Source organism: Pseudomonas sp. TE3644, assembly GCF_056278815.1.
Genome location: NZ_JBWBQF010000001.1, coordinates 5,512,398 through 5,570,068, shown reverse-complemented (window position 1 = coordinate 5,570,068; position 57,671 = coordinate 5,512,398). Strand labels below are relative to the sequence as shown.

At 61.8% G+C, this 57,671-nt stretch carries 47 protein-coding genes, 2 tRNA genes, 1 other RNA gene and 1 pseudogene; 29 read left to right on the top strand and 22 right to left on the bottom strand.

The window, feature by feature from the left end; genetic code table 11:
• Positions 1 to 72 precede the first annotated feature (72 nt).
• Positions 73 to 177, top strand: a pseudogene (locus ACZ9GA_RS24635) (DUF7079 family protein); the annotation flags it as partial.
• Positions 178 to 274: 97 nt separating this feature from the next.
• Here ACZ9GA_RS24635 and ACZ9GA_RS24630 read toward each other — a convergent pair.
• The 9 genes from ACZ9GA_RS24630 to ACZ9GA_RS24590 form a co-directional block, all read right to left on the bottom strand.
• The gene (locus ACZ9GA_RS24630; protein WP_457360159.1) at positions 275 to 1,786 is read right to left on the bottom strand and encodes an RNA-binding domain-containing protein; all 1,512 of its coding nucleotides are present in this window, start codon (positions 1,784 to 1,786) and stop codon (positions 275 to 277) included.
• A gap of 395 nt (positions 1,787 to 2,181) precedes the next feature.
• A complete protein-coding gene (locus ACZ9GA_RS24625; RefSeq protein WP_457360161.1) occupies positions 2,182 to 2,424 on the bottom strand; it encodes a hypothetical protein in 243 nt (80 codons plus the stop codon).
• 94 nt (positions 2,425 to 2,518) lie between these two features.
• Positions 2,519 to 2,910: a transfer-messenger RNA gene (ssrA, locus tag ACZ9GA_RS24620) on the bottom strand.
• 93 nt (positions 2,911 to 3,003) lie between these two features.
• Entirely contained in the window at positions 3,004 to 3,285 is a 282-nt protein-coding gene (locus ACZ9GA_RS24615; RefSeq protein WP_457360162.1) for a hypothetical protein, read from the bottom strand.
• Positions 3,286 to 3,656: 371 nt separating this feature from the next.
• On the bottom strand, positions 3,657 to 6,461 hold the full coding sequence (locus ACZ9GA_RS24610) for an FAD-binding and (Fe-S)-binding domain-containing protein (RefSeq protein ID WP_457360164.1): 2,805 nt from the start codon (positions 6,459 to 6,461) through the stop codon (positions 3,657 to 3,659).
• On the bottom strand, positions 6,458 to 7,129 hold the full coding sequence (locus ACZ9GA_RS24605) for a LutC/YkgG family protein (protein ID WP_457360166.1): 672 nt from the start codon (positions 7,127 to 7,129) through the stop codon (positions 6,458 to 6,460). Before ACZ9GA_RS24605 ends, ACZ9GA_RS24610 begins: the two co-directional genes overlap by 4 nt.
• Positions 7,126 to 8,583 carry a LutB/LldF family L-lactate oxidation iron-sulfur protein gene (locus ACZ9GA_RS24600; protein WP_457360168.1) on the bottom strand — a complete coding sequence of 486 codons (1,458 nt, stop codon included), beginning with the start codon at positions 8,581 to 8,583 and terminating at the stop codon, positions 7,126 to 7,128. Before ACZ9GA_RS24600 ends, ACZ9GA_RS24605 begins: the two co-directional genes overlap by 4 nt.
• Complete coding sequence (locus tag ACZ9GA_RS24595; protein ID WP_457360170.1) at positions 8,580 to 9,404, bottom strand: (Fe-S)-binding protein; 825 nt, start codon at positions 9,402 to 9,404, stop codon at positions 8,580 to 8,582. The genes ACZ9GA_RS24600 and ACZ9GA_RS24595 overlap by 4 nt, the downstream gene beginning before the upstream one ends.
• Before the next feature lie 28 nt (positions 9,405 to 9,432).
• Positions 9,433 to 11,127 carry a lactate permease LctP family transporter gene (locus ACZ9GA_RS24590; RefSeq protein WP_457360172.1) on the bottom strand — a complete coding sequence of 565 codons (1,695 nt, stop codon included), beginning with the start codon at positions 11,125 to 11,127 and terminating at the stop codon, positions 9,433 to 9,435.
• Positions 11,128 to 11,290: 163 nt separating this feature from the next.
• Between ACZ9GA_RS24590 and ACZ9GA_RS24585 the strand changes: the two genes are divergently transcribed.
• The gene (locus ACZ9GA_RS24585; RefSeq protein ID WP_027981858.1) at positions 11,291 to 12,058 is read left to right on the top strand and encodes a GntR family transcriptional regulator; all 768 of its coding nucleotides are present in this window, start codon (positions 11,291 to 11,293) and stop codon (positions 12,056 to 12,058) included.
• 132 nt (positions 12,059 to 12,190) lie between these two features.
• Here ACZ9GA_RS24585 and smpB read toward each other — a convergent pair whose 3' ends face one another.
• On the bottom strand, positions 12,191 to 12,673 hold the full coding sequence (smpB, locus tag ACZ9GA_RS24580; RefSeq protein ID WP_027981859.1) for an SsrA-binding protein SmpB: 483 nt from the start codon (positions 12,671 to 12,673) through the stop codon (positions 12,191 to 12,193).
• Between the two features lie 153 nt (positions 12,674 to 12,826).
• Here smpB and ACZ9GA_RS24575 point away from each other — a divergent pair, with 153 nt between their 5' ends.
• Together ACZ9GA_RS24575 and ACZ9GA_RS24570 are read left to right on the top strand one after the other, a co-directional pair.
• Positions 12,827 to 13,261, top strand: a complete 435-nt coding sequence (locus ACZ9GA_RS24575) for a type II toxin-antitoxin system RatA family toxin (protein ID WP_027981860.1) — start codon at positions 12,827 to 12,829, stop codon at positions 13,259 to 13,261.
• On the top strand, positions 13,254 to 13,568 hold the full coding sequence (locus ACZ9GA_RS24570) for an RnfH family protein (protein WP_457360174.1): 315 nt from the start codon (positions 13,254 to 13,256) through the stop codon (positions 13,566 to 13,568). The genes ACZ9GA_RS24575 and ACZ9GA_RS24570 overlap by 8 nt, the downstream gene beginning before the upstream one ends.
• Before the next feature lie 54 nt (positions 13,569 to 13,622).
• Here ACZ9GA_RS24570 and ACZ9GA_RS24565 read toward each other — a convergent pair whose 3' ends face one another.
• The gene (locus tag ACZ9GA_RS24565; protein WP_457360175.1) at positions 13,623 to 14,150 is read right to left on the bottom strand and encodes an outer membrane protein assembly factor BamE; all 528 of its coding nucleotides are present in this window, start codon (positions 14,148 to 14,150) and stop codon (positions 13,623 to 13,625) included.
• A gap of 98 nt (positions 14,151 to 14,248) precedes the next feature.
• Between ACZ9GA_RS24565 and fur the strand changes: the two genes are divergently transcribed.
• Positions 14,249 to 14,653, top strand: coding sequence for a ferric iron uptake transcriptional regulator (gene fur / locus ACZ9GA_RS24560; protein ID WP_455922539.1), 405 nt, complete (start codon positions 14,249 to 14,251; stop codon positions 14,651 to 14,653).
• A gap of 146 nt (positions 14,654 to 14,799) precedes the next feature.
• On the opposite strand, the gene recN is transcribed toward fur, so the two are convergent.
• Positions 14,800 to 16,476, bottom strand: coding sequence for a DNA repair protein RecN (gene recN / locus ACZ9GA_RS24555; protein WP_457360176.1), 1,677 nt, complete (start codon positions 16,474 to 16,476; stop codon positions 14,800 to 14,802).
• A 229-nt stretch (positions 16,477 to 16,705) separates the two neighbouring features.
• On the opposite strand from recN, the gene grpE reads away from it, so the two are divergent.
• The 8 genes from grpE to ACZ9GA_RS24515 all read left to right on the top strand — a co-directional run bounded on the left by grpE (position 16,706) and on the right by ACZ9GA_RS24515 (position 27,262).
• Entirely contained in the window at positions 16,706 to 17,269 is a 564-nt protein-coding gene (gene grpE / locus ACZ9GA_RS24550) for a nucleotide exchange factor GrpE (protein WP_457360177.1), read from the top strand.
• A 127-nt stretch (positions 17,270 to 17,396) separates the two neighbouring features.
• Entirely contained in the window at positions 17,397 to 19,316 is a 1,920-nt protein-coding gene (gene dnaK, locus ACZ9GA_RS24545; RefSeq protein ID WP_457360179.1) for a molecular chaperone DnaK, read from the top strand.
• 191 nt (positions 19,317 to 19,507) lie between these two features.
• Positions 19,508 to 20,641, top strand: coding sequence for a molecular chaperone DnaJ (gene dnaJ, locus ACZ9GA_RS24540; RefSeq protein WP_455922494.1), 1,134 nt, complete (start codon positions 19,508 to 19,510; stop codon positions 20,639 to 20,641).
• Positions 20,642 to 20,651: 10 nt separating this feature from the next.
• On the top strand, positions 20,652 to 21,458 hold the full coding sequence (dapB, locus tag ACZ9GA_RS24535) for a 4-hydroxy-tetrahydrodipicolinate reductase (protein WP_457360181.1): 807 nt from the start codon (positions 20,652 to 20,654) through the stop codon (positions 21,456 to 21,458).
• A gap of 411 nt (positions 21,459 to 21,869) precedes the next feature.
• A complete protein-coding gene (carA, locus tag ACZ9GA_RS24530; protein WP_027981869.1) occupies positions 21,870 to 23,006 on the top strand; it encodes a glutamine-hydrolyzing carbamoyl-phosphate synthase small subunit in 1,137 nt (378 codons plus the stop codon).
• Positions 23,007 to 23,143: 137 nt separating this feature from the next.
• A complete protein-coding gene (carB, locus tag ACZ9GA_RS24525; protein WP_457360183.1) occupies positions 23,144 to 26,365 on the top strand; it encodes a carbamoyl-phosphate synthase large subunit in 3,222 nt (1,073 codons plus the stop codon).
• On the top strand, positions 26,362 to 26,838 hold the full coding sequence (gene greA, locus ACZ9GA_RS24520; RefSeq protein ID WP_027981871.1) for a transcription elongation factor GreA: 477 nt from the start codon (positions 26,362 to 26,364) through the stop codon (positions 26,836 to 26,838). Before carB ends, greA begins: the two co-directional genes overlap by 4 nt.
• Before the next feature lie 28 nt (positions 26,839 to 26,866).
• Positions 26,867 to 27,262 carry an MFS transporter gene (locus tag ACZ9GA_RS24515; protein WP_457363654.1) on the top strand — a complete coding sequence of 132 codons (396 nt, stop codon included), beginning with the start codon at positions 26,867 to 26,869 and terminating at the stop codon, positions 27,260 to 27,262.
• A gap of 12 nt (positions 27,263 to 27,274) precedes the next feature.
• On the opposite strand, the gene ACZ9GA_RS24510 is transcribed toward ACZ9GA_RS24515, so the two are convergent.
• The gene (locus ACZ9GA_RS24510) at positions 27,275 to 27,583 is read right to left on the bottom strand and encodes a YhbY family RNA-binding protein (protein WP_457360185.1); all 309 of its coding nucleotides are present in this window, start codon (positions 27,581 to 27,583) and stop codon (positions 27,275 to 27,277) included.
• A gap of 101 nt (positions 27,584 to 27,684) precedes the next feature.
• Between ACZ9GA_RS24510 and rlmE the strand changes: the two genes are divergently transcribed.
• The 16 genes from rlmE to ACZ9GA_RS24430 all read left to right on the top strand — a co-directional run bounded on the left by rlmE (position 27,685) and on the right by ACZ9GA_RS24430 (position 43,688).
• The gene (gene rlmE, locus ACZ9GA_RS24505) at positions 27,685 to 28,308 is read left to right on the top strand and encodes a 23S rRNA (uridine(2552)-2'-O)-methyltransferase RlmE (RefSeq protein WP_027981874.1); all 624 of its coding nucleotides are present in this window, start codon (positions 27,685 to 27,687) and stop codon (positions 28,306 to 28,308) included.
• Positions 28,309 to 28,526: 218 nt separating this feature from the next.
• Positions 28,527 to 30,434, top strand: coding sequence for an ATP-dependent zinc metalloprotease FtsH (ftsH, locus tag ACZ9GA_RS24500; RefSeq protein ID WP_457360187.1), 1,908 nt, complete (start codon positions 28,527 to 28,529; stop codon positions 30,432 to 30,434).
• An 8-nt stretch (positions 30,435 to 30,442) separates the two neighbouring features.
• Complete coding sequence (gene folP, locus ACZ9GA_RS24495) at positions 30,443 to 31,294, top strand: dihydropteroate synthase (RefSeq protein ID WP_457360189.1); 852 nt, start codon at positions 30,443 to 30,445, stop codon at positions 31,292 to 31,294.
• A gap of 16 nt (positions 31,295 to 31,310) precedes the next feature.
• Positions 31,311 to 32,651: a phosphoglucosamine mutase gene (glmM, locus tag ACZ9GA_RS24490; protein ID WP_027981877.1), complete on the top strand. Its 1,341-nt coding sequence runs from the start codon at positions 31,311 to 31,313 to the stop codon at positions 32,649 to 32,651.
• Between the two features lie 65 nt (positions 32,652 to 32,716).
• The gene (tpiA, locus tag ACZ9GA_RS24485) at positions 32,717 to 33,472 is read left to right on the top strand and encodes a triose-phosphate isomerase (protein ID WP_457360191.1); all 756 of its coding nucleotides are present in this window, start codon (positions 32,717 to 32,719) and stop codon (positions 33,470 to 33,472) included.
• Between the two features lie 4 nt (positions 33,473 to 33,476).
• On the top strand, positions 33,477 to 33,860 hold the full coding sequence (gene secG / locus ACZ9GA_RS24480) for a preprotein translocase subunit SecG (protein WP_008373835.1): 384 nt from the start codon (positions 33,477 to 33,479) through the stop codon (positions 33,858 to 33,860).
• 22 nt (positions 33,861 to 33,882) lie between these two features.
• Positions 33,883 to 33,968, top strand: a tRNA-Leu gene (locus ACZ9GA_RS24475).
• A 98-nt stretch (positions 33,969 to 34,066) separates the two neighbouring features.
• Positions 34,067 to 34,143 (top strand) — tRNA-Met (locus ACZ9GA_RS24470).
• A gap of 131 nt (positions 34,144 to 34,274) precedes the next feature.
• The gene (gene rimP, locus ACZ9GA_RS24465; RefSeq protein ID WP_027981879.1) at positions 34,275 to 34,733 is read left to right on the top strand and encodes a ribosome maturation factor RimP; all 459 of its coding nucleotides are present in this window, start codon (positions 34,275 to 34,277) and stop codon (positions 34,731 to 34,733) included.
• Positions 34,734 to 34,792: 59 nt separating this feature from the next.
• Entirely contained in the window at positions 34,793 to 36,274 is a 1,482-nt protein-coding gene (nusA, locus tag ACZ9GA_RS24460) for a transcription termination factor NusA (RefSeq protein WP_027981880.1), read from the top strand.
• 27 nt (positions 36,275 to 36,301) lie between these two features.
• On the top strand, positions 36,302 to 38,800 hold the full coding sequence (gene infB, locus ACZ9GA_RS24455) for a translation initiation factor IF-2 (RefSeq protein ID WP_457360193.1): 2,499 nt from the start codon (positions 36,302 to 36,304) through the stop codon (positions 38,798 to 38,800).
• A 109-nt stretch (positions 38,801 to 38,909) separates the two neighbouring features.
• Positions 38,910 to 39,311: a 30S ribosome-binding factor RbfA gene (gene rbfA / locus ACZ9GA_RS24450; RefSeq protein ID WP_457360195.1), complete on the top strand. Its 402-nt coding sequence runs from the start codon at positions 38,910 to 38,912 to the stop codon at positions 39,309 to 39,311.
• A 3-nt stretch (positions 39,312 to 39,314) separates the two neighbouring features.
• On the top strand, positions 39,315 to 40,232 hold the full coding sequence (gene truB / locus ACZ9GA_RS24445; RefSeq protein WP_457360196.1) for a tRNA pseudouridine(55) synthase TruB: 918 nt from the start codon (positions 39,315 to 39,317) through the stop codon (positions 40,230 to 40,232).
• Positions 40,233 to 40,347: 115 nt separating this feature from the next.
• Positions 40,348 to 40,617, top strand: a complete 270-nt coding sequence (gene rpsO, locus ACZ9GA_RS24440; RefSeq protein WP_008373827.1) for a 30S ribosomal protein S15 — start codon at positions 40,348 to 40,350, stop codon at positions 40,615 to 40,617.
• Between the two features lie 252 nt (positions 40,618 to 40,869).
• Positions 40,870 to 42,975, top strand: coding sequence for a polyribonucleotide nucleotidyltransferase (pnp, locus tag ACZ9GA_RS24435; protein ID WP_457360198.1), 2,106 nt, complete (start codon positions 40,870 to 40,872; stop codon positions 42,973 to 42,975).
• A 374-nt stretch (positions 42,976 to 43,349) separates the two neighbouring features.
• Positions 43,350 to 43,688, top strand: coding sequence for a BON domain-containing protein (locus tag ACZ9GA_RS24430; RefSeq protein WP_457360200.1), 339 nt, complete (start codon positions 43,350 to 43,352; stop codon positions 43,686 to 43,688).
• Positions 43,689 to 43,851: 163 nt separating this feature from the next.
• Here the strand turns inward: ACZ9GA_RS24430 and ACZ9GA_RS24425 are convergent, their stop codons facing one another.
• The 9 genes from ACZ9GA_RS24425 to ACZ9GA_RS24385 form a co-directional block, all read right to left on the bottom strand.
• Complete coding sequence (locus tag ACZ9GA_RS24425) at positions 43,852 to 46,788, bottom strand: DUF748 domain-containing protein (RefSeq protein ID WP_457360201.1); 2,937 nt, start codon at positions 46,786 to 46,788, stop codon at positions 43,852 to 43,854.
• Positions 46,789 to 46,889: 101 nt separating this feature from the next.
• Positions 46,890 to 47,906: a class I SAM-dependent rRNA methyltransferase gene (locus ACZ9GA_RS24420; protein ID WP_457360203.1), complete on the bottom strand. Its 1,017-nt coding sequence runs from the start codon at positions 47,904 to 47,906 to the stop codon at positions 46,890 to 46,892.
• A 146-nt stretch (positions 47,907 to 48,052) separates the two neighbouring features.
• Positions 48,053 to 48,925 (bottom strand): oxygenase MpaB family protein, encoded by an 873-nt coding sequence (locus ACZ9GA_RS24415; RefSeq protein WP_457360205.1) that lies wholly within the window; start codon positions 48,923 to 48,925, stop codon positions 48,053 to 48,055.
• Between the two features lie 48 nt (positions 48,926 to 48,973).
• Entirely contained in the window at positions 48,974 to 50,911 is a 1,938-nt protein-coding gene (gene acs / locus ACZ9GA_RS24410; protein ID WP_457360206.1) for an acetate--CoA ligase, read from the bottom strand.
• 210 nt (positions 50,912 to 51,121) lie between these two features.
• Entirely contained in the window at positions 51,122 to 52,786 is a 1,665-nt protein-coding gene (gene pgi / locus ACZ9GA_RS24405; RefSeq protein WP_457360208.1) for a glucose-6-phosphate isomerase, read from the bottom strand.
• 240 nt (positions 52,787 to 53,026) lie between these two features.
• Entirely contained in the window at positions 53,027 to 53,881 is an 855-nt protein-coding gene (panC, locus tag ACZ9GA_RS24400) for a pantoate--beta-alanine ligase (protein ID WP_457360210.1), read from the bottom strand.
• Positions 53,878 to 54,678, bottom strand: coding sequence for a 3-methyl-2-oxobutanoate hydroxymethyltransferase (panB, locus tag ACZ9GA_RS24395; protein WP_457360212.1), 801 nt, complete (start codon positions 54,676 to 54,678; stop codon positions 53,878 to 53,880). Before panB ends, panC begins: the two co-directional genes overlap by 4 nt.
• A 562-nt stretch (positions 54,679 to 55,240) precedes the next feature.
• Positions 55,241 to 55,720: a 2-amino-4-hydroxy-6-hydroxymethyldihydropteridine diphosphokinase gene (folK, locus tag ACZ9GA_RS24390; protein ID WP_457360214.1), complete on the bottom strand. Its 480-nt coding sequence runs from the start codon at positions 55,718 to 55,720 to the stop codon at positions 55,241 to 55,243.
• Positions 55,721 to 55,724: 4 nt separating this feature from the next.
• A complete protein-coding gene (locus tag ACZ9GA_RS24385; RefSeq protein WP_457360216.1) occupies positions 55,725 to 57,116 on the bottom strand; it encodes a polynucleotide adenylyltransferase PcnB in 1,392 nt (463 codons plus the stop codon).
• Between the last annotated feature and the right edge of the window lie 555 nt (positions 57,117 to 57,671).

Here is a 57,671-nt window from a genome sequence, read left to right as displayed (position 1 = left end):
CAGGTGTCCACGTTTTATGGAATGTGGACACCTGGAGATCTGGCATTCAGGGGTTTTTAGGAGGCCCCCCAGTTGATCGATCAGCAACCCACAAAGCTGTGGTGGATCCTCTCAGACGCTTTCGTCGACAACGAGGTCGACTACCCCGCAATTGCCCGGCAGCTCCAAGGATTCGATCCTCCCTATTGAACGAGCCCCATGAAAGACGGGTGGACCTGTGGCGAAGTGTGTAAAGCGCCAGATTGCGCTCGCGCAAGGAAGTGGTTGTCTGGGCTCAGTCGTTTGAGGAGCGTTGTTCGGCCTTTAGCACTCGGCCGGCCGCAGTCAGGCGATAGCGTTGCTTGCTGCTGTTGGGCTTGCTTGGAATGGTCATCTCGACCACGCCAAGCGCCAGTAGTGGGGCCAAAACCTGCTCGCGGAACTTGCTGCGGTTGCTGCGCCCGACGAAGGTCATTAGCTCTGGCGCAGAATGATCGCCTGTCATCTTGTACAGCAGCGTTACCTGCTCTTGCTGCAAGGGCAGGCGAGGGTCGGATTGCTCCCCTTCGGCAGCGGACTCAGTCCCTACTTGGTCCCTACTTGGTCCCGACTTAGTCCCTACTTGGTCCCCACTTGGGCCCGAAAGAGGCCCTTTTTCAACGGCGCGCTGAATCACCACCTTGAACTGATTACTCTGCCGGTCGTCCTCCAGCTGGATCATTGGCCAAGCATCGATAGCGCGCGGGATGCCGGTGCCCAAACCGCGGTAGGGGAGAATGTGCACTGCATGCGAAGTGAGCGTCGGGTTACGACGGTTGGACAGGCCGAATCGAATTTTATCGGTATCGAGCACATCAGGCAGATGCCCGGGGCTGATCAGTTCGATGCGGTCGGCGAAGATCATGATCCGGATGGAGGCGCTGACAAAGTAGTCGCGGTGGATCAGGGCATTGACCAGCAGTTCTTCAAATACCTCCTCCGGCACTTCCAGCTGGCCGAGGGAGTTGAAGCCCTGCTGGCGCTGCACGTGGCGTAGGTTGCGCTTTATGAAAGAAAGGCTGCGTCGGTACTGCTCCTGCAGGTTACCGTCGATATCTTCACTGTCTAGATAGTGTCGGTCATGCAGAACTGTGCCCGGAAACGCCACGGCCTTGATATCGAACGCCGGGCACAGACGTTGTGGCGCCTGGCCGAAGAGCAGCAAGCCGGCCAAATTGGGTGTGCCGTCGCTGGCGAGGCCGAGATTTTCCAGGATACGGATGGTTTCTAAACCAGTCTGCTCAGGGCTTTGCCGAAAGCGATGTTGGAAGTACTCGCCAAGCGCCTTCGCGTCGATGTCCGCTACGCTGCTGCCCCTCACTGGTACCGCATCGGCACACACTAGCCCGGCCTGCTGGAACAAACGTTGCAGTTCTTCACGGGCTGTGACCCGACGCTTGTCGGAGCCGTTTTTTACCCAGATGCGACCCTGGCTATCGACAAAGGGTTTGTTAAGCCCTTGTTCTACTGTCACCACCATGACCAGTCCGTGCTCGGTCTGAATGTTGCAGGACAATGGATTGATCGCCGGGCGGACGTTCTGGGAGGCCGCATTGGAGAGCAGTTGATTGAGTCGCCCAATGTCGGTACTACTCAGCCCGCTAAACTCCCCTGAGTCCTCTACGCCGATTATCAGATAGCCACCGGACGTATTGGCGAACGCCACCAACTCGGCTGTCAAGGCATCAATATTGTTGAAATCGCGCTTGAACTGATGGCGACTGTCCTCACCACGGGCAAGGATCTGATGAAGCTCGGCAAGGGTCATTAAGCGTCTCTAGGTGTCGCGGTCGATAAGTCGTGTAGTAGGGGGCATTATCCCTCATGAACGAGTACGGTGGCCAACCCAGCAATCAGAATCGGCGTCATCCTGTTTGTGCCCACAAGTTTTCATTCAAGGCCTCCAGCACCACGGCCAGGTTCCCGCCGAGCACTTTGTCCAGCCGCTGGCTTCGGTATCGCTATGTATTTGGGGGGAAATTGCCAGGGCTTTTCCGTCTGGCGGGGGGGGTGAGCTGGGGCGGGCGTTTTCGCAGGCTTTGGGGGGGGGTTAGTGGTTTTGAGGGCCAGCGCAGCCTGCGGCAGCGGCTACGGGGCGCTTGGCTGGGGGAGTGGGGTGGCTTTTTCCCGAGCTTCGCCCGGTCCCACAGGGGGGGAGGGGGCTTAGGCTTGGAGGGCCTGGAGTCGTTCTTGCACTGCATCATCGAAGATGATGTACAGCGTTTCGACATCCGCAGGCTTGACCTTGCGCCCACTTTCCAACTCGCCGATCAGGGCGATCTGCATTTCCGCTTCGCGCTCCAGGTCCGCCCGTGTGCTCGCCGCATTCAACGCGCGCACCAGGTCATCGATCTGGTTGCGTACAGGCTTGGCAAGCTTCAACAGGTCCAGGCGTTCTTGGAGCATGGGGGCGATCTCTGGCGGGAAATGGAGGGGTAGTGAAGACCCTGGAAACAAAAAAAGGCACCCGCTAGAGGTGCCTTTTTCGTGACGCTTTGTTTGGTGGAGCCGGGGGGATTTGAACCCCCGTCCGCCAGTACTCCGCTGTCGGTTCTACATGCTTAGCCGTGTCTACTAAGTTAACCCTCGGCCGCCCGACGGGCAGGGTGCTTCAGGCGAGTTGTGTAAGTTTTAGGCGCTTCGTCCACAACGTACTAGGCGACGATTCTGTTCTATATGACAATCGCTTCGAGTTTACAGACATCCTCTAACGATTGCTGGAGCCGAAGCTACCAGAAGGGAAAGCTAACACCGCTTACGCGGCGAGAGCGAATTCCCCGTAATTGTCATCATTGGCAATTATAAAGTTTGCAACAGTGGATTTACGAGTTCTGTTACCCACTCGGCATGCACCTAGAGTTTCGTTACCGGCGTCGAATCCTAATCGGCCCCGCTTTCTGCTCTTGCCTGCCCGCGTTAGCGAGCAAGACGGTCAGTGTACGGCAAAACGCGCCGTGAGTCGACCGTCTGTCATCCTTGAAGCTGTTACTGGCCTTTGCCGTCGCTGTTGTTGGCCTTTTCGTACTCTTGCAGCACGCGGGTGGACAGGGCGATGCACTTGTCTTTGTCGCCGCTGCTCTGGGCTGCCTGGGCTTTCTGGATGTCTTCCTTGTTGGCTTCCATGATCTGCGCGGAGGCGCTGCCGGCGGTTTTGTCCTGGTCGTCGATTTTCTGCAGGTTGGCGGCGCACAGGTCGTCGGCGGCGAAGGCGTGGGAGGTCATCAGGGCGGCGGCCATGCACAGGCCAGTCAGGGTGATGCGTTTCATGGTAAGTCTCCTCGACGTGGAAGACTCGGCAGCGCCGACCGTGAATGGCTCAGGCACCGAGCGGTTGGGCCTTTTTAGCAGGCCTTGATAGATGGACTTTGGGGGATGTGAGGGGTTCGAAATATTTGCGCGGGGATAGTGGGAAAAAGCCATTTCAATTGCAACTGAATACTTCGGCGGTGAATGGTTCCCGGGCAGAGCCCGGTCCTACACCGGTCGCGGCAGTGGTGTCAGTTAGGCAAAGCAATCCGCCTTTGGTATTTCATCGGTAGACCTGCGTTGCTACCAAAAGCGGATAGCTTTGCGTCCCTGACACCACTGCCGCGATCGGTGTAGGACCGGGCTCTGCCCGGGAACCAGCCACCACCGATCTAAACCGCCCGCGTCACACGGTCCACCAGATAAACCAGGCTGTGGTAGTCGATGCCGCTGTGGCTGCTCAGCCCGATTTCACAGGTGCGGCTGGTGGAGATGCCTTCTTCGCAGTACTGCACGGCATCCTTCAACGTGCGCAGGGCATGGTCGTTGAGCTCCGGGGTGGTGAAGCCTTTGTCCCCCGCGAATCCGCAGCAGTGGATGCCTTCGGGTATCACCACCTGGGTGCTGCAGCGCCGCGCCAGGTCGATCAGTGCCTGGCTTTCGCCCAGATGCTGGGTGCTGCAGGTGACGTGCACGGCGATGGGGGTGTCTTGCGGGGTGAAGATCAGTTTGTCCAGCAGGTGGGTGCGGATAAAACGTACCGGGTCGTAAAGGTCGAGGCGTGTTTCGGCCAGGTCTTGCACCAGGCGCAGGGTGCAGGGGCTGGTGTCGCAGTAGATGGGGTCCAGGCCGCCGCGGCTGGCGGTGAGCAGGGCGGCGATGAGTTGCTGGCGTTTGTGTTCGGCTTGCTCGGCGTAGCCTTTGGAGGCGAAGGGTTGGCCGCAGCAGAGGCTGTCCTGGTCGGCGGGGAAGATGACCTGGTACCCGGCTTTTTCCAGCAGGGCGCGGGTTTTGTCGAGCAGGGAGGTTTGTTCGCGGTCGCTGGCGGCGGGGCCCATGACGCGCGATACGCAGGCGGCCAGGTAGACCACGCGCGGGCGGGCGTCGGTGACCTGTGGGGGGATGCGGATGGCGTTTTCCGGCTGGGGCATGGCCGGGGTCCATTGTGGCACGCGGCCTTGGCTGGCGCGGGTGAGGCGCGCGGACAGGCTGGCCAGGCGTGGGGCGCCGAGTAGCATGCGGGCGCCGTTGGCGACGTGCAGGGTGAAGCGGGCGCCTTGCAGGGCGGTGGCGAAGTGGTTGCCTAGCCAGGTGGCGGCCTTGAGGTTGGTGGCGGTGCGGGCGCGCAGTTTTTTTACCAGTTCGCCGGTGTTGATGCCCACGGGGCAGCGTTGGGCGCACAGGCCGGTGGCGGCGCAGGTGTCGATGCCCTGGTATTGGTAGTCGCGCTCGAGGGCGGTGGTGTCGAGGCCTGCGCGTTTTTTTGCCTGGATGTCGCGCCACATCACGATGCGTTGGCGCGGGCTGAGGGTGAGGCCTTTGGACGGGCATACCGGTTCGCAGAAGCCGCATTCGATGCATTTGTCGACGATGGCGTCGGCGGCGGGCAGAGGCTTGAGATTTTTCAGGTGGATCTGTGGGTCTGTGCTCAGTACTACGTCAGGGTTGAGGATGCCGGTGGGGTCGAGCAGGCGTTTGAGTTGCCACATCAACTGGTAGGCGTCGTGGCCCCATTCCAGTTCGACGAAGGGCGCCATGTTGCGGCCGGTGCCGTGTTCGGCTTTCAGCGAGCCGCCGAATTCCACGGCCACCAGGTGCGCTACGTCGTCCATGAAGGCCTGGTAGCGCGCCACTTCTTCGGGGTTGTTGAAGCCCTGGGTGAAGACGAAGTGCAGGTTGCCCTCCAGGGCGTGGCCGAACAGGATGGCTTCGTCGTAGTGGTGTTTGTCGAACAGCGCGATGAGGCGGTTGACGCCGATGGCCAGTTGTTCGACGGGGAAGGTCACGTCTTCGATGATGACGGTGGTGCCGGTCTGGCGCACGGCGCCGACGGCGGGGAAGGTGTCTTTGCGGATGGCCCACAGGCGGGCGTTTTCCACAGGGTCTTCGCTGAAGTCGACCTGGCGCTCCACGGGGAAGGTCGCCAGCGCGGTCATGATTTGCGCGAGTTGTTCGTGCAGCAGGGCCTGGCTGGCGGCGCGGCTTTCGATCAGCAGGGCGCAGGCGCCGTCGGACAGTTCGCGGACGAAGGCGGGCATGCCTTTCATGTCCTGCACCGAGCGCATGCTGCGGCGGTCCAGCAGTTCCACGGCGGCTACGGGCTGGGTTTTGAGCACGGTGACGGCGGTGCAGCAGGTTTCCACGTTGGGGAACACGATCAGCGCCGAGGCCTTGAAAGGGTGATCGATGACGGTGTCGTAGGTGACGGCACTGATAAAGCCCAGGGTGCCTTCGGAGCCGACCAATAGGTGGCTGAGGATGTCCAGCGGTTCGTCATAGTCGACCAGGGCGTTGAGTGACAGGCCGGTGGTGTTTTTCAGACGGTATTTGTGGCGGATTCGCGCGGCCAGTTCGGCGTTGGCGCGGGTCTCGCGGCCCAGTTCGGCCAGGCGGTCGAGCAGGGCTGAGTGGCTGTGGCGGAAGGCGGCGACGCTGGCCGGGTCTTCGCTGTCCAGGCGGGTGCCGTCGGCCAGTACCAGGCGCATGCCGGCCAGGGTGTGGTAGGTGTTCTGTGCGGTGCCGCAGCACATGCCGCTGGCGTTGTTGGCGACGATGCCGCCGATTTTGCAGGCGTTGATCGAGGCCGGGTCGGGGCCGATCTTGCGCCCGAACGGCGCCAGCCAGGCGTTGGCCTGGGCGCCGATGACGCCTGGTTGCAGGCGGATCTGCGTGCCCTGGCCGCGGATTTCGCGGCCGTTCCAGTTGTCGCCCAGCACGATCAATACCGAGTCGCTGATGGCCTGGCCGGACAGGCTGGTGCCGGCGGCGCGGAAGGTAACCGGCACGTGTTCGCGGTGGGCGAGTTTGAGCAGAGCCACCACTTCGTCCTCGGATTCCACGCGGATCACGAGCTTGGGGATCAGCCGGTAGAAGCTGGCGTCGGTACCGAAGGCCAGGGTGGAGGTGGGGTCGTCGAAGCGCCGTGCAGCCGGGATCAGTTGGCAGGCTTCACGCACAAAGGCAGCGGGCAGGCTCATTGGTCCTCCAGGATCAGCACCACCAGGTCTTTGGGGCCGTGGGCGCCGTAGGCCAGCACTTGTTCGATGTCGGCGGTTTTCGACGGGCCGGAGATCAGCAGGGCGTTGGTGGGCATGCCGCCGGCCCAGTTGAACTGGCGTTGTACCTGGTAGAAGTTATCGTGGATTTCGCTGGCTTTCAGCAGGGCGAAATGCACGGGCGGCACCAGGCTCATCAAGCGCGGTTCTTCACGGGTTGGCCATACGATCAGGCTGCCGGTGGCGGCGATGGCGCCCAGGGTACTGGTCAGGCTGGCGCTGGTGTCGTTGAACAGTTCGGCTTTCCATTCTTCCACGGGGCGGTCGTAGGCCTTGAGCGTGGGCAGGTCTTGTTGGCCTTGCCATTGGGCGGTCACGCGCTGGCCGTGGGCGGTGCCGGGGGCGATCAGCAGGTCGGGCGTTTGCCGGTCGCGCAGCAGTTGCGCCAGCAGCGCGGGCCAGGCGGCGTCAGTGGTGAGGTGGATCTCGGTGTGCACCGCTTCCATCAGTTTGCGCAGTTGGGCCACGCGTTCGCCCTGTGCATAAGTCCACGGCCGGGTGACCAGGCCTTCGTCGAAGTTATCCACAATCGGCGTGGTGCCTTCCAGGCTTTTGCGCAGTTTGGCGAGGATGTTGTGCTTGGCGTTCATCGGCGGTCTCCCTGCTGGGCCAGGTGTTCGCGGGCCATGTCGTGCAGCGACCGGGCGGCGGGTTTCGGTGCGCTGTGGTTTTGTGTCCAGGGGCCGACGTTGCCGGGCACAAGGTTGCGCAGGCGCGTGGCAAAGAAGCTGAACAGCCGGTATAGCACGGGCGAGCGGTTGAGGGCGGCCCAGGCGTTCCAGATCAGGCGTTCCTTGCGCGAGTATTTGCTGCCTTGGCCGCGCATCACTGGATGGGGGCTGTCGGGGGCTTTGACGTTTTCTTCGCGCAGGCGGCGCAGGATGGCCGGGATGGGGATTTTCACCGGGCACACTTCACCGCACGCGCCGCACAGCGACGAGGCGCTGGGGTGGTCGGGCACCTTGGCCAGGCCGACCATGTGCGGGGTAATGATTTTGCCGATGGGGCCGGGGTAGACCTCGCCGTAGGTGTGGCCGCCGACGCGGGTGTACACCGGGCAGTGGTTCATGCAGGCGCCGCAGCGGATGCAGTTGAGGCTTTGGCGCAGTTCGCTGTCGGCGAAGGCCTGGCTGCGGCCGTTGTCCAGCAGCACCAGGTGCACTTCCCGGGGGCCGTCGCGCTCGTCGGCCTTGCGTGGGCCGCTGATCATGTTGACGTAGGTGGTGATCGGGATGCCCAGCGCCGAGCGGGTCAGCAGTGATAGCAGGGGCACGGTGTCGCGCAGGTTTTCCACGACTTTTTCGATGCCGGTGACGGCGATGTGCACTGGCGGCACGGTGGTGGACATGCGGCCGTTGCCTTCGTTTTCCACCAGCAGCAGGGTGCCGGTTTCGGCCACGGCGAAGTTGACGCCGGACACGCCGATGTCGGCTTCCAAGAACTTCTGCCGCAGCACGCTACGGCCGATCTGGATCAGTTGGTCGACGTCCTGGGTGTACTCCACGCCGAGTTTGTCGTGGAACAGCGAGGCGACCTGGCCAGCGTTTTTGTGGATGGCCGGCATGATGATGTGCGAGGGTTTTTCGTGGTCGAGCTGGACGATGTACTCGCCCATGTCGGACTCCAGGCACTCGATGCCCTGGGCCTCCAGCGCGTGGTTCATCTCCATTTCTTCGCTGACCATGGACTTGCCTTTCACCACCTGGCGGGCGCCGTGGGCATCGATGATCGACTGGACGATGGCGTTGGCCTCGCCCGTGGTCTCGGCCCAGTGCACGGTGACGCCGTTGCGGGTGAGGTTGCGCTCCAGGGTTTCCAGCAGTTCGGGCAGCTTGGACAGGGCGCGGGCGCGCACGGCGTTACCGAGGGCGCGCAGTTGCTCGCGCTCGTCGGGGTCGGCGAAGGCCACGGCGCGCTTGGTCATCAGCGAATCCATGGCTTTGCGGAAGTTGTTGCGCAGTTGCTGGTCGCCCAGGGCGGTGTGGGCGCGGGCGCGGAAGTCTTCTTCGATTTCGACGGTAGGAATGCGGGCTTGGGAGTTCATCGGCTACCTCCGCTACGTTGCCACAGGAAGCTGGCCAGGTGTTGGCCGCGCAGGGCTTCGCGCTGTTTTTCCAGGGCGCCGTTGATGTTCATCAGGCAGCCGCAGTCGGCGCTGAGCACCTGGTGCGCGCCGGAGTCCTTCAGGTTGCGGGTTTTGTCGGCCACCATGGCGCCGGAAATATCCGGCATGCGCACGCTGAAGGTGCCGCCGAAGCCGCAGCATTCGCTTTCGTGGCTGTGCTCCACACGCTCGACGTTGGCCAATTGCGCCAGCAGGGCACGGCCGTGCAGGTGGGTGTTCATTTCCCGGCGGGCCGAGCAGGACGTGTGCAGCGCTACCTTCACGGGTTGGCCGCTGTCCTTGAGTTGCACTTTGCACACGTGCAGCAGGAATTCGGCCAGCTCATAGGTGCGTTCGGCCAGGGACTGCACCTGTTTGAGCATGTCGGGTTCGCCCTTGAATAGGTCGGCGTAGTGCTGGCGCAGCATGCCGGCGCAGGAGCCGGACGGCACCACCACGGGCTGGTCGCCGGCGAACAGTTTCAGCTGCGCGCGTGCCACTTCCCGCGCCTGATCGGTATAGCCGCTGGTGTAGGCCGGTTGGCCGCAGCAGGTCTGGCCTGGGGGAAAGTCGACGCGAATGCCTTCGCGTTCCAGCAGGCGGATCGCGTCCATGCCGGCTTCGGGGTAGAACAGGTCGACCACGCAGGTGCCGAACAGGTGCACCCGCGCGGGTTTGCTGGCCGGGTAGCTACGTGGCGCCGGGATAGGCGGGGCCACGCGGGTGGCGTTGGGCACGGCGTTGTAGAAAAGCTCGCTCATCAGGCGTCGTCTCCGGGTGTGTGCCGCATCAATGCACCAGCATGCCGGTGAACCAGTACGCCTGGGCCAGGGTGATCAGGCCGACGATGGTGGCGAAGAACAGGCTGTGCTTGAGAGTGAACCGGAACAGGTCCGACTCTTTACCCACCAGGCCGGTGGCGGCGCAGGCCACGGCGATGGATTGCGGCGAGATCATTTTGCCGGTCACGCCGCCGCTGGTATTGGCCGCCACCAGCAGGGTGTCGCTGACGTTGATCTGGTGCGCGGTGGTGGCCTGCAGCGAGCTGAACAGGGCGTTGGACGAGGTGTCGGACCCGGTCAGGAACACGCCCAGCCAGCCCAAAAACGGCGAGAAGAACGGAAACGCCGCGCCCGTGCCCGCCAGTACCAGGGCCATGGTCGACGACATGCCCGAGTAGTTGGTGACGAAGGCGAAGGCCAGCACCATGCCGATGGACAGGATGGGCAAACGCAGTTCGTACAGCGTTTCAAAGAAAGTGGTCATACCAATTCTGGATTTGATCTTCAGTACCGCCATAGACACCAGGGCGGCGAGGAAGATGGCAGTACCGGTGGCCGAGATCGGGTCCAGCTTGAGCACGGCGGCAATCGGGGTAGGCGCGGCAGCGATCGGCGCCACCTTGATCACCAGTTGGTCCAGGTGCGGGACGGCGAAGCTGAACACGGTCGAGTACATCGCCCCACCGGCGGCGAACAGTGCCTTGAAGGGTTTCAGTGTCCAAATGGTCACCAGCACGGTGAGAATCAGGAACGGCGACCAGGCCTTGAGAATGTCGCCAAAGCTGTAGGGCGATACCGCTTGGCTGCGCGGCTTGCCGAAGCCGCCGACGCTGGCCACGGCGGCCGCGCCGTCGGCGGTGCCGGCAATGTGGTCGCCGGCGCTGCGGTGCGGTTGCCACACTTTCAAAAACAGGGTCAGCGCGATCAGGCTGACCAGCGCCGAGGTGATGTCGGGCAGCTCCGGGCCAATGAAGTTGGAGGTGAAGTACTGGGTGATGGCGAAGCTGGCGCCGGCCACCAGGGCGGCGGGCCAGGTTTCGCGCACGCCGCGCATGCCGTCCATCATGAACACCAGCCAGAATGGCACGAACACCGACAGCAACGGCAGTTGGCGGCCAGCCATGGCGCCGATCTTGAAGGCGTCGATGCCGGTGACCTGGCCGGCGACGATGATCGGGATGCCCAGGGCGCCGAAGGCGACCGGCGCGGTGTTGGCGATCAGGCACAGGCCGGCCGCGTACAGCGGGTTGAAGCCCAGGCCTACCAGCAGGGCAGCGGTGATGGCCACCGGTGCGCCGAAACCGGCCGCGCCTTCCAGGAAGGCGCCGAAGCAGAAACCGATCAGCAGCACCTGCAGGCGCTGGTCGTCGGTGATCGACAGTACCGAGCTGCGGATGATTTCGAACTGACCGCTTTTCACCGTCAGTTTGTACAGGAACACCGCTGCCACGATGATCCAGGCAATGGGCCACAAGCCATACAGGAAGCCATAGCCGGCCGCGGCCAGGGCCATGTCGGTGGGCATGCCGAAGGCGAAGATCGCCACCAGCACCGCCAATACCAGGGTGATGCTGCCCGCCACGTGGCCTTTGAGGCGAAACACGGCCAGGGCGAGGAAGAAGAATACGATCGGGATGACAGCGGCGAGCGCCGACAGGCCAAGGCTGCCGAGCGGGCTGTAGAGTTGTTGCCAGGTTTGCATGTGGGGTGGCCCCTAATTGTTGTTGGTCAGGCACTTCGCGGCTATTGGCAAATTGGTAATACCAATTTACAATGCAGCGTTGCTAGGTTAAAACCCCTGTTGGCGGTGTGTCAATTTGTCACCGTGCAACTTTGGTCGCAGTTCGATGGGTGGAGAGGTGGTGATGGCGTTTGATCAGGTGCGGCAGCGTCGTCTGTCCGACGATATTGTCGAGCGGCTGGAAGGCATGATTCTGGAAGGCACCCTGCGTGCCGGCGAGCGGTTGCCGGCAGAGCGGGCGTTGGCCGAGCAGTTCGGCGTGTCGCGGCCGTCGCTGCGCGAGGCCATCCAGAAGCTGGTGGCCAAGGGCATGCTGATGAGCCGGCAGGGTGGTGGTAACTATGTAGTGGAATCGCTGGGGTCGACCTTCAGTGACCCGCTGATGCAGTTGCTGGAGAGCAACCCCGAGTCGCAGCGCGATCTGCTGGAGTTTCGCCACACGCTGGAGGCGTCATGCGCGTTCTATGCGGCCAAGCGTGCCACCGAGCTGGATCGCGAGCGATTGAAGGTGGCGTTCGACGCGTTGCTCGACTGCTACGCGCGGGAAGACAAGGTGACCCGTGCGGAGGAGGGGGCGGCGGATGCCAACTTCCACCTGGCGATTGCCGAGGCCAGCCATAACGCGGTGCTGCTGCACACCATTCGCGGGCTGTTCGACCTGCTCAAGCGCAACGTGGTAATCAACATTGGTGGGATGTACGAGCAGCGCAGCGAAACCCGCGACATGCTGATCAGCCAGCATCGCGAGTTGTACCAGGCCATTATCGAGGGGCGTGCCGAAGACGCCCGAGAGATCTCCAGCCGGCACATCCTGTATGTGCAGGAAGTGCTGGATGAAGTCAGGCAGCAGGTGCAGCGCGTGGCGCGGGCAGAGCGGCGCAAGGGGCTTTGATCGCGGTTGGGGTTGAGGGCCTCATCGCGAGCAAGCTTTGCTCCCACAGCGCTAACCACACCTGAGGTGTACGCCTGTGGGAGCAAAGCTTGCTCGCGATGAGGCCGGCAGCCTCACCACAACCCCGCAACCTTAGTCGTCCTTGCCCTTGGTGCGCACGGCGCGGTGCAATTCGCGGTCCGAATCACGCTCGCGCTCGGTATGGCGCTTGTCGTATTCCTTCTTGCCCTTGCCCAGCGCGATTTCGCACTTGATCAGGTGCTGCTTCCAGTACATGGACAGCGCCACGCACGCATAGCCTTTCTGTTGCACCAGGGTGAACAGTTTTTCCAGCTCGCGCTTGTTCAGCAGCAGTTTACGGGTACGAACCGGGTCAGCGATGACGTGTGTGCTAGCCGCGGTCAAGGGCGTGATATGGCTGCCCAGCAGCCAGGCTTCGCCATCCTTGAGCAGGACGTAACTGTCGATCAACTGCGCCTTGCCGGCACGCAGACTTTTTACTTCCCAACCGGACAGGACCAGACCGGCCTCGAACTTGTGCTCGATGAAGTAATCGTGTCGCGCCTTCTTGTTCTGCGCGATAGTCCCTTCGGGGTGTTTCTTTTGTTTGGCCATAGGGGGCGCATTATAGGCAGTCGCGACGTTGTCGGCTACGGTGTAGCTACGTGCTTGAGCCTGTGCGGTGAATCCCGGACAATGCGCGATCTTTTTTGATCACCTGGGCCTTGTAGCTGTCGACTGATAGGCACCGGAGGAAATGACGCACTCATGACTACGCATATCCAACGTTCGGCCCTGTTGCCTTACCCCGCGCAGGCCTTGTATGACTTGGTCAACGATGTGGCGCACTACCCGGACTTCCTGCCGTGGTGTTCGTCGAGCACCGTGATCGAAGCCACCGATACCTCCATGCGCGCCAGCCTGGAAGTGGCCAAGGGTGGGCTGTCTCAGAAATTTGTCACACGAAATGTATTGGTGCCGGGCAAGACCATCGAAATGAACCTCGAGGAAGGCCCGTTCACCCAGTTGCATGGTTTGTGGGTGTTCAAGCCGCTGGGTGACAAGGCCTGCAAGATCAGCCTGGACATGTCCTTCGACTATGCGGGCGCCCTGGTACGTGCCACCTTGGGCCCGCTGTTCAATCAGGCGGCCAATACCCTGGTGGATGCGTTCTGCCAGCGTGCCAAGCAGCTGTATGGCTGAGCCAGCCATCAACGTCGAGGTGGTCTTTGCTGCCGTCGATCGTCAGGTGCTGCTGAGCGTGCAGGTGCCAGTCGGTTGTTCGGTGCGCGAGGCGGTGGAGCGATCGGGGATTGCCGGGCAATTCCCCGAGTTTGATCTGCAGGCCTGCCCGGTGGGCATTTTCGGGAAGGTAGTCGCTGATTTGGGGCGCCCGGTAGAGGAGGGTGACCGCATCGAGATCTACCGCCCGTTGATCGCTGACCCAAAAGAGGTGCGACGATTGCGCGCAGCCAAGGCCGCAGAAGCCGCCCGATTACGCAACGCCTGAATGAAAAAAAGCCCCGGGCTCCTGAAGAGGCCGGGGCTTTTTTGTACCAATCGATTACTGCGGGTTGGCTTCAATCGGGGCAGGCGTTGGCACCGGCACCACTTTCACGTCGTCGACGCTGCGCTGGATCTGGTCCAGGGTAGAGCCCGGCTTGACCGGTGCTTCCTTGGCCGGCTGCGCAGCGTTGTCCACTGGGGCTGCGGCCGGTGCGGCGCTTGGCGCGCCGAGGATGGATTGGTCCTTGCTCACGCCCGGCATGAAGTCGCCGGACAGGCTGGCCAACTGGTCGTTGTCATTGAAGAAAACGCTCATCCGTTCCTGCTGGCGTTCGCCGCCACCTGGTTGGATACTGTAGAGGTAATCCCAACGATTGGCATGAAACGTATCGACCAGCAGAGGGTTGCCCATGATAAACCGTACTTGTCGGCGGGTCATTCCCGGCTTCAACTGGTCTATCATGTCCTGCGTGACGACATTGCCCTGCTGGATGTCGATTTTGTAAACCCCGGGGAATGAACAACCGGCGAGTGCGAGCAGTCCCACGAAGGTGAGGCTGAAAAGCAAGTGCTTGGTGTTTTGCATCGGTGGGCGACTTCCACTATCTTGGCTGGGACAACGTAAACCCCGATCATACCCGCATTAAGAGAAGCTGCGAAGCAGCATCGGCGAGAAAGCTGACCATGGTTGAAAATAGCGAGTTACGAAAAGCCGGCCTCAAGGTGACCCTGCCTCGAGTCAAGATCCTGCAAATGCTTGACGCTGCAGAGCAACGCCACATGAGCGCCGAGGATGTCTACAAGGCGCTGATGGAAGCAGGCGAAGATGTGGGCCTGGCCACGGTTTACCGTGTACTGACCCAGTTCGAAGCTGCTTCCCTGGTGGTGCGCCATAATTTCGATGGCGGCCATGCCGTGTTCGAGCTGGCAGACAACGGCCACCACGACCATATGGTCGATGTGGACACCAGCGAAGTGATCGAGTTTGTCGACGAGGAAATCGAGAAACTGCAGCACGCTATTGCTGAGCGTCATGGTTATGAGTTGGTTGACCATAACCTGGTACTGCACGTTCGCAAGAAGAAGTAATCGACTGGCGTGACGAACGAAGGCGACCCTAGGGTCGCCTTTGTGCTTTTTGTAGCCGCTGCCGCCAGGCTGCGCTGGCCCATGTGGGCACTGGAGATCTTCAGTGGGTATAGGACCAGCGCAGCCTGGCGGCAGCGGCTACGGGGTTAGCCGCAGCGGGCGGTGACCACCATCTTTTTGGCGTGGGCCAGCGATTCCTTGGTCAGGTCGATGCCGCCCAGCATCCGCGCCACCTCTTCCACGCGCTCACCTTTATTAAGGTTGGCCACGGCCGTGCGCGTTTCGTCACTGCCGCGCTGCTTGTGCACAAACAGGTGGTGATGGCCTTGCGCCGCAACTTGCGGCAGGTGGGTTACCGTCAGGACCTGGCCGCGCTCGCCCAGGCGGCGCAGCAGTTGCCCGACAATCTCCGCGGTCGGCCCGCCAATGCCCACGTCCACTTCGTCGAATACCAGCGTGGGTACCCGCGACGTCTGCGCAGTGATGACCTGAATCGCCAGGCTGATACGCGACAGCTCGCCGCCCGAAGCCACCTTGGCCAGGGATTTCAGCGGTTGACCCGGGTTGGCGCTGACCAGCAGTTCCACCTGTTCCAGTCCATGTGGCGCCAGGTCATCGCCGCCAAGGGCGCGCAGCTCGATGGTAAAGCGACCGCCGGGCATGCCCAGGCGCTGGATTTCCACTTCCACGGCCGCAGCAAGGCTGGTGGCCGCCTGTTGGCGCAGGCCACTGAGTTCGCGGGCGTGCTCCTGGTAATGACGGGCATAGGCCGCCACTTCGTCGGCCAGGCGCTCGATGGATTCGTCGTTGGCGTTGAGTGTTTCGATCTCGTCCAGCAGCTTCTGTTGCAGGGCGGCCACTTCGGTGGGGTGGATGCGATGCTTGCGCGCCAGGGTGTAGATGGTGTCCAAGCGCTCTTCAAGCTGCTGCAGGCGCGCGGGGTCGGCGTCGAAGTGATCGAGGAAGCGGTTTAGCTCGCCTACTGCTTCTTCTACCTGGATCTGCGCGCTGGACAGCATGCCTGCCGCTTCGGCCAGGGCGCGCGGGGCGTTGTGCACGGCGGTCAGGCGGTTGAGGCTGACGGTGAGGGCGCTGAGCACGTTGCCCGAGTCGTTCTCGCTGCAGTGGTCGATCACTTGGCGGCAGATGCCGAACAGCGCCTCGGCGTTGGTCAGGTTCTTGTGTTCCTGTTCCAGCAGTTCCAGCTCGTTCTCGCCCAGGTTGAGGTTTTCCAATTCCTCCAGCTGATAGCTGAGCAATTGGTGGCGGGCGCGCTGCTCGTCGCCGGAATTCGACAGGCGGTCGAGCTCCTGGCGGGTTTGACGCCACTTCTGCGCAGCCAACTGCACCTGGCGGGCCAGGTCGGTGGCGCCGGCGTATTCGTCCAGCAGGCGGCGGTGGGTGTCGGTCTTGAGCAGGGACTGGTGTTCGTGCTGGCTGTGGATGTCGATCAGCAGCTCGCCCAACGCCTTCAGGTCGCCCAGCGGGCAGGGCGTGCCGTTGATATAGCCGCGCGAACGGCCTTCGGCGGTGATGACGCGGCGCAGGATGCACGGGCTGGTGCCGTCCAGGTCGCGCTCGTCCAGCCAGGTGCGGGCCTCGGGGATGTCGCCCAGGTCGAAGGTGGCCAGGATGTCGGCCTTGTCGGCGCCCGGTCGAACTACGCCACTGTCGGCGCGGTCACCTAGGGTGAGCCCCAGGGCGTCGAGCATGATCGACTTGCCCGCGCCGGTCTCGCCGGTGATCACGCTCATGCCGCGCGCAAGCTCAAGGTCCAGGTGTTCGACGATGGCGTAGTTGTGTACGGATAGGTGCACCAGCATGGGCGGCTCCCGGGCTAAAAGGTCTGGTTATTTATACAGTGTTTTCGATTGCCCTGACAATGCCTTCGCTTAGCACCATTGGCTTGCACCCACTGCTTTTTTATTGCGCGCCGGCATTTGCCAATCTTCACGGGCTGCAACAAAGCCCCTTGAAGCTGAGAATTGCGACCCCATATAGCGGGCAGAAGCGCGAGTCGAGCTCGCAGACGAAATTGAAAGGAGAACCCCCATGGCTGACGAACAGACTCTGGACGAACAGAATCTCGATGCAAACCAGGCTGCCGCTGGCGCCGATGATCTCGCTGCACGGGTGAAAACCCTGGAAGAGCAACTGGCCGCCGCGCAGGACCAGTCCCTGCGCGTTGCCGCCGACCTGCAGAACGTGCGCCGCCGCGCCGATCAGGACGTCGAGAAGGCGCACAAGTTTGCCCTGGAGAAGTTCGCCGGCGACCTGCTGCCGATCCTCGACAGCCTGGAGCGTGGCGTGGAACTGTCCAGCGCCGACGACGAAGCCGTTCGCCCGATGCGCGAAGGCATGCAGCTGACGCTGAAAATGTTTGAAGACACCCTCAAGCGCTACAACCTGGAAGCCATCGACCCCCATGGCCAGCCATTCAACGCCGAGCATCACCAGGCGATGGCCATGCAGGAAAGCGCCGATGTCGAGCCCAACAGCGTGCTGAAAGTGTTCCAGAAGGGCTACCAGCTCAACGGTCGCCTGTTGCGCCCGGCCATGGTCGTGGTCAGCAAGGCCCCGGCACCGGCTTCGCCGTCGATCAACGAGCAGGCGTGAAACTTCTGTTAATGGGTGGCCTTGAAATTCCTTCCAGGGCCCCCATTTTGATGTCAAGCGTTTAAGTGCTACCGCAGACAGCCACTACTGCTGCGGCATCCAAATCCAAAGTTTCGGGAGAGTTAACATGGGCAAGATTATCGGTATCGACCTGGGGACCACCAACTCCTGCGTCTCCATTCTGGAAAACGGCAAGGCCAAGGTTATCGAGAACGCCGAAGGCGCTCGTACCACCCCGTCGATCATCGCTTACGCCAACGACGGTGAAATCCTGGTTGGCCAGTCGGCCAAGCGTCAGGCGGTCACCAACCCGCACAACACCCTGTACGCGGTAAAGCGTCTGATCGGCCGTCGTTTCGCCGAAGATGTCGTGCAGAAAGACATCCAGATGGTCCCTTACAAGATCGTCAAGGCTGACAACAACGACGCCTGGGTGGAAGTGAACGGCCAGAAAATGGCACCGCCACAGATTTCCGCCGAAATCCTGAAAAAAATGAAGAAAACCGCTGAAGACTACCTGGGCGAGGCGGTGACCGAAGCGGTCATCACCGTGCCTGCGTACTTCAACGACAGCCAGCGTCAAGCCACCAAGGATGCCGGTCGCATCGCTGGCCTGGACGTCAAGCGCATCATCAACGAACCCACCGCAGCCGCTCTGGCCTACGGCATGGACAAGGCCAAGGGCGACCACACCGTGATCGTCTACGACCTGGGTGGCGGTACCTTCGACGTGTCGGTGATCGAGATCGCTGAAGTCGACGGCGAGCACCAGTTCGAAGTACTGGCCACCAACGGCGACACTTTCCTGGGTGGTGAAGACTTCGACATCCGCCTGATCGACTACCTCGTCGACGAGTTCAAGAAAGAAAGCGGCATGAACCTCAAGGGTGACCCGCTGGCCATGCAGCGCCTGAAAGAAGCCGCTGAGAAAGCCAAGATCGAGCTGTCGTCCAGCCAGTCGACCGACGTCAACCTGCCGTACATCACTGCAGACGCCACCGGTCCTAAGCACCTGAACGTGAAAATCTCGCGTGCCAAGCTGGAATCGCTGGTTGAAGACCTGATTCAGCGCACCATCGAGCCTTGCCGCATTGCCCTGAAAGACGCCGGTATCGACGTAGGTTCGATCAACGACGTGATCCTGGTGGGCGGTCAGACCCGTATGCCACTGGTTCAGAAAACCGTTACTGATTTCTTCGGCAAAGAAGCCCGTAAAGACGTCAACCCAGACGAAGCCGTTGCCATGGGTGCTGCCATCCAGGGCGCCGTTCTGGCCGGTGACGTGAAAGACGTTCTGCTGCTGGACGTCAGCCCGCTGACCCTGGGTATCGAAACCATGGGTGGCGTGATGACCGCGCTGATCGAGAAAAACACCACGATTCCTACCAAGAAATCGCAAGTGTTCTCGACTGCCGACGACAACCAGAGCGCCGTGACCATCCACGTGCTGCAAGGTGAGCGCAAGCAGGCTGGCCAGAACAAGTCCCTGGGCAAGTTCGACCTGGCCGAGATCCCGCCAGCTCCACGTGGCGTGCCACAGATCGAAGTGACCTTCGACATCGACGCCAACGGCATCCTGCACGTAGGCGCCAAAGACAAGGCTACCGGCAAGACTCAGTCGATCGTGATCAAGGCCAACTCCGGTCTGTCTGACGAAGAAATTCAACAGATGATCCGCGACGCCGAAGCCAACTCGGAAGAAGATCGCAAGTTCGAAGAGCTGGCCACTGCCCGTAACCAGGGTGATGCGCTGGTGCACTCGACTCGCAAAATGGTCGTGGATGCCGGTGACAAGGTGTCGGCTGAAGAGAAAACCGCTATCGAAGCGGCCGTTGTTGCCCTGGAAGCCGCTGTCAAAGGCGACGACAAGGCTGCCATCGACGCCAAGGTAGAAGAGCTGTCGAAAGTCAGCGCTCCGGTTGCCCAGAAGATGTACGCCGAACAGGCCGAGCAGCCTGCCGGTGCAGCGGCTCAGCCGGCTGAAGAAGCTGGCAAGCACGATGACGTCGTCGACGCCGAGTTCGAAGAAGTCAAAGACAACAAGTAAGCATTGCTTGTTGGTCGGCCAGTTGACTGCGCTTTGGCAGTCACTGGTAGGATGTCGCCGCGCGGGGGCTTGCCCCCGCGTTGGCGTGTCTGGAATAGACGAATTTTTACAGCATGCGACTGACTCGGATGCTGTCGGCACGGTCGGAGGCCCCCCTTGGTGCCCCGGCGTCCTGAAGAGTAAATAGAACTATGTCAAAGCGTGACTATTACGAGGTTCTGGGGGTCGAGCGCGGCTCCAGCGAAGCCGATCTGAAAAAGGCCTATCGCCGCCTGGCGATGAAGCATCACCCGGACCGCAACCCGGGCGACAAGGCATCGGAAGACATGTTCAAGGAGGCCAACGAGGCCTACGAAGTGCTGTCCGATTCCAGCAAACGCGCAGCCTATGACCAGTACGGTCATGCCGGCGTCGACCCAAGCATGGGTGGCGGTGGCGGCTTTGGCGGCGGCGGTGCGAACTTCTCCGACATCTTCGGTGACGTGTTCAGCGATTTCTTCGGTGGCGGTGGCGGCCGTGGCGGTTCCCGCGGTGGCGCCCAGCGTGGCAGCGACCTGCGCTACACCCTGGAGCTGAACCTGGAAGAGGCCGTTCGCGGCACTACCGTCAATATTCGCGTACCCACGCTGGTCAACTGCAAGCCATGTGACGGTTCGGGTGCCAAGAAAGGCTCGGCGCCGGTTACCTGCCCAACCTGTGGCGGTATCGGCCAGGTGCGCATGCAGCAGGGCTTCTTCTCGGTGCAGCAAACCTGCCCGCGTTGCCATGGCCAAGGCAAGATTATCTCCGATCCGTGCGATTCCTGCCGTGGCGAAGGCCGCGTGGAAGAGTACAAGACCCTGTCGGTGAAAGTGCCGGCTGGCGTCGACACCGGTGACCGCATCCGTCTGTCGGGTGAAGGTGAAGCCGGTACCCAGGGCGGCCCGACCGGCGACCTGTATGTGGTGATCAACGTGCGCGAGCACGACATCTTCCAGCGCGACGGCAAGCACCTGTACTGCGAAGTACCGATCAGCTTCACCGAAGCGGCGCTGGGTGGCGAGCTGGAAGTGCCAACCCTGGATGGTCGCGTCAAGCTGAAGATCCCGGAAGGTACCCAGACCGGCAAGCAGTTCCGTCTGCGCGGCAAGGGCGTTGCCCCGGTGCGTGGCGGTGGTGCGGGCGACCTGATGTGCCGCGTGGCGGTGGAAACCCCGGTCAACCTCAGCCGTCGTCAGCGTGAACTGCTGGAAGAGTTCCGCGGCACCCTGGAGGGTGACAGCTCGCATTCGCCCAAGGCCAGTGGCTGGTTCGAAGGCATGAAGCGATTCTTCGGCGACTTGTAAGGGGCCAGGCATGAGACGTATTGCGGTGATGGGCGCTGCCGGGCGCATGGGCAAGAACCTGGTCGAGGCCGTGCAACAGCGCGCGCCGCTGACCGGGCTGACCGCGGCGATCGTTCGCCCGGGCAGCACGATGATCGGCGCGGACGCCGGCGAGCTGGCGTCCCTGGGGCGTATCGGCGTGCAGCTGACGGGCAACCTGGAGCAGGTGGCCGACGAGTTCGACGTGCTGATCGATTTCACCCTGCCGGACGTGATGCTGAAAAACCTGGCCTTCTGCCGCGCGGCAGGCAAGGCGATGGTCATCGGCACCACCGGTTTGAATGCCGAGCAGAAGCACGTGCTGGACGAGGCGGGCAAGGACATTCCGATCGTCTTCGCTTCCAACTTCAGCGTTGGCGTGAACCTGTCGTTCAAGCTGCTGGACCTGGCGGCGCGGGTGATGGGTGAAGAGGCGGACATCGAGATCATCGAAGCCCACCACCGCAACAAGGTCGACGCGCCTTCGGGCACGGCGGTCAGCATGGGTGAAGTGGTTGCCAATGCGTTGGGTCGTGACCTGAGCAAGGTGGCGGTGTATGGCCGTGAGGGCCACACCGGCGTGCGTGAGCGCGACACCATCGGCTTTGCCACCGTGCGCGGCGGCGATGTGGTCGGCGACCACACCGTGCTGTTCGCCGCCGAAGGCGAGCGCCTGGAGATTACCCACAAGGCCTCCAGCCGCATGACCTTCGCCAAGGGCGCCGTCCGCGCGGCCCTGTGGCTGGATGGCAAGGCTGCCGGGCTGTATGACATGCAGGATGTGCTGGATCTGCATTGATCTGTCCGCGTCATCGCCGCACGCGCGATGACGTGACCCTGCGCAATTTTCCGTAGCAGCTGCCGAAGGCTGCGTCCCGTCGCCGCACCGTGTTGTGGCCGGACGCCGCCTTCGGCAGCTGCTACGGGATTGTGGAGGGCGAAAAAGCTCGCTGGCGAGCCAGCTCCCACGTACAATTGCGGCTTGTAACCCCCGTTTTACCCCGCCACGCGATTCCTTGTCGCATTCCTCTGCCTTTCAGGCTCAATGGCGGTAGATAAAAAAATCATTTTTCTGTAAGCTACAGCTTTAGTGTGTCCACTAAAAGCGCGCAGATAATTCGATGAAGAAGCGGGGTGACGTGTCTATACGTCATTCCGCTTTTTTACAACCTGCGATCGCCCTTTCAGGTTTTATTTACGGGAGGTCTTCTTGACTAAGCCAGCCATACTTGCCCTTGCTGATGGCAGCATTTTTCGCGGTGAAGCCATTGGCGCCGACGGCCAGACTGTCGGTGAGGTGGTGTTCAACACCGCAATGACCGGCTATCAGGAAATTCTCACCGATCCTTCCTATGCCCAGCAAATCGTTACCCTGACTTACCCGCACATCGGCAACACCGGCACTACCGCCGAAGACGCCGAGTCGAACCGCGTGTGGTCCGCCGGCCTGGTCATCCGTGACCTGCCGCTGGTTGCCAGCAACTGGCGCAACACCCAGCCGCTGGACGAGTACCTGAAGGCCAACAACGTTGTCGCCATCGCCGGTATCGACACCCGTCGCCTGACCCGCATCCTGCGTGAGAAAGGTGCTCAGAACGGCTGCATCATGGCCGGTGACAACATTTCCGAAGAAGCGGCCATCGCCGCTGCTCGCGCTTTCCCAGGCCTGAAAGGCATGGACCTGGCCAAGGAAGTCAGCACCAAGGAGGCCTACCAGTGGCGCTCCAGCGTGTGGAACCTGGCCACCGACAGCCACCCGGAAATCGCTGACAGCGAACTGCCGTACCACGTGGTTGCCTTCGACTACGGCGTCAAGCTGAACATCCTGCGCATGCTGGTTGAGCGCGGCTGCCGCCTGACCGTGGTACCGGCCCAGACCCCTGCCGCCGACGTGCTGGCCTTGAATCCCGACGGCGTGTTCCTGTCCAACGGCCCGGGCGACCCCGCGCCATGCGACTACGCTATCCAGGCCATCAAGGAAGTGCTGGAAACCGAGATTCCGGTATTCGGCATCTGCCTGGGTCACCAGCTGCTGGCCCTGGCCTCCGGCGCCCAGACCGTGAAAATGGGCCACGGCCACCACGGTGCCAACCACCCGGTCCAGGACCTGGACACCGGCGTTGTGATGATCACCAGCCAGAACCACGGTTTTGCCGTTGACGAGGCGACCCTGCCAAGCAACGTGCGGGCGATCCACAAGTCGCTGTTCGACGGTACCCTGCAGGGCATCGAGCGCACCGACAAGAGCGCGTTCAGCTTCCAGGGCCACCCTGAAGCCAGCCCAGGCCCGAACGACGTGGCCCCGCTGTTCGACCGCTTCATCGACGCCATGGCCAAGCGCCGCTGAGTGAAGTTGTTGGAAGCGTAATGCGCGCCTGGCAGGCCCCGCTTAATGCGGATGTTGCCTGCCCGGCGCCGCCAAAGAATGTTCAAGGCGGCTCGCCCAAGGGCCTGCCGACTGACCTGCGGATTTGAGTGACAACCATGCCAAAACGTACAGACTTAAAAAGCATCCTGATTCTTGGCGCCGGCCCGATCGTGATCGGCCAGGCCTGTGAATTCGACTACTCCGGCGCCCAGGCCTGCAAAGCCCTGCGCGAAGAGGGTTACCGCGTCATCCTGGTGAACTCCAACCCGGCCACCATCATGACCGACCCGGACATGGCCGACGCCACCTACATCGAGCCGATCAAGTGGCAGACCGTTGCCAAGATCATCGAGAAAGAGCGTCCGGACGCCGTGCTGCCAACCATGGGTGGCCAGACCGCTCTGAACTGCGCCCTGGACCTGGAGCGCGAAGGCGTTCTGGAGAAGTTCGGCGTGGAAATGATCGGCGCCAACGCCGACACCATCGATAAGGCTGAAGACCGTTCGCGTTTCGACAAGGCGATGAAATCCATCGGCCTGGCGTGCCCGCGTTCCGGTATCGCCCACAGCATGGAAGAAGCCAACGCGGTCCTCGAGACCCTGGGCTTCCCGTGCATCATCCGTCCCTCGTTCACCATGGGCGGCACCGGTGGCGGTATCGCTTACAACCGTGAAGAGTTCGAAGAAATCTGCGCCCGTGGTCTGGACCTGTCGCCAACCAAAGAGCTGCTGATCGACGAATCGCTGATCGGTTGGAAAGAGTATGAGATGGAAGTGGTCCGCGACAAAAAGGACAACTGCATCATCGTCTGCTCCATCGAGAACTTCGACCCGATGGGCGTGCACACCGGTGACTCCATCACCGTGGCACCGGCACAGACCCTGACCGACAAGGAATACCAGATCCTGCGTAACGCCTCCCTGGCGGTACTGCGCGAGATCGGCGTGGAAACCGGCGGTTCGAACGTGCAGTTCGGTATCTGCCCGAACACTGGCCGCATGGTCGTGATCGAGATGAACCCGCGCGTATCGCGTTCCTCGGCCCTGGCTTCGAAAGCAACCGGCTTCCCGATCGCCAAGGTCGCGGCCAAGCTGGCCGTGGGTTACACCCTGGACGAACTGCAGAACGACATCACCGGCGGCAAGACTCCGGCGTCCTTCGAGCCGTCCATCGACTACGTCGTCACCAAGCTGCCACGCTTCGCCTTCGAGAAATTCCCGAAAGCCGACGCCCGCCTGACCACCCAGATGAAATCCGTGGGTGAAGTCATGGCCATCGGCCGTACCTTCCAGGAATCCCTGCAGAAAGCCCTGCGCGGTCTGGAAGTGGGCGTTTGCGGTCTGGACCCTAAAGTCGAGCCAAGCAACCCAGAGTTCCACAGCATTCTGAAGCGCGAGCTGACCGTGCCGGGCGCCGAGCGTATCTGGTACGTGGCTGATGCTTTCCGCGCTGGCATGACCTGCGACGAAATCTTCGCCCTGACCATGATCGACCACTGGTTCCTGGTGCAGATCGAAGACCTGATCAAGGACGAAGAGCGCGTCAAGACCCTGGGCCTGGCCGACATCGACAAGGCCTTGATGCTGAAACTCAAGCGCAAGGGCTTCTCGGACCAGCGTCTGGCCAAGCTGCTGGGCGTGACCGACAAGAACCTGCGTCGTCACCGTCACAAGCTGGAGATCTTCCCGGTCTACAAGCGCGTTGACACCTGCGCCGCCGAGTTCGCCACCGACACTGCCTACCTGTACTCCACGTACGAGGAAGAGTGCGAAGCCAACCCGTCGACCCGCGACAAGATCATGATCCTGGGCGGTGGCCCGAACCGTATCGGCCAAGGCATCGAGTTCGACTACTGCTGCGTACACGCCGCCCTGGCGCTGCGTGAAGATGGTTACGAAACCATCATGGTCAACTGCAACCCGGAAACCGTGTCCACCGACTACGACACCTCCGACCGTCTGTACTTCGAGCCGCTGACCCTGGAAGACGTGCTGGAAGTGGTTCGCGTCGAGAAGCCAAAAGGCGTGATCGTCCAGTACGGCGGCCAGACCCCGCTGAAACTGGCCCGTGCCCTGGAAGAAGCCGGCGTGCCGATCATCGGTACCAGCCCTGACGCCATCGACCGCGCCGAAGACCGTGAGCGCTTCCAGCAGATGGTTCAGCGCCTGAACCTGCTGCAGCCGCCAAACGCTACCGTGCGCAGCGAAGAAGAAGCCATCCGCGCCGCCGGCGTGATCGGCTACCCGCTGGTGGTTCGCCCGTCCTACGTACTGGGCGGCCGCGCGATGGAAATCGTTTACGAGCTTGAAGAGCTCAAGCGCTACCTGCGTGAAGCGGTGCAAGTGTCCAACGACAGCCCGGTGCTGCTGGACCACTTCCTCAACTGCGCCATCGAAATGGACGTGGACGCGGTCTGCGACGGCACCGACGTGGTGATCGGCGCAATCATGCAGCACATCGAACAGGCTGGCGTTCACTCCGGTGACTCCGCGTGCTCGCTGCCACCGTACTCGCTGCCTGCCCACGTGCAGGACGAAGTGCGCGAGCAGGTCAAGAAAATGGCCCTGGAACTGGGCGTTGTCGGCCTGATGAACGTGCAGCTGGCCCTGCAGGGCGACAAGATCTACGTGATCGAAGTCAACCCGCGCGCCTCGCGTACCGTACCGTTCGTGTCCAAGTGCATCGGCACTTCCCTGGCCATGATCGCTGCCCGCGTAATGGCTGGCAAAACCCTCAAAGAGCTGGGCTTCACCAAGGAAATCATTCCTAACTTCTACAGCGTGAAAGAGGCGGTGTTCCCGTTCGCCAAATTCCCTGGCGTGGACCCGATCCTGGGCCCAGAGATGAAGTCCACCGGTGAAGTCATGGGTGTCGGCGACACCTTCGGCGAAGCGTTCGCCAAGGCCCAGATGGGCGCCAGCGAAGTGCTGCCTACCGGCGGTACTGCGTTCATCAGCGTGCGTGACGACGACAAGCCACTGGTGGCTGGCGTTGCCCGCGACCTGATCGCCCTGGGCTTCGAAGTGGTGGCCACTGCCGGTACCGCGCGCGTCATCGAAGAAGCCGGCCTGAAAGTACGCCGTGTGAACAAAGTGACCGAAGGTCGCCCGCACGTGGTCGACATGATCAAGAACGACGAAGTCACCTTGATCATCAACACCACCGAAGGCCGTCAGTCGATCGCTGACTCCTACTCCATCCGTCGCAACGCGCTGCAGCACAAGATCTACTGCACCACCACCATTGCTGCTGGCGAAGCGATCTGCGAAGCGTTGAAGTTCGGTCCGGAAAAGACCGTGCGTCGCTTGCAGGACCTTCACGCAGGATTGAATGCATGAATAAATACCCCATGACCGTCCAGGGCGCTCGCGCCCTGGAAGAGGAGCATCTGCACCTGACCAAGGTGGTTCGCCCCAAGCTCAGCCAGGACATCGGCACTGCCCGTGAACTGGGTGACCTGAAGGAGAACGCCGAGTACCACGCTGCTCGCGAGCAGCAGGGTATGGTCGAAGCGCGCATCCGTGACATCGAAGGCCGTCTGCAGAATGCCGTGGTGATTGACGTCACCACCATTGAGCCAACTGGCAAGGTGATCTTCGGTACCACCGTGGAAATCGCCAACGTCGAGACCGACGAGCGGGTCAAGTACCAGATCGTTGGCGAAGACGAAGCCGACATCAAGCTGGGCAAGATCTCGGTCGGCTCGCCGATCGCCCGTGCCCTGATTGCCAAGGAAGAAGGCGACGTGGTCGCGGTCAAGACCCCTAGCGGTGTCATCGAGTACGAGATTGTCGAAGTCAGCCACATTTGATAAGCGCCGCCCGTTTACCGCGGGCGCGATCATCTGGCAGCTTGCCCAGGTATTCTGGGTAGGCGGCTTGTGGGTCCTGCACCTGGGTGTGCTGCCTGCGCTGGGCCATTTCGGCCTGGCGCCGGTGCTGATCGAGGATGTGGGTGCGCAGATCGCCACGCTGCTGGTCGGTTTCTGTGCCTTCTGTGTTGTAATGCAGGGGTTGGTGCTGATCAGGGCCGAGGGCTTCGCTGCCTTGTGGCGCGATATGCGTGGACAGTTGCTGTCCGTGGCCGTGCTGGATGCTGCGCTGTATGGCGCAGTGACGAGCTGGGCCATGGACCCGCTGCGTTGGCAGTTGTTTTGTTACCTGGCGCTGGCCCTGGTGGGCCTGGCGCTGGTAGTGCAACCGGTACCGGGCAGGGCGCGCAAGGCGCGCCTCTGAACGGTGCGAACATCACTTGTTGCGTTGGATGTTCGACAGTTGCTTGTTTGGCTGCGGGTTGCGGCGATAGATCAGCGCTTTCTTGCCAATGGTCTGAACCAGTTCGGCACGGCCGACCTTGCACAGTTCGGCAATAGTGGCTTTACGCGCTTCGCCGTCGTCCGAGCGAATCTCGATCTTGATCAATTCGTGATCGGCCAATGCGCGTTCCAGTTCGCCCAGCACCCCTTCAGTCAATCCATTACCTGCCACAATCAGAACTGGTTTCAGATCGTGGCCAATGGATTTGTACTGTTTCTTCTGCTCGTTAGTGAGCGGCATAATCTGACCCTTTGTTTGGATTTTGCAAAAATGGCGGCCATTTTACCCGAGGGCCCGTGGATCCGCCCAATTAATCACGACCCTTATCATCGAGGTGCCCAATGGCGCGTTCCAAGACAAGCCTTGGTTGGCTAAAAGAACATTTCAACGATCCGTACGTCAAAAAGGCGCAAAAAGACGGATATCGCTCGCGCGCGAGCTACAAATTGCTTGAAATTCAGGAAAAGTACCGCTTGATCCGCCCTGGCATGAGCGTGATCGACCTGGGCGCGGCCCCGGGTGGCTGGTCGCAGGTGACCAGCCGTCTGATCGGCGGTCAAGGCCGCCTGATTGCTTCCGACATCCTGGAAATGGACAGCATCCCTGACGTGACTTTCATTCAGGGCGATTTCACCGAGGAATCGGTGTTGGCGCAAATCCTGGAAGCGGTCGGTAATTCGCACGTGGACCTTGTGATTTCCGATATGGCCCCCAATATGAGTGGTACGCCTGAAGTGGACATGCCCAAGGCGATGTTCCTGTGCGAACTGGCACTTGATCTGGCCGAGCGTGTACTCAAGCCGGGTGGCGACTTTGTGATCAAGATTTTCCAGGGCGAAGGCTTCGACCAGTACCTGAAAGACACCCGCAAGAAGTTCGACAAGGTGATCATGCTCAAGCCGGACTCTTCGCGCGATCGTTCCCGCGAGCAGTACATGCTGGGCCGTGGTTACAAGGGTGAGTAAAGGTTGGTAGAAAAACGGCAGGGCACCCGATAGTTTTTTCCAATCGGCGCGCCCTGCCTGCCCTGGATGAACATCGTGTAGTCTAGTTTTCACAAAGGGTTACAGACGGCACCTGCAGACAAGCAGGTTATGTAGTAAGTTAAGCCGGTGATTATCATGCGAAGCATGCCTGCGCGGGTTGCGGGTAGCAGGCTTCAGAGGGTAGCGAATTGAACGATATGGCAAAGAATCTGATCCTGTGGTTGATCATCGCGGCTGTCCTGGTGACAGTGATGAACAACTTCTCCAGCCCCAATGAGCCTCAGACCCTCAACTATTCCGACTTCATCCAGCAGGTCAAGGATGGCAAGGTCGAGAAAATCACGGTTGATGGCGCGGTCATCACCGGCAAGCGCAACGACGGCGACAGCTTCAAGACCGTGCGCCCGAACATTGCCGACAACGGCCTGATCGGCGACCTGGTCGACAATCACGTGGCCATCGAAGGCAAGCAGCCTGAGCAGCAGAGCATCTGGACCCAGTTGCTGGTTGCCAGCTTCCCGATCCTGGTGATCATCGCCGTGTTCATGTTCTTTATGCGCCAGATGCAGGGCGGTGCGGGCGGCAAGGGCGGCCCCATGAGCTTCGGCAAGAGCAAGGCACGCCTGCTGTCCGAAGACCAGGTGAAAACCACCCTGGCTGACGTCGCCGGTTGCGACGAGGCCAAGGAAGAAGTGGGCGAGCTGGTCGAGTTCCTGCGTGACCCGGGCAAATTCCAGCGTCTGGGCGGCCGCATTCCGCGCGGCGTGTTGATGGTCGGCCCGCCGGGTACCGGTAAAACCCTGCTGGCCAAGGCCATCGCGGGCGAAGCCAAGGTGCCTTTCTTCACCATTTCCGGTTCGGACTTCGTGGAAATGTTCGTCGGTGTCGGCGCCAGTCGTGTGCGTGACATGTTCGAACAGGCCAAGAAGCACGCGCCTTGCATCATCTTCATCGACGAAATCGACGCCGTCGGCCGCCATCGTGGCGCCGGCATGGGTGGCGGTCACGACGAACGCGAGCAGACCCTCAACCAGTTGCTGGTAGAGATGGACGGCTTCGAAATGAACGACGGCATCATCGTCATCGCCGCGACCAACCGCCCAGACGTGCTCGACCCTGCGCTGCTGCGTCCGGGCCGTTTCGACCGTCAGGTGGTGGTCGGCCTGCCGGACATCCGCGGTCGCGAACAGATCCTCAAGGTTCACATGCGCAAGGCGCCACTGGGTGACGACGTCAACCCGGCCGTCATCGCACGCGGTACCCCTGGCTTCTCCGGTGCCGACCTGGCCAACCTGGTCAACGAAGCTGCGCTGTTCGCTGCCCGCAACGGCAAGCGCATCGTCGAGATGAAGGAATTCGAGCTGGCCAAAGACAAGATCATGATGGGCGCCGAGCGCAAGACCATGGTCATGTCCGAGAAAGAGAAGCAGAACACCGCTTATCACGAAGCCGGTCACGCCATTGTCGGTCGCGTTGTGCCTGAGCATGATCCGGTCTACAAGGTGTCGATCATCCCCCGTGGCCGTGCCCTGGGCGTGACCATGTTCCTGCCTGAGGAAGACCGCTACAGCCTGTCCAAGCGTGCGCTGATCAGCCAGATCTGCTCGTTGTACGGTGGCCGTATCGCCGAGGAAATGACCCTGGGCTTCGACGGTGTCACCACCGGCGCGTCCAATGACATCATGCGTGCCAGCCAGATCGCGCGGAACATGGTCACCAAGTGGGGCCTGTCCGAGAAGCTGGGCCCGCTGCTGTACGCCGAAGACGAAGATCAGGGTTACCTGGGGCGCGGCGGCGGTGGTTCGGCTTCGGCCATGTCGGCTGAAACCGCGCAGTCCATCGACCTGGAAGTGCGCAGCATCATCGACCAGTGCTACGGCACAGCACGCCAGATCCTCACCGATAACCGCGACAAGCTGGACGCCATGGCGGACGCCTTGATGAAGTACGAGACCATCGATGCCGATCAGATCGACGACATCATGGCCGGTCGCACGCCGCGCGAGCCGCGTGACTGGTCGGGCGGTTCGGGTTCGGCAGGCACTCCGGTGCCACGGGACGATCGTCCCGAGAGCCCTATCGGCGGTCCGGCAGCTCAACACTAAGGTCTGACATGACTTCAAAGCAGTACCCAACCCGGTTGCCTTGCGGCAACCGGGTTCTTGATTTAAGCCGTACCCATGTCATGGGTATCCTCAATGTCACCCCCGATTCCTTCTCTGACGGTGGCCGTTTCAGCCAGCGCGACGTGGCCCTGCGCCACGCGCAGGAGATGGTGGATGCCGGCGCGACGCTGATCGACGTGGGCGGTGAGTCCACCCGCCCTGGTGCGCGCGTGGTGTCGCCCCTCGAAGAGCTGGAGCGCGTGGCCCCGGTAGTCGAGGCCATCGCCCGGGAAATCGACGTGATCATCTCGGTAGATACCTCCACGCCGGCCGTCATGCGCGAAACCGCGCGGTTGGGCGCTGGGTTGATCAACGACGTGCGCTCGCTGCAACGCGACGGTGCCCTGGATGCAGCGGCGGCCACTGGTCTGCCGGTGTGCCTGATGCACATGCTGGGCGAGCCGGGCGACATGCAGGACGACCCGCGCTACGACGACCTGGTCGGCGAAGTGACGCAGTTTCTCGATGAGCGCATGCAGGCCTGTGCCGCAGCAGGCATTCCTGCCGAGCGCATCATCCTCGATCCGGGTTTCGGCTTTGCCAAGACCCATCAGCACAACCTCAGCCTGTTCAAGCACATGCAGGCCCTTGATGCCCTTGGGCGCCCGCTGCTGGTCGGCGTGTCGCGCAAGAGCATCGTCGGCCTGGCCTTGGGGCGCCCGGTCTCCGAGCGCCTCTACGGCAGCCTGGCGCTGGCTGCCCTGGCCATGTTCAAGGGCGCAAAGATCCTCCGGGTTCACGATGTGGCGCAAACCGCCGATGTCGTACGGATGATCACAGCGGTAGAAACCGCTGAATAAGAATGACGGAGCACACATGAGCAGAAAATATTTTGGCACCGACGGTATTCGCGGTCGTGTCGGGGAGTACCCCATTACGCCTGACTTCATGCTCAAGCTGGGCTGGGCGGCAGGCATGGCGTTCCGCAAGATGGGCGCCTGCCGCGTCCTGGTAGGCAAGGACACGCGCATCTCGGGCTACATGTTCGAATCGGCCCTGGAAGCCGGCCTGTCGGCCGCCGGCGCCGACGTGATGCTGCTGGGCCCGATGCCTACCCCGGCCATCGCCTACCTGACCCGTACCTTCCATGCCGAAGCCGGTATCGTCATCAGTGCCTCGCACAACCCCCATGACGACAACGGCATCAAGTTCTTCTCGGGCCAGGGCACCAAGCTGCCTGACGAGATCGAGCTGATGATTGAAGAGCTGCTGGACACGCCGATGACCGTCGCCGAGTCGAGCAAGCTGGGCAAGGTGTCGCGCATCAACGACGCGGCCGGCCGCTACATCGAGTTCTGCAAGAGCAGCGTGCCCACCAGCACCGACTTTGCCGGCCTCAAGCTGGTGATCGACTGCGCCCACGGTGCCACCTACAAGGTCGCGCCCAACGTGTTCCGCGAGCTGGGTGCTCAGGTCACGGTGCTGTCGGCAGCGCCCGATGGCCTGAACATCAACGACAATTGCGGCTCCACCCACATGGAGGCCTTGCAGGCTGCCGTATTGGTGGGCCACGCCGACCTGGGCATTGCCTTCGACGGCGACGGCGACCGCGTGCTGATGGTCGACCACACCGGTGCCATCGTCGACGGTGACGAGTTGCTGTTCATCATCGCCCGTGACCTGCACGAGCGCGGCAAGCTGCACGGTGGTGTCGTGGGTACCCTGATGAGCAACCTGGGCCTGGAACTGGCCCTGGAAGAGCTGTCGATCCCCTTCACCCGCGCCAACGTCGGCGACCGCTACGTGATGGCCGAGCTCAAGGAGCGTGACTGGCAGTTGGGTGGCGAAAACTCCGGGCACATCGTGTGCTGCCAGCACACCACCACGGGCGATGCGATCATCGCCGCGCTGCAGGTGCTGCTGTCGCTCAAGCGTCGCGATGAAACCCTGGCCCATGCCCGTCACGGGCTGCGCAAGTGCCCGCAGGTGCTGGTCAACGTGCGTTTCGCCGGTGGCGATGTCGACCCCATCGAGCACCCGTCGGTGAAGCAGGCGTGCGAGCGCGTGACTCAGGCCATGGCCGGTCGCGGGCGCGTGCTGCTGCGCAAATCCGGCACCGAGCCGCTGGTGCGCGTGATGGTCGAAGGTGACGATGAAAAGACCGTGCACGGCTATGCCGACGAGCTCGCAAAAGTTGTTAGTGAAGTTTGCGCTTGATACGGCTTGCCAGTAGTCGCTTCGTTGGGTAACATCTGCGCCCACTTTGACCGACGAGGTACAGCATGCGTCGCCCTATGGTAGCTGGTAACTGGAAAATGCACGGTACCCGCGCCAGCGTCGCTGAGCTGCTCAAGGGTCTCGTCAATGAGGCCCTGCCAAGCGGTGTCGATGTGGCGGTATTTCCGCCCAGCCTGCATGTCGAGCGCGTTATCGACGGCCTGCAAGCGGTATCGATCGAAGTAGGTGCGCAGAACTGCGCAACGCAACAAGGGCAGGGCGCCCTGACCGGCGAGGTTTCGTCGGCTCAGTTGGCCGATGCCGGTTGCAAGCTTGTGTTGATCGGTCACTCCGAGCGCCGCCAGATCATCGGTGAGCAGGAAGACGTGCTGGTTCGCAAGTTCGAGGCGGCTCAGGCCGGTGGTCTGGTTCCGGTGCTGTGCATCGGCGAGACACTGGCAGAGCGCGAAGCCGGCAAGACCCTGGAAGTGGTAGGGCGCCAGCTGAGCAGTGTGATCGATGCCCTGGGCATCGGCGCCTTCGCCAATGCGGTGATTGCTTATGAGCCTGTATGGGCCATCGGCACTGGTCTGACGGCAACGCCAGAGCAGGCGCAAGATGTGCACGCAGCCATTCGCGCACAGCTTGCGGTAGAGAATTCTGAAGTCGCACAAGGTGTGCGGCTTCTATACGGCGGCAGCGTCAAGGCGGCCAATGCGGCTGAACTGTTCGGCATGCCGGATATCGATGGGGGGCTCATTGGTGGAGCCTCCTTGAATGCAGATGAGTTCGGTGCGATCTGTCGCGCCGCGGGAAACTGAGAAGATGCTGGAAACAGTCGTAGTCGTGTTTCATCTGCTGGCTGCCCTGGGTGTAGTTGCCCTGGTTTTGCTGCAGCAGGGTAAAGGTGCGGACGCTGGCGCGTCTTTCGGAGCAGGTGCATCAAATACTGTGTTCGGAAGCCAAGGTTCCTCTACCTTTCTTAGTAAGTTTACTGCTATACTTGCCGCAGGTTTCTTCATAACCAGCTTGGGGTTAGGATACTTTGCTAAAGAGAAAGCTCACCAGCTGACTCAAGTAGGGTTACCCGCTCCGGCCGCCGTTGAAGCGCCAAAGCAAAAGCCGGCAACAGATGATGTTCCGGTGCTTCAAGAGCAAAAGACTGACGTGAATGCCACTGACGTACCTCCAGCTCAAGAGCAAAAGTAACACGGGTTTCAAATGTAGTATTGCCGAGGTGGTGGAATTGGTAGACACGCAACCTTGAGGTGGTTGTGCCCATAGGGTGTAGGGGTTCGAGTCCCCTTCTCGGTACCAATTATTCAGGAGAGCCCGCAACAGCGGGCTTTCTTGTCGGTGGAAGTGTGCGATTGACCCAGCAGGGTATCAGCCGTATACTTTTGCCCCAGCTTTGTCGCGGGATGGAGCAGTCTGGTAGCTCGTCGGGCTCATAACCCGAAGGTCGTTGGTTCAAATCCAGCTCCCGCAACCAGTTTTACTGGAGCCCCTTTTACAGGGGCTTTTTGTTAGCTGAAAAGATCATAGCGCCGGTATTCAACGGCGTTTCAGGGATGGGCGCTTCGCCCATTTTTTATTTGCATAAGCATGCACGAGGGGGTTCAGGTGTCGAGCAAGCTAGAACAGTTGCAGGCCTTGCTGGCCCCGGTGGTCGTGGCCCTAGGCTATGAATGCTGGGGTATCGAGTTTTCGGCTCAGGGCCGTCACTCAATGTTGCGCATTTATATCGACAAAGAAGGCGGTGTGCTGGTAGATGACTGCGCCATTGTCAGTCGTCAGGTCAGCGGGGTCCTCGATGTGGAAGATCCTATCGCTGTCGAATACACCCTTGAAGTTTCCTCTCCTGGCATGGAACGCCCACTGTTCACCCTTGAACAGTTCGCCAAGTATGCCGGGGATCAAGTGAAGATAAAGCTGCGTTCTCCCTTCGAAGGGCGTCGTAACTTTCAGGGCCTTCTGCGCGGAGTAGAGGAGCAGGACGTCGTGGTGCAGGTAGACGACCATGAGTTTTTGCTGCCGATCGATATGATCGACAAGGCCAACATTATTCCCAGTTTTGACTGAGACGTGCCAGATACTGCGGATCCCGCGGATCCAATGGCTTGCGAAAGGCGAGGCGTACGATGAGCAAAGAAGTACTGCTGGTTGTTGAGTCGGTATCCAACGAAAAGGGTGTACCGGCCGGCGTAATATTCGAAGCGCTGGAGATTGCTCTGGCAACCGCTACCAAAAAGCGCTTCGAGGACGAAGTGGACCTGCGTGTGGAAATCAACCGCCACACCGGTGCCTATGAAACTTTCCGTCGCTGGGCAGTGGTCGAGGATGAAGACCTGGACGACCCGGCGATCGAACTGGCCGTCGACCAGGCCCAGGCCAAGAAGCCGGGCGCCGTTGCCGGTGACGTGATCGAAGAGAAGATCGAATCGATCGAATTCGGTCGCATCGCAGCACAAACTGCCAAGCAGGTGATCGTCCAGAAAGTTCGTGAAGCAGAGCGCGCCCAAGTGGTTGACGCTTACCGCGAGCGCCTGGGCGAGATCATCTCCGGTACCGTTAAAAAGGTTACCCGTGACAACGTCATCGTGGACCTTGGCAACAACGCCGAAGCCCTGCTGGCCCGCGAGGACATCATTTCTCGCGAAACTTTCCGAGTCGGTGTGCGCCTGCGCGCCCTGCTCAAGGAAATCCGCACCGAGAACCGCGGTCCGCAGCTGATTCTGTCGCGTACAGCGCCAGAAATGCTGATCGAACTGTTCCGCATCGAAGTGCCGGAAATTGCCGAAGGCCTGATCGAAGTGATGGCTGCGTCCCGTGACCCGGGTTCGCGTGCCAAGATTGCGGTCCGCTCCAAGGACAAACGCATCGACCCACAAGGTGCCTGCATTGGTATGCGCGGTTCGCGCGTCCAGGCGGTATCGGGTGAATTGGGCGGTGAGCGTGTGGATATCGTCCTGTGGGATGACAACCCCGCGCAGTTCGTGATCAACGCGATGTCCCCAGCTGAAGTGGCGGCGATCATTGTCGACGAAGATGCCCATGCAATGGACATCGCCGTTGGCGCTGACAATCTGGCTCAGGCCATTGGTCGTGGTGGTCAGAACGTCCGCCTGGCCAGCCAGTTGACTGGCTGGACCCTGAACGTGATGACCGAATCGGACATCCAGGCCAAGCAACAAGCTGAGACCGGCGACATCCTGCGCAACTTCATCGACGAGCTGGAAGTCGACGAAGAACTGGCACAGGTGCTGGTTGATGAAGGTTTCACCAGCCTGGAAGAGATTGCCTACGTACCGTTGGAAGAAATGCTCAACATCGACGGCTTTGACGAAGACATCGTCAACGAGCTTCGCGCTCGGGCCAAGGATCGACTGTTGACCAAAGCCATCGCTACAGAGGAAAAGCTGGCAGACGCCCATCCGGCCGAAGACCTGCTCTCGCTTGAGGGTATGGACAAGGATTTGGCGATGGAACTGGCGGTGCGCGGCGTGATTACCCGCGAAGACCTGGCCGAGCAGTCTATTGATGATCTGCTCGACATCGACGGCATTGACGATGATCGTGCCGGCAAGTTGATCATGGCCGCCCGAGCCCACTGGTTCGAGTAAGTAGGCGCGGCCTGAGGAGAGAAGTGCATGACGCAAGTCACGGTGAAAGAACTGGCCACAGAGGTCGCCGCACCGGTAGAGCGCCTGTTACAGCAGATGCGTGAGGCAGGTCTGCCGCACACCGACGCCGGACAAGTTGTGACCGATAATGAGAAGCAGGCTCTGCTGGCTCATTTGAAAAGCAGCCACAAGGCTAAAGCGGAAGAACCGCGCAAGATTACCTTGCAGCGCAAGACCACCAGCACCCTGCGTGTGGCTGGCAGCAAGAGCATCAGCGTAGAAGTACGCAAGAAGAAAGTATTCGTGCAGCGCAGCCCTGAAGAGATCCAGGCTGAGCAGAAGCGCGAGCTGGAAGAGCGCCGTGCGGCTGAAAACGCCGCGCGTCAGAAAGCCGACCAGGAAGCTGCCCGTCAGCGTGCTGAAGAAGAAGCACGCCGCCCGGCCGCGCCTGCTGCCCCGGCTGCTGCCGTGGAAGCACCGGCTGCCGCACCTGCCAACGTTGACCTGGGCGCTGTTGCACCTGCCCCGGTTGCCGACCGCAAGAAAGACGAGCCGCGTCGCCCGGACAAGCCGCGCAACGACGACAGCCGTCGCAACGATGGCGAGCGCAAGAACGCGCCGCACCGTGCTTCGGTCAAGGAAAAGGCGCCGACCCCACGTGCCGCTCCACGCACCACCGACGAGGAAAGCGATGGCTTCCGTCGTGGCGGTCGTGGCAAGGGCAAGCTGAAGAAGCGCAACGCCCACGGCTTCCAGAACCCTACCGGTCCTGTGATTCGTGACGTGCAGATCGGCGAGACCATCACCGTTGGTGATCTGGCCGCGCAGATGTCGGTCAAGGCTGCCGAAGTCATCAAGTTTATGTTCAAGCTGGGTACCCCGGCCACCATCAACCAGGTACTGGACCAGGAAACTGCCCAGCTGGTTGCTGAAGAACTGGGCCACAAGGTGACCCTGGTCAGCGACACCGCCCTGGAAGATTCCCTGGCCGAGTCGCTGAAGTTCGAAGGCGAAGAGTTCTCCCGTGCACCGGTTGTGACCGTAATGGGCCACGTTGACCACGGTAAGACCTCGCTGCTGGACTACATCCGTCGTGCCAAGGTAGCTGCTGGCGAAGCCGGTGGTATCACCCAGCACATCGGTGCTTACCACGTTGAAACCGACCGTGGCATGGTGACGTTCCTCGACACCCCTGGTCACGCCGCGTTTACCGCCATGCGTGCCCGTGGTGCCAAGGCTACCGACATCGTGATCCTGGTGGTTGCTGCCGACGACGGCGTGATGCCTCAGACCATCGAAGCCGTACAGCACGCTGTTGCTGCTGGCGTGCCTCTGGTTGTCGCGGTCAACAAGATCGACAAGCCGGGTGCAGACCTGGACCGTATCCGCAGCGAGCTGTCGGTACACGGCGTGACCTCCGAAGAGTGGGGTGGTGACACTCCGTTCGTTCCTGTCTCGGCCAAGATGGGTACTGGCGTCGACGAGCTGCTGGAAGCTGTCCTGCTGCAAGCCGAAGTGCTGGAACTCAAGGCAACCCCATCGGCCCCGGGCCGTGGTGTTGTGGTTGAATCGCGTCTGGACAAGGGCCGTGGCCCTGTTGCCACAGTACTGGTTCAAGACGGTACCCTGCGCCAAGGCGACATGGTACTGGTCGGCTCCAACTACGGCCGCGTGCGTGCCATGCTCGACGAGAACGGCAAGCCGATCAAGGAAGCAGGTCCGGCCATTCCGGTCGAGATCCTGGGCCTGGACGGTACCCCGGACGCTGGCGACGAGATGAGCGTGGTTGCCGACGAGAAGAAAGCCCGTGAAGTGGCTCTGTTCCGTCAAGGCAAGTTCCGCGAAGTCAAGCTGGCCCGCGCTCACGCCGGCAAGCTGGAAAACATCTTCGAAAGCATGGGCCAGGAAGAGAAGAAGACGCTCAACATCGTCCTCAAATCCGACGTTCGTGGTTCGCTGGAAGCTCTGCAAGGCGCTCTGAACGGCCTGGGCAACGACGAAGTGCAAGTGCGCGTGGTCGGTGGCGGTGTCGGTGGTATCACCGAATCCGACGCCAACCTGGCACTGGCCTCCAATGCAGTACTGTTCGGCTTCAACGTGCGTGCCGATGCCGGCGCGCGCAAGATCGTCGAGCAGGAAGGTCTGGATATGCGTTACTACAACGTGATCTACGACATCATTGAAGACGTCAAGAAAGCCCTGACCGGTATGCTCGGCAGCGACGTTCGCGAGAACATCCTGGGCATCGCCGAAGTGCGTGACGTGTTCCGTTCGCCGAAGTTCGGTGCGATCGCCGGTTGCATGGTTGTCGAAGGTACCGTTTACCGGAACCGTCCGATCCGTGTACTGCGCGAAGACATCGTTATCTTCGAAGGCGAGCTGGAATCGCTGCGTCGCTTCAAGGACGACGCCTCGGAAGTCCGTGCCGGCATGGAATGCGGTATCGGCGTGAAGAGCTACAACGACGTCAAGGTCGGCGACAAGATCGAAGTCTTCGAGAAGGTCCAAGTGGCTCGTACGCTCTAATACGCGAGCTAGAGGAGTGCGCCAGGCTTGCCTGGGCACTCTAAACGCAACGCCCGGTCCGGCTCTCGCCTGGCCGGGCGTTTGCCGCTTCAGTTACAGGTAAGAATTCATGGCAAAAGAATACAGCCGTACCCAGCGCATCGGCGACCAGATGCAGCGCGAACTGGCACAACTGATCCGCCGCGAGGTCAAGGACCCGCGCGTGGGCCTGGTGACCATCACTGCCGTTGACGTCAGCCGCGACGTGGGCCATGCCAAGGTGTTCATCACCGTCATGGGCCAGGACAGCGCCGACGCCATCAAGCAGACCATCAAGGTGCTGAACTCCGCCGCAGGCTTCCTGCGCGTGCACCTGGGCAAGGAAATGAAGCTGCGCAGCGTGCCGCAACTGCACTTCCATTACGACGAAAGCGTGACCCGCGGCGCCCAGCTGTCCGCGCTGATCGAGCGTGCCGTGGCCGAAGACAGCCAGCACCAGGACGTCGACAGCAAACCAGGCACCGAGGAGTAAGCGGTGGCTCAGGTCAAGCGTATCCGTCGTAACGTCAGCGGTATCATCCTGCTGGACAAGCCGCTGGGGTTCACCTCCAACGCCGCCCTGCAGAAGGTCCGCTGGCTGCTCAATGCCGAGAAGGCCGGCCACACCGGCAGCCTCGACCCGCTGGCCACCGGCGTGCTGCCGCTGTGCTTCGGCGAGGCCACCAAGTTCTCGCAATACCTGCTCGATTCCGACAAGGGCTACGAGACGGTCATGCAGATGGGCCAGACCACCACCACGGCCGACGCCGAAGGTGAGGTTTTGCGCACTCGAGATGTAACCGTTTGTCGCGACGACATCGAAGCCGTTTTGCCACAATTTCGTGGTCAAATCAGTCAGATACCGCCGATGTACTCCGCCCTCAAGCGTGATGGCCAGCCGCTTTACAAGCTGGCACGTGCAGGGGAAGTAGTGGAGCGCGAGGCGCGTTCTGTTACTATTGACCGGCTGGAATTGCTCGCCTTCGATGAAACCCGTGCACGGTTGTCGGTAGGTTGCTCCAAAGGCACCTATATCCGTACCCTGGTCGAGGACATCGGTGAGCAGCTGGGTTGCGGTGCATACGTTGCAGAGCTGCGTCGCACCCAGGCAGGTCCCTTCACGCTGGCCCAGACGGTCACCCTCGAAGAACTTGAGCGCGTGCACGCCGAAGGTGGCAACGAAGCGGTGGACCAGTTCCTCATGCCTTCAGACAGTGGCCTGCTGGATTGGCCGCTGTTGCAGTTCTCCGAGCACAGTGCGTTCTACTGGCTGCACGGACAACCGGTACGCGCCCCCGACGCGCCGAAATTCGGCATGGTGCGGGTGCAGGATCACAACGGTCGCTTCATCGGTATCGGTGAAGTGAGCGAAGACGGGCGCATCGCGCCACGTCGACTGATTCGGTCAGAATGACCGAACGAGGGTGGCTGTTAACAGGCACGGTCATCCCTCACTTTTAAATACGAGGATCTGTCCTCGGCCTGTTGGAAACCGGTCAAACGGTTCCCTTAGTAATGGAGATGCCCTCATGGCACTTAACGTTGAAGAAAAAGCAAAGATCGTTGGTGAGTTCCAGCAAGCCGCTGGCGACACCGGTTCGCCAGAAGTGCAAGTTGCACTGCTGACTGCCAACATCAACAAGCTGCAAGGCCACTTCAAGGCCAACGGTAAAGACCACCACTCGCGTCGTGGCCTGATCCGTATGGTTAACCAGCGTCGTAAGCTGCTGGACTACCTGAAGGGCAAAGACACCACTCGTTACGCTGCCCTGATCGGCCGTCTGGGTCTGCGTCGCTAATAGCGGCCCGGGCTTGTGGTGTGCGCGGCGTGTTGCCTCCGTCGAATCCGGCGCCTGGCGCCGGAGCTGACGAACACGCCGCGCGTATCAATGAGGTTGGTTGGCTGTTTTGCATCGGCGCTTAGGCGTTGATGCAGGCAGGCTTCCAGCCTCAAGTTTTATCTGGACTGCCAAAGGGCCGATTCCCCTTGCTGCCCAAGAATTTCGCAAGAAACCAGTTCCCCCAGAGCCAACTGAAGAAGGTAGGAAACCGTGAACCCGGTAATCAAGAAGTTCCAGTTCGGTCAATCGACCGTAACCCTCGAGACTGGCCGTATTGCCCGTCAAGCCTCCGGTGCCGTACTGGTGACCGTCGACAACGACGTGACCGTGCTGGTAACCGTCGTAGGCGCCAAGCAAGCTGATCCAGGCAAGGGCTTCTTCCCCCTGTCCGTGCACTACCAGGAAAAAACCTACGCCGCCGGCAAGATCCCTGGTGGTTTCTTCAAGCGTGAAGGCCGTCCTTCCGAGAAAGAAACCCTGACCTCGCGCCTGATCGACCGTCCGATCCGTCCGCTGTTCCCGGAAGGCTTCATGAACGAAGTGCAGGTTGTCTGCACCGTCGTTTCCACCAGCAAGAAGACCGATCCGGACATCGCTGCGATGATCGGTACCTCGGCTGCCCTGGCTATCTCGGGCATTCCGTTCGAAGGCCCGATCGGCGCCGCCCGCGTTGCTTTCCACGAAAGCACCGGCTACCTGCTCAACCCGACTTACGAGCAACTGGCTGCTTCGAGCCTGGACATGGTCGTTGCCGGTACTTCCGACGCCGTGCTGATGGTTGAATCCGAAGCCAAAGAGCTGACCGAAGACCAGATGCTGGGCGCCGTGCTGTTCGCCCACGACGAATTCCAGGCCGTCATCAAGGCTGTCAAAGAGCTGGCTGCCGAAGCTGCCAAGCCTACCTGGGCCTGGGCTCCTCAAGCCGAAGCCACCGAACTGCTGGGCGCCATCCGTGCCGAGTTCGGCGCTGCCATCTCCGACGCCTACACCATCACCGTCAAGGCTGACCGTTACGCGCGCCTGGGCGAGCTGAAGGATCAGGTCGTTGCCAAGCTGTCCGGTGAAGAAGGCCAGCCTTCGGCCAGCGAAGTCAAAGCAGCATTCGGTGAAATCGAATACCGCACCGTTCGCGAAAACATCGTCAACGGCAAGCCACGTATCGACGGCCGCGACACCAAGACCGTGCGCCCGCTGAACATCGAAGTCGGCGTCCTGCCCAAGACCCACGGTTCGGCCCTGTTCACCCGTGGCGAAACCCAGGCCCTGGTCGTTGCGACCCTGGGTACTGCCCGTGACGCGCAGCTGCTGGACACCCTGGAAGGCGAGAAGAAAGACCCCTTCATGCTGCACTACAACTTCCCTCCGTTCTCGGTGGGCGAGTGTGGTCGCATGGGCGGCGCGGGTCGTCGTGAAATCGGTCACGGCCGTCTGGCCCGTCGTTCGGTACAGGCCATGCTGCCAGCCGCCGACGTGTTCCCGTACACCATCCGTGTTGTGTCGGAAATCACCGAATCCAACGGTTCCAGCTCCATGGCTTCGGTCTGCGGCGCTTCCCTGGCCCTGATGGACGCCGGTGTACCGATGAAGGCACCGGTTGCCGGTATCGCCATGGGTCTGGTTAAAGAAGGCGAGAAGTTCGCTATCCTGACCGACATCCTGGGTGACGAAGACCACCTGGGCGACATGGACTTCAAGGTGGCCGGTACTGCCAAGGGCGTTACCGCCCTGCAGATGGACATCAAGATCAACGGCATCACCGAAGAGATCATGGAAATCGCCCTGGGCCAAGCCCTGGAAGCGCGCCTGAACATCCTCGGCCAGATGAACCAGATCATTGGCCAGTCGCGTACCGAACTGTCGGAAAACGCGCCAACCATGATCGCCATGAAGATCGACACCGACAAGATCCGTGACGTCATCGGCAAAGGCGGCGCCACCATTCGCGCCATCTGCGAAGAGACCAAGGCTTCGATCGATATCGAAGACGACGGCTCGATCAAGATCTTCGGCGAAACCAAGGACGCGGCCGAGGCTGCCAAGCAGCGCGTGCTGTCGATCACTGCCGAGGCCGAGATCGGCAAGATCTACGTGGGCAAGGTTGAGCGCATCGTCGACTTCGGCGCGTTCGTCAACATCCTGCCAGGCAAGGACGGTCTGGTTCACATCTCGATGCTGAGCGACGCTCGCGTAGAGAAAGTGACCGACATCCTGAAAGAAGGCCAGGAAGTTGAAGTACTGGTACTGGACGTGGACAACCGCGGCCGTATCAAGCTGTCCATCAAGGACGTCGCTGCTGCAAAAGCTTCCGGCGTGTAACTAGCCGGTTGTGAAAAAGGGCCCTTCGGGGCCCTTTTTTATTGCCTGTACCACACCCGTAGCCGCTGCCGTCAGGCTGCGCTGGCCATCAGCCACGCGTTAGATCTCCAGCGCACGGTGGGGCCAGCGCAGCCTGGCGGCAGCGGCTACGGATGATGGCAATCCAATTATTTAGCGGACATGCAACTTGCACGCGGTTTCGGCAGCAAGCATGCAATATGCACGACTTGCAAAAATGCGCACATTTGCAAGCCATTGATAATTAAGCACTTTATTTCATTCGAAAGTTGGCACATGCCCTGCAACGGTATAGCTAACCCTGCAGCCAGGCTCTACCCCTGGCGCAGACTTCTCGAAAAACAGGAGTGACTCGTATGAAAAAGTTCGCTATTGCTGCCGCTACTGCTACCGCCCTGACCCTGGCCATGGGCAACTTCGCGTTCGCCGCTGAAACCACCGCAGCCGGCACCGTTGAGAAGACCCAGCAAGCAGGCTCGGACACCTGGATCACCACCAAGGTCAAAGCTGACCTGCTGACCGAGAAAGGCATCCCAGGTAGCGACATCACCGTGGAAACCAACCACGGCGTGGTAACCCTGGCTTCCAAAGATGGCGTCAAGCTGACCGAAGCGCAGAAAACCACTGCAGTCAGCATCGTCAAGAAGATCAAACACGTTAAGTCGGTTTCGGCTGACGCGCTGCAAACCCAATAATCGGTTCATGCGAAGGGCACAGGATGTGCCCACTCAAAGCCCCGGCCTTGCGCCGGGGCTTTTTTTTGGTAGCCGCTGCCGCCAGGCTGCGCTGGCCCTCAACTGCACTGGAGATGTTCAGTGTGGATAAGGGCCAGCGCAGCCTGGCGGCAGCGGCTACAGGTCAATCAGCCTCAAGATGCAGATTAGTCACCACCGTCCCATCCTTCTGCGCCTCACCGATAATGGTGTCGATCAAAAACACCTTCTCATCGGGCAACTGCCCTTTGTCCACCAGGAACGCCTTGATGCTGGCCGAGCGGGCCTGGCCCACGGCACGCAACAGTTGCTCATCCGCGCCCCAGGACTTGATCACGGCATCGCGAAGGTTGCTCTCACGCTGTTTCTTCTCCAACTGATCCCACTCGGCCGGCGGCGCCTTGTTGAGCCGTGCGCGGTAGATAGCCGCCAGCATCGGCGCCTTCTCGTCCTCAGGCACGGTAAGCAGTGAAGCCTGGGCGGGCACTTTGTCGCCGCGCCGCTGCAGCATCTTGAAGTAGGTGGTCTGGTATTCGCGCTCCAGACGCTGCTGGCCCACCAGCGGGCCATCACTGCTGGCGGCAGCGCCACCTTCTACTTCCAGGTGCAGGCCGGGGCGGGCTTTCATGGCGGCCGCCAATTTCATCAGGTTGCCTTGGGCGCTTGGGCTCAGGTCGCTTGAGCCTGGGGCGAAGGCAATGTTGCTCAGGTCTGTCGAATCACCACCACTGACCAGCCCGCCCAGCAGTTTGAACGGCGCGGCCACGGCCTTGACCACCAGGTTGCGCAGGGTCTGCCACACAATCGGCATCACGCTGAACTGGGGGTTGTTGAGGTCGCCGGTAATGGGCAGCTCGATGTTGATCTGGCCGTTCACGTCCTTCAGCAATGCGATGGCCAGTCTCACCGGCAGGCTGACGGCATCGGGGCTGTCGACTTTCTCGCCCAGCTCCAGTTGGTCCACCAGCACCTTGTTCTCGGCCTTGAGCTGGCCCTTGGTAATCACGTAGTGCAGTTGCAGGTTCATCCGGCCCTTGCGGATGCGGTAGCCGGCGAACTTGCCGGAGTAGGGCGTCAGCGTGGTCAGCTCCAGACGGTTGAAGCGCGTATCGATATCCAGGCTGGCCATGGGATCGAACGGCGTCAGCGCGCCCTGGATGGTGACGGGGGCATAGCGGTCGACCTTGCCCTTGATGTCCACCTTCGCGGGTTTCTGCTGCTGGCTGTCGATGGTGCCAATGGTGCCGGTGAGCTGCTGGATGTTGGTGGCGAAGTTGGGGGTCAGGCTGGAGTCGGCGAAGTACGCCGAGCCATCGTTGATCTTGACGCCGCCCACATGGATGAGCAGCGGCTTGCTGGCCGCGGCAGGTTTGGCGTTGGCTTGTGCCTGGGCATTCTGCGCCTGGGGTATCAGCAGGTCATTGACGCTGGTGGTGCGGTCTTCGTTGATCATGAAGCGCGCATAGGGCTGCATCAGCGTGACGGTGTCGATGGTCAGGCTGTTGCCGTGCTCGTAGTCCAGGCCGTCGAGCTGCAACTGGTTCCATTTGACGAAATCGCGGCCCTTCACGGTGTCCAGGGTGTGCAACTGGTCCACCTGGGCGCGGCCCTTGATGCTCAAGGTCAGCGGGTCGACGTTGCTCAGGTTCACCGCCAGGTCGCTGCCCAGCATGCCGCTGCGCAGCTCCAGGCGAATGAACGGCGTGATGTAGGCCTGTGCCACGCGCAGGTCGATGTCCTGGGTCTTGACGTTGAGTGTGGCGGTCACCGGCGCCAGGTTGACCTCACCGGTGGCGCTGAGCTTGCCCTGCTTGCCGATACCGGTATCGAGCTTCACGGTGAAGGGCGATTTGTTCAGGCTGTCGAAATTCTGCAGGTCGACGTTCAGTGGGCCTACGTCGATGGCCACGGGTTCTTTCTGCAGGCGGTCGGCCAGGTGTACCTGATAGTCACGCAGTTGCACGTCCTTGAGCAGCACCTGCCAGGGTTTGCTCGGGGCCGTGGGCACCGGTTGCGTCTCGGGTTTGGCATCGGCGGTGGCCGGGGCGGTCTTTTCCTGCGGCGGCGGCGCGTTTTTCTGGCTGGCGAACAGCTTCTGCCAGTCCAGTTGGCCATCGGCCTCGCGGGCGGCCCAGGTCTCCAGCTTGTTACTGCGTATCTTGCCGACGGTGACCAATTGCTTGGCCAGGTCTACCGAGGTGTCGCTGACCTCCACCCGTTCCAGGCGCACCAACGGCCGGCCATCAGGCGCGTCCAAGGCGAAGGGGGCGATGCTGACCGAGGCGTTGGTCAGGTTCAGTTCGGTCTCTTTGGACAGGTCCAGGGCGTAGTCGGTGCTCAGGTTGAGAATGCCGTCCTGCAAAGCCAGCGGCAGGGCGTCACGCACGTAGGGCCACCACACCTTCATTTTGCCGTCGGTGACCTTCAGGGTGCCCTTGGAGGTGATCGGCACCAGGCTAATGCTGCCTTTCCAGTCGATCTGGCCGCCATCGGGGCCGGCGGCCACCATGGTCATGTCGGCGTTGTCTTCGGGCAGGGTGCTGAGGTTCTTCAGCTCCAGGTTCATGGAGTTGTAGAGGAACTCGATGGGCTCGCTGGGGCGCACGTCCTTGAAGTGCAGGTAACCTTCATTGAGCTTGATGGCGCCGATGCGCAGTGGGAACGGCTTGCTGGGCGGTTCGTCGGCCTTGGCCGGCTCGCCGGGCGGCAGTTTGAACAGCTGCGCCAGGTTGAGGGTGCCGTCCTTGTTGAACTGCAGTTCGGTGCGCGGCTTGTCCAGCTCCACGGCGTCCAGGTGCAGCGCACGGGTCCACAGGCTGTCGATCTGCAGGTTGGCGTACAAACGCTCGAAACCGACCTGCTCGATGCCCGGCTCGCCAATGTGCAGCCCCCACAGGGTCAGCTCCAGGCTGAAAGGGTTGAACTCAAGACGTTCCAGGTGCGCGGGCACGCTCGAATACTTGGCCAGTTGCTGATTGGCCACCCGCAAGCCGATGCCCGGCAGGATCAGAAACCCCAGCAGGCTATAAAAGGCGAGCGCGGTCAGTACGGCGCCGATGGCGCGTATCAATCCTTTGTGCATGGGGGAACGTCTACTGTCTCGAGATAGGAGTGCTTGGAGTATGGCACGCCTATCTGGTTCCGAAGACTTGTCCGCTTTATGTGTAGGATTTTTCTACAAACTTACAGTTGTAACACCAGTGTCTTGAGCGGTGGCTGGCCGTCCATGGAGGGGAAATCGCTGGCCGGTTTGATCACCTGCCAGTCGCGCACCGGACGGCCGGCTTTCTCGGCGCAGCGCAGCACCTGTTCGCGCCAATCGTCGAAGGGCACTTTTGCCAGGTTGTTGCAGCAGATCAGCACGCCATTGTCGGCGGTGCTCAGCAGGGCGGGCTTGAGCAGGCTCTGGTAGTCGCGCAGCAGGTCGACGGTGCCGAAGGCGCTCTTGGCCCAGGCGGGCGGGTCGAGGAACACCAGGTCGTACTGGCGCTGTTCCAGGCGCGGGTAGCTGGGCAACTTCTGGCCGCGGCGCTGGCTGATGGGCAGGCCGGCCAGTTGGCGGATGGCCGGGAAGTAGTCCGACTGCACGAAGCTCATGGGCACCAGCGCCGGGTTCAGCGCGCCGTTTTCCTTGCCCACCGCCAGGTTGCCCTCGGCGAAGTCCAGGTTGCACACCTCGCGCGCGCCGCCTGCGGCAGCGGCCAGGCCGACGCCGCAGGTGTAGGCGAATAGGTTGAGCACGCTTTTGCCCTGGCTGTTGGCTTTCACCCAGCCACGGGCGTTGCGCAGGTCCAGGAACAGCAGCGGGTCCTGGCCGGCGTGGCGGCCGCGCACACGGTAGTTCAGGCCCCATTCGTGGCCCACCAGGTCGGCCAGTGCGGCGTCGTCGGGTTGGTAGATGCTGTCCTGGCGGTCGATGCGCGAATTGCCTTTGGAGCGGTCGTTGTAGACCAGCAGCAGCTCCAGGCCCAGTTCGCGGTTGATGGCGTCGTGGATGGCCAGCAGGTCATCGCGTTCCAGGCTGGTGTGGAAGCTCTGCACCATCAGTTGCGGGCCGTAGCGGTCCACGGTGAGGCCGCCGGCGCCTTCCTGGCTGCCGTGGAACAGGCGGTAGCAGTCAGTGCCCTGGGCGTGCAGTTGGGTGAGCAGGTCTTTGCGGGAATCGAGAGCGGCGCGCAGCGCCTGGTTCATGGTGGACATGCGCTGTACGCCTGAAAAAAAGAGGCGCCAGTTTAATCGTAGTAGGCCGCAAAAGCACATGTAGCCGCTGCCGCAGGCTGCGCTGGCCTGCCGATACACTGAAGCTCTTCAGCGAGGCACATGGCCAGCGCAGCCTGCGGCAGCGGCTACAAGGTGATGCCCATGCGGCGCCTGGCGCGGTGGGCGGAGCCGTCGCGCACAGCCCAGCGCAGCACGGGCGCAGTGCTGTTGATGCCACTGCGCACCAGGCGGCGCTTCAGATCGCTCTGGGGCAGTTCCAGCATCGCGCTGGCCCAGTCAGGCAGCAGGTCGACACCCGCCTGCATCATCAACGCCCCAAACGGCTTGGCCAGGCGGCTGGGCGCCGGGGCATTCATCAACAGGCGAATCACTTCACGACTGCGATGATCACACACCAACTGCGGCCGAATGCCTTCCAGATACTGCGAAATTTCCTCCCGCGATGCCGGCACATCCCGCGCGCCCAGCCGCTCGGCGATCAGCGCGATTTCCGCGTAGTAGCGATCCTGGTCCGCCAGCGACAGGTGCGGGTTGCGGTAGCGCAGGTGCGCGGCCAGAAAATGACTGACCTCGGCCACATGCACCCACGTCAGCAAATCCGGGTCGCTGGCCGCGTAGGCACGGCCATCCTCGGCATGGCCGGTGACCTGCAAATGAATGGTGCGCACCTTGTCGATCAACCAATTGGCATCACCGCTGGCGCCGAATGTGGTGCCGGAGATGAACTGCCCCGTGCGCCGCAGGCGCCCCAGCATGTCGGTGCGAAAGTTGGAATGGTCCCACACCCCGGCCAGCGCCAGTGGGTGCAGGGCCTGCAGCATCAGCGCGCTGATACCGCCCACCAGCATGCTGGTGAAGTCGCCATGCACCTGCCAGCACACCGCATCGGGCCCGAACAGGCCGGGGTCGCCCTTGGGGTTTTCCAGGTCCAGCTGGCCCAGGGACAGGCCGGTCAGGCTCAACACTTGTTTCTCGATGCGGCGGCGAATGAATTCCATGGGCAACTTGGGTCGGGGCGCGGCCGGGGTAAGCCGGTCGCGCAAGGTTCAGCGGTTCAGGCGCTGGTCGATCAGGCCCTGCACCACACTGGGGTCGGCCAGGGTCGAGGTGTCGCCCAGGCTGTCGGTTTCGTTGCAGGCGATCTTGCGCAGAATGCGGCGCATGATCTTGCCCGAGCGGGTCTTGGGCAGCGCGGGCGCCCACTGCACCAGGTCCGGCTTGGCAAAGCGGCCGATCTCCCGGCTGACCAGGGCCAGCAGTTCCTTGAGCAGCGCATCGTCCGGCGTCACGCCGTTCATGGGTGTGACGTAGGCGTAGATGCCCTGGCCCTTGAGGTCGTGAGGGTAACCGACCACGGCGGCTTCGGCGACACTGTCGTGCAGCACCAGCGCGCTTTCCACCTCGGCGGTGCCGATGCGATGCCCGGAGACGTTGATCACGTCATCCACCCGCCCGGTTATCCACAGGTCGCCGTCTTCGTCGCGGCGCGCGCCGTCACCGGTGAAGTAGTAGCCGGGGAACGGCTTGAAGTAGGTGTCGAGCATGCGCTGGTGGTCGCCGTAGACGCTGCGGATCTGCCCTGGCCAACTGGCCTTGAGCACCAACAGGCCGCTGCCGGGCCCTTCCAGCACCTTGCCCTGGTCGTCCAGCAACAGCGGTTGCACGCCGAAGAACGGCTGGGTGGCGCAGCCGGGCTTGATGCGGCGGGTGCCGGGCAGCGGGGTCAGCATGATGCCGCCGGTTTCCGTCTGCCACCAGGTGTCGACGATGGGGCAGCGCTGCTTGCCGACTTCGTTGAAGTACCACGCCCAGGCTTCCGGGTTGATCGGCTCGCCGACGCTGCCCAGCAGGCGCAGGCTGGCGCGCGAGGTGTTGGCCAGCGGCGCGTCGCCCTCGCGCATCAGGGCGCGCAGGGCGGTGGGGGCGGTGTAGAAAATGTTGACCTGGTGTTTGTCCACCACCTGCCAGAAGCGCGAGGCGTCGGGGTAGCTGGGCACGCCCTCGTAAATCAGCGTGGTGGCGCCGTTGGCCAGCGGGCCATAGACGATGTAGCTGTGACCGGTGACCCAGCCGACGTCGGCGGTGCACCAGAAGACTTCGCCCTGGCGGTAATCGAAGACGTACTTGAAGGTCATGGCCGCCTGCAACAGGTAGCCGGCGGTGGTGTGCAGCACGCCCTTGGGTTTGCCGGTGGAACCGCTGGTGTAGAGGATGAACAGCGGGTCTTCACTGCCCATGGGCTCGGGCGGGCAGTCAGGGCTGACGCCGTGAATGGCTTCGTGGTACCAGATATCGCGGCCCGTCTGCCATTGCACGGTGCCGCCGGTGCGCTGCACCACCATCACGGTGCTGACGTTTGGGCAGCGTTGCAGCGCCTGGTCGACATTGTTTTTCAGGGGCGTGTATTTGCCGCCGCGCACGGCCTCGTCGGCGGTAATCACCGTACGGCAGTCGGCGTCCAGTATGCGGTCGGCCAGGGCATCGGGGGAGAAGCCGCCGAACACCACCGAATGCACCGCGCCGATGCGCGCGCAGGCCAGCATCGCATAGTCTGCTTCGGGCACCATGGGCATATAGATGCACACGCGGTCGCCCTTGGTCACGCCGCGCTCCTTGAGCACGTTGGCCAGGCGGCAGACGTTGTGGTGCAGCTTGCGGTAGGTGATGTCGGCGGATTCGCTGGGGTCGTCGCCTTCCCAGACGATGGCGATGCGTTCGCCGTGGGCGGCCAGGTGGCGGTCAATGCAGTTATAGCTGACGTTCAGGCGCGCGCCTTCGAACCAGCTGGCCTGGCCGCGGTGCAGGTCGCTGGTGTGCACGTGGGTCCAGGGGGTGATCCAGTCCAGCAAGGCCTTGGCCTGTTCGGCCCAGAAGGTCTCGGGGTGGTCGATGGACTGGCGGTACAGGCGTTGGTAGCCGGCGTCGTCCAGGGCGGCCGAGCGGCGTACGGCGTCGGCCTGAGGGTAGGCGGTGATGTCGAACATGGCGGTGGTCCTTGTTCTTGTGGTTCACAAGGACAAGGGTGGACCCACATCGCCAGCCCGGCAAGCACGCGCTGTTTGTGGGCCCGGGGGAAGCTCGGGAAAAGAACGACGCGGTATGGCTGATACACCGAGGCGTGCTTTTCCCGAGCTTCGCCCGGTCCCACAAAGGTGGAGCCAAAAAAAATCCCCTCGGGTGAGGGGATTTTTTTATCAACCGCGGTGACGGCCGCGGAAGTAGTTGATCAGGCCCTGGGTGGACGCGTCCTCGGCCGGCTCTTCGATGCCGCCGGTCAGGCGCTGATACACGCCCTTGCCCAGTTCCTTGCCCAACTCCACGCCCCATTGGTCGAAGGCGTTGATGCCCCACAGCACGCTCTGCACGAACACCTTGTGCTCGTACATCGCCACCAGAGCGCCCAGACGGCGCGGGCTGATGCGTTCAACCACCAGGGTGTTGCTCGGGCGGTTGCCCGGGATCACCTTGTGTGGCGCCAGTTTCTGGATGGCGGCTTCGTCCATGCCCTTGTCGCGCAGTTCGGACTCGGCCTCGGCGCGGGTCTTGCCCAGCATCAGCGCCTGGCTCTGCGACAGGCAGTTGGCGAACAGCCACTGATGGTGGTCAGCCACCGGGTTGAAGCTGACTACCGGCACGATGAAGTCGGCCGGGATCAGCTGGGTGCCCTGGTGCAGCAATTGGTGGTAGGCGTGCTGGCCGTTGCAACCCACGCCACCCCAGATGACCGGGCCGGTGTCGGTGGTGACGGGGGTGCCGTCCTGGCGCACGCTCTTGCCGTTGGACTCCATGTCCAGCTGTTGCAGGTGCTTGGTGATGTTGCGCAGGTAGTGGTCGTACGGCAGGATCGCATGGGCCTGCGAGCCCCAGAAATTGCCGTACCACACGCCCAGCAAGGCCAGCAGCACCGGCATGTTCTGTTCGAACGGCGCGGTCTGGAAGTGCTGGTCCATGGTGTAGGCACCGGACAGCAGCTCTTTGAAGTTGGCGGTACCGATGGCCAGGGCAATCGGCAGGCCGATGGCCGACCACAGCGAGTAACGGCCGCCTACCCAGTCCCACATCGGGAAGATGTTCTCTTCACGGATGCCGAAGGCCACGGCGGCAGCATTGTTGCTGGACACGGCGATGAAGTGGCGGTGCAGTTCGGCTTCCGAGCCGCCCTGGGCCAGGTACCAGGCACGGGCGGCCTGGGCGTTTTTCAGGGTTTCCAGGGTGCTGAACGACTTCGACGAGACGATGAACAGCGTGGTCTCGGCGCGCAGCTTGGTGGCCAGTTCGTGGAACTCGCTGCCGTCGATGTTGGCCAGGTAATGGCAGCGCACGCCTTTCTGGGCGTACGGCAGCAAAGCTTCGGACACCAGCTCCGGGCCCAGGAACGAGCCACCGATGCCGATGTTCACAACGTCCGTGATGGGCTTTTCGGTGTAGCCGCGCCACAGGCCGTCGTGGATACGGGTGACCAGCTCGGTGATCTGGTTCAGCACCTTATGCACTTCGGGCATGATGTTGGTGCCGTTGACGTTGAGCTTGTCGCCCACCGGGCGGCGCAGGGCGGTGTGCAGCGCCGGGCGGCCTTCGGAGGCATTGAGCAGTTCGCCGGCGAACATCGATTTGATGGCGCCTTGCAGGTCCACTTCACCGGCCAGCTTGACCAGCAGGTCGCGGGTGTCAGTGGTGATCAGGTTTTTCGAGTAGTCGAGGAACAGGCCGCAACCACTCAGGGAAAATTGGTGAAAACGCTGCGGATCGGCCGCGAAGGCTTCGCGCATGCTGAAATCCTGCATGGCCTGGCGGTGCTCGGTAAGGGCTTGCCAGGCGGGCAGAGCGGTAACGTCGTGGGGGGTACGGTAATACGCCATCGCTGCGGGTTTCCTTGTACTTGAACAGCCATTGGACACGAAGGCGGTCCGGTCGGTTGCATAAAACTTTCATCAGGCCTGAGGAACCCCTGTAGGAGCGGACTGTGTCCGCGAAGGTCCCACCGCGTTTTACCTGGTGCTACGCGGGGAATTCTTCGCGGGCACGGCCCGCTCCTACAGGTGGGTCCACCGTAAACGCTCCGGTCCTTTTTATCAGTTCCGGGCCTTGCAGGATAGCAGTCAGGCGTCGAGGTTCAGGTGCAGATTGTCGATCAGCCGTGTGCTGCCGATGTAGGCTGCGGCAATGATCACCACGTCGCGATCCTCGGCCGTGGCCGGGCGCAGGTTGATGCCCTGGCGGATCTCGAAGTAGTCGGTCTTGAAACCGGCTGCCGTGATCTGCTCGCAGGCTTCGTTCAGCAGGCGATCGTAGTCACGTTCGCCGCTTTCGATAGCCTTGGCCACTTGCTGCATGGAACGGTACAGGGCCGGCGCGGCAGCGCGCTGCTCGGTGGTCAGGTAGCCGTTGCGCGAGGACAGCGCCAGGCCGTCCTCGGCGCGCACGGTGGGCTCGCCGATGATCTGGATGGGCATGTTCAGGTCACGTACCAGCGCGCGGATCACCGCCAGTTGCTGGTAGTCCTTCTGGCCGAACACGGCCAGGTCCGGCTGGACCATGTTGAACAGCTTGCTGACAACGGTGGCTACGCCTTCGAAATGCCCGGGGCGGCTGGCGCCACACAGGCCTTCGGACAGGTGGGGGACGCTGACGCGGGTCTGCACGCCCATGCCGTCGGGGTACATCTCTTCCACGGTGGGGGCAAACAGCAGGTGGCAGCCGGCCTCGACCAGTTTTTCCTGGTCGGCGGCGAGGGTGCGCGGGTACTTGTCCAGGTCTTCGGCAGGGCCGAACTGCAGCGGGTTGACGAAGATGCTCGCCACCACGAAGTCGACACGCTGGGCCGCCTTGGTCACCAGCGCGGCATGGCCGCTGTGCAGGTTGCCCATGGTCGGCACGAAGCCGATGCGCTTGCCTTCGCTACGGGCGCGCGCCACGGCGGCGCGCAGTTCTTTGACGGTTTTTACGGTGTTCATGCATTAAATCCGTGTTCGGTACCCGGGAAGCTGACTTCCTTGACGGCGGTGACGTAGGCGCCCAGGGCGCTCTGGATGTCCGGCTGGCCGGTCATGAAGTTCTTCACGAACTTGGCCATGCGCCCGGTCAGGGACAGGCCCAGCATGTCGTGCAGCACCAATACCTGGCCGTCCACTGCGCTGCCGGCGCCAATGCCGATCACCGGGATTTTCACCGCCTGGGTGATTTCGCTGGCCAGCTCGCTGGGCACGCACTCAAGCAGGATCATCGCCGCGCCGGCCTGTTCCAGGGCAATGGCGTCGGCACGCATCTGCCGCGCCTGGGCTTCGTTGCGGCCCTGCACTTTATAGCCGCCCAGCACGTTGACGGTCTGTGGGGTCAGGCCCATGTGCACGCACACCGGCACGCCGCGCTCGGCCAGCATGCGGATGGAGTCGGCCAGCCACACTGCGCCTTCCACTTTGACCATGTGGGCGCCGGCCTGCATCAGCTGGGCGCTGTTGGCGAAGGTCTGTTCCAGGGTGGCGCACGCCATGAAAGGCAGGTCGGCCATGATCAGCGCGCCCTTGTTGCCGCGCTTCACGCAGGCGACGTGATAGGCCATGTCGGCATTGGTGACGGGCAGGGTACTGTCGTGCCCCTGCAGCACCATGCCCAGCGAGTCGCCGACCAGCAGGATTTCAACGCCTGCCTGGCTGGCCTCATGGGCGAAGGTGGCGTCATAGCAGGTCAGCATGGCGATTTTCTCACCCTTGAGCTTGAGGCTCTGCAGGGTGGTCAGGGTGATTTGTGGCATCAAAGGTGTCCTCATTCAGGCGCCGTGAATACTGCTCTCAATAAGCGGGTCAAACACAACATCATCTGCCGTGATGTTTAGGAAACGGCCACCATCAGGCCGCTCCGCGCCGTTTTGCTGCGTTAGGGCGCAACGGGATGCCTATAGTCGTGAGGAGGGGGCGGGAAGTCAATTGGATGTGTTACGGGTGTGTTACTGGGTGGGGGGATTGTGTGTTACCGGGGGGGGGCGAGCGGCGGCGTGGGATTGCGTGAGGGCGACCATGTGTCCGCCTTGGGGGATTCGTCGTTCATGAGATCGAGCGCCGCCCGCGCGGCGCATCGCGACCAAGGTCGGCTCCTACGTTTGTTGCAACGTGCCCCGCTGTGGATTGGTGGTGCGCCTGGCGGCACCAACGCATATCTGCAGCGGGCAAACAAGGCGGTCAAGGCGATAGGACTGGCATAACTGGCCCGAAACAGATGTAGGAGCCGACCTTGGTCGCGATGCGCCGTGCGGACGGCGCTCGATCTCAAGAACGCCAAAAGAGCCAAAGCGAACACCTGTCAGCCCAAACGCAACCTCAAGCCAACCGCTCCAACCCCTCAAACGGGCAACCAGCCAGCAGATCAGCCAAATGCCGCCCATCCGCCAACCGCAACCCCGCAGGCGCCACCTCAGCCAACGGATACAACACAAACGCCCGCACGTGCATCTGATAATGCGGCACCGTCAACCGCGGCTCATCAATCACCCGATCGCCAAACAACAGCACATCCAGGTCCAACGTCCGCGGCCCCCAGCGCTCAGCCCTTACACGCCCCTGGTCGTTCTCGATGGCCTGCAAGGCATCCAGCAATACCAACGGCGCCAACGAGGTCTCCAGCCGCGCCACCGCGTTGGTATAGCGCGGCTGCCCCGGCGACAGCGATTCACTGCTGTACAGCGCCGACACTTTCAGCCCCTGGCTAAAAGGCAACTGCCCCAGCGCCTCGATGGCCTGGCGCAGTTGTTCGGCCGGTTCGGCCAGGTTGCTGCCCAGGCCGATGTACACGACTTCCATCAGCTTACTCGCCCGAATCCGCCGCCGCGCCACGCTTGCGCTTGGCACCGCTGCGCTTGCGTTTGCGTGGGCCGGCGCCGGTTTCGTCCTTGTTGCCCAGGTCGCGGATCATGTCGCGGCGTTCGCTGTCATTGGCGTCCTGGTAATCGGTCCACCATTCGCCCAGGCCGTCGGTCTGCTCGCCGGCGCTTTCACGCAGCAGCAGGAAGTCGTAGCCGGCGCGGAAGCGCGGGTTGTCCAGCAACAGGTCGGCACGTTTGCCGCTGCGGCGTGGCAGGCGCTCCTGCATGTCCCAGATCTCGCGAATCGGGATGGTGAAACGCTTGGGAATGGCGATGCGCTGGCACTGTTCGGCAATCAGCTGGTGCGCGCCTTCCTGCATGGCCGGGATCGGCGGCATGCCACGTTCCTGCAAGTGCACCACGCGGGCGGGCAGGGCCGGCCACAGCAGGGCGGCGAACAGGAAGGCCGGGGTCACCGGTTTGCCCTGCTTGACGCGCAGGTCGGTGTTTTTCAGCGCTTCGCTGATCAGCGTGTGCGTGTAGGTGGGCTGGTGCTCCAGCGAGTGGGCACTGGCCGGGAACAGCGGGTCGAACAGCTGCAGGTCCACCAGCATCTCGAAGGTGTCCGAGGCGTTGCCCGACAGGAACAGCTTCAGGCTCTCTTCGAACAGCCGTGCCGACGGGATCTCGCGCAGCATGGGCGCCAGTTCGCGGATCGGCGCGGCGGTGTGCTTCTCGATGCCGAAGTCCAGCTTGGCGGCGAAACGCACGGCGCGCAGCATGCGTACCGGGTCTTCCTGGTAGCGCTGGGTCGGGTCGCCGATCAGGCGGATCAGGTGGTTGCGAATGTCGTGTACGCCGTTGGCGTAGTCGAGGATGCGCTCGCTGACCGGATCGTAATACAGCGCGTTGATGGTGAAATCGCGGCGCTGGGCGTCCTCTTCGAGGGTGCCGTAGACGTTGTCGCGCAGGATGCGACCACTTTCGTTACGCGACGACTGGTTGCTGTCTTCCTCTTCTTCATCCTGGGGATGATTGGCGCGGAAGGTGGCAACCTCGATGATTTCGCGGCCGAAGTGGATGTGCACCAGCTTGAACCGGCGGCCAATCACCCGGGCGTTGCGGAATTCCGCACGCACTTGTTCGGGGGTGGCGCTGGTGGCGACGTCGAAGTCCTTTGGCGTGATGTTGAGCAGCATGTCACGCACGCAACCGCCCACCAGATAAGCCTGATAGCCCGCGTTCTGCAGGCGTTCGACGATGCTCACCGCATGGCGGCTGAACTGGTTGCGCTGCAGCGAGTGTTGCCCGCTATTGAGCACTTCGGGCGTGGTGCGCAGGTGGTGCGGACGACGCACGGGGGTACGGATAGACTGGAACAGCTTCTTCAGCATGGGATGCACTGTTTGAAGGAATGTTCGGCCATGAATGGAGAATGACCGCATGATGGGCGGGGATTCTAGCATTTAGTCGAGGGATGGTGTAGGACGCAGCGCGACGAGGGGGACGAAACGTAGAAACTACAAGGGGAGCCGAAGCTCCCCAAGGAATGTAGTTGCATGCTCTTCTTGTTTTTTTGATCGGGCTTCTTGTTTTTGTTTAACGCCCTACCCACGTGGTCTTTGCCAGTGGGCTGCTCCATAACCTGGAGCAAGAGCAAACGGATTGCTTTGGTCGCTGAGTTGCTTTCATCCCATGCCGTTTCTGCTTTTCAGTGCAGTTTTTATTGGTCTTTGCCTGGGTGTGGGGCTAGCCCCAATTACAACGCCTCTCCAAAAGAATCAGTTAGCTGCGCCTCCGCCGTGTTGTTCTTGTTATGCGTGAGCCGTTTCATCTTGTTTTTATTAGAGTGTGTCATTGCTTATTGTTGTTCTTGTACCAAATACATAGCAGGTGCCGTGCCAACTTTTTAAAAGCCTTGTAAAACAAGGCCTTGAGCCGTTTGATGG

Coding starts and splice junctions, on each gene's coding strand:
- ACZ9GA_RS24630 (WP_457360159.1), bottom strand. CDS start 1,786: ATGACCCTTGCCGAGCTTCATCAGATCCTTGCCCGTGGTGAGGACAGT.
- ACZ9GA_RS24625 (WP_457360161.1), bottom strand. CDS start 2,424: ATGCTCCAAGAACGCCTGGACCTGTTGAAGCTTGCCAAGCCTGTACGC.
- ACZ9GA_RS24615 (WP_457360162.1), bottom strand. CDS start 3,285: ATGAAACGCATCACCCTGACTGGCCTGTGCATGGCCGCCGCCCTGATG.
- ACZ9GA_RS24610 (WP_457360164.1), bottom strand. CDS start 6,461: ATGAGCCTGCCCGCTGCCTTTGTGCGTGAAGCCTGCCAACTGATCCCG.
- ACZ9GA_RS24605 (WP_457360166.1), bottom strand. CDS start 7,129: ATGAACGCCAAGCACAACATCCTCGCCAAACTGCGCAAAAGCCTGGAA.
- ACZ9GA_RS24600 (WP_457360168.1), bottom strand. CDS start 8,583: ATGAACTCCCAAGCCCGCATTCCTACCGTCGAAATCGAAGAAGACTTC.
- ACZ9GA_RS24595 (WP_457360170.1), bottom strand. CDS start 9,404: ATGAGCGAGCTTTTCTACAACGCCGTGCCCAACGCCACCCGCGTGGCC.
- ACZ9GA_RS24590 (WP_457360172.1), bottom strand. CDS start 11,127: ATGCAAACCTGGCAACAACTCTACAGCCCGCTCGGCAGCCTTGGCCTG.
- ACZ9GA_RS24585 (WP_027981858.1), top strand. CDS start 11,291: ATGGCGTTTGATCAGGTGCGGCAGCGTCGTCTGTCCGACGATATTGTC.
- smpB (WP_027981859.1), bottom strand. CDS start 12,673: ATGGCCAAACAAAAGAAACACCCCGAAGGGACTATCGCGCAGAACAAG.
- ACZ9GA_RS24575 (WP_027981860.1), top strand. CDS start 12,827: ATGACTACGCATATCCAACGTTCGGCCCTGTTGCCTTACCCCGCGCAG.
- ACZ9GA_RS24570 (WP_457360174.1), top strand. CDS start 13,254: ATGGCTGAGCCAGCCATCAACGTCGAGGTGGTCTTTGCTGCCGTCGAT.
- ACZ9GA_RS24565 (WP_457360175.1), bottom strand. CDS start 14,150: ATGCAAAACACCAAGCACTTGCTTTTCAGCCTCACCTTCGTGGGACTG.
- fur (WP_455922539.1), top strand. CDS start 14,249: ATGGTTGAAAATAGCGAGTTACGAAAAGCCGGCCTCAAGGTGACCCTG.
- recN (WP_457360176.1), bottom strand. CDS start 16,476: ATGCTGGTGCACCTATCCGTACACAACTACGCCATCGTCGAACACCTG.
- grpE (WP_457360177.1), top strand. CDS start 16,706: ATGGCTGACGAACAGACTCTGGACGAACAGAATCTCGATGCAAACCAG.
- dnaK (WP_457360179.1), top strand. CDS start 17,397: ATGGGCAAGATTATCGGTATCGACCTGGGGACCACCAACTCCTGCGTC.
- dnaJ (WP_455922494.1), top strand. CDS start 19,508: ATGTCAAAGCGTGACTATTACGAGGTTCTGGGGGTCGAGCGCGGCTCC.
- dapB (WP_457360181.1), top strand. CDS start 20,652: ATGAGACGTATTGCGGTGATGGGCGCTGCCGGGCGCATGGGCAAGAAC.
- carB (WP_457360183.1), top strand. CDS start 23,144: ATGCCAAAACGTACAGACTTAAAAAGCATCCTGATTCTTGGCGCCGGC.
- greA (WP_027981871.1), top strand. CDS start 26,362: ATGAATAAATACCCCATGACCGTCCAGGGCGCTCGCGCCCTGGAAGAG.
- ACZ9GA_RS24510 (WP_457360185.1), bottom strand. CDS start 27,583: ATGCCGCTCACTAACGAGCAGAAGAAACAGTACAAATCCATTGGCCAC.
- rlmE (WP_027981874.1), top strand. CDS start 27,685: ATGGCGCGTTCCAAGACAAGCCTTGGTTGGCTAAAAGAACATTTCAAC.
- ftsH (WP_457360187.1), top strand. CDS start 28,527: ATGGCAAAGAATCTGATCCTGTGGTTGATCATCGCGGCTGTCCTGGTG.
- folP (WP_457360189.1), top strand. CDS start 30,443: ATGACTTCAAAGCAGTACCCAACCCGGTTGCCTTGCGGCAACCGGGTT.
- glmM (WP_027981877.1), top strand. CDS start 31,311: ATGAGCAGAAAATATTTTGGCACCGACGGTATTCGCGGTCGTGTCGGG.
- tpiA (WP_457360191.1), top strand. CDS start 32,717: ATGCGTCGCCCTATGGTAGCTGGTAACTGGAAAATGCACGGTACCCGC.
- secG (WP_008373835.1), top strand. CDS start 33,477: ATGCTGGAAACAGTCGTAGTCGTGTTTCATCTGCTGGCTGCCCTGGGT.
- nusA (WP_027981880.1), top strand. CDS start 34,793: ATGAGCAAAGAAGTACTGCTGGTTGTTGAGTCGGTATCCAACGAAAAG.
- infB (WP_457360193.1), top strand. CDS start 36,302: ATGACGCAAGTCACGGTGAAAGAACTGGCCACAGAGGTCGCCGCACCG.
- rbfA (WP_457360195.1), top strand. CDS start 38,910: ATGGCAAAAGAATACAGCCGTACCCAGCGCATCGGCGACCAGATGCAG.
- rpsO (WP_008373827.1), top strand. CDS start 40,348: ATGGCACTTAACGTTGAAGAAAAAGCAAAGATCGTTGGTGAGTTCCAG.
- ACZ9GA_RS24430 (WP_457360200.1), top strand. CDS start 43,350: ATGAAAAAGTTCGCTATTGCTGCCGCTACTGCTACCGCCCTGACCCTG.
- ACZ9GA_RS24425 (WP_457360201.1), bottom strand. CDS start 46,788: ATGCACAAAGGATTGATACGCGCCATCGGCGCCGTACTGACCGCGCTC.
- ACZ9GA_RS24420 (WP_457360203.1), bottom strand. CDS start 47,906: ATGTCCACCATGAACCAGGCGCTGCGCGCCGCTCTCGATTCCCGCAAA.
- ACZ9GA_RS24415 (WP_457360205.1), bottom strand. CDS start 48,925: ATGGAATTCATTCGCCGCCGCATCGAGAAACAAGTGTTGAGCCTGACC.
- acs (WP_457360206.1), bottom strand. CDS start 50,911: ATGTTCGACATCACCGCCTACCCTCAGGCCGACGCCGTACGCCGCTCG.
- pgi (WP_457360208.1), bottom strand. CDS start 52,786: ATGGCGTATTACCGTACCCCCCACGACGTTACCGCTCTGCCCGCCTGG.
- panC (WP_457360210.1), bottom strand. CDS start 53,881: ATGAACACCGTAAAAACCGTCAAAGAACTGCGCGCCGCCGTGGCGCGC.
- panB (WP_457360212.1), bottom strand. CDS start 54,678: ATGCCACAAATCACCCTGACCACCCTGCAGAGCCTCAAGCTCAAGGGT.
- folK (WP_457360214.1), bottom strand. CDS start 55,720: ATGGAAGTCGTGTACATCGGCCTGGGCAGCAACCTGGCCGAACCGGCC.
- ACZ9GA_RS24385 (WP_457360216.1), bottom strand. CDS start 57,116: ATGCTGAAGAAGCTGTTCCAGTCTATCCGTACCCCCGTGCGTCGTCCG.